Source organism: Paenibacillus sp. Y951 (assembly GCF_056786395.1).
In genome coordinates, this window is sequence record NZ_JBXCIY010000009.1 from 57672 (window position 1) to 115342 (window position 57671).

The window sequence follows — 57671 nt, forward strand, 5'->3', positions numbered from 1 at the left end:
GATTTAATAAACGCTTCGTGCTTATTCTTGGTGCAGGTACAGTTGGACGTCGATTCTATCGAAACCTACAAAAGTACCCTGAGATTGGGTATGAGGCCGTTGGATTTCTCGATGATTTTCATAAGCAGCATGAGGGAGAGTCTAGCAATATTAAGCCTATTCTCGGTAGGCTCGATGACTTAGAGCGAATGCTTAAGAAGCATCCAGTAGATGAAGTGATTATCGCTCTGCCACTTGATGCCCATCTTAAGCTGCCCAAGGTTATTGAAGTATGTGAACAGGCTGGAGTTAAGACGCTTATTATTCCAGACTACTTTGACTTGCTTCCGGCGCGTCCTTTCTTCGATAATTTTGCAGGTATTCCGTTAATTAACGTACGTGATGTTCCACTAGATGAGCTGAGTAATCGCGTGCTAAAAAGAGCTTTTGATATCGTCTTTTCGATTGTCGCTATTATTGTATCGTCCCCAGTTATGTTACTTGCTGTCATCGGAATTAAGCTGACTGCTCCAGGTCCAATTATTTTTAAGCAGGAGCGTATGGGACTTGATCGCAAGACATTCCATATGTATAAGTTCCGCTCGATGCGCATATCTACCGAAAAGGTATCGGATACGCAGTGGACTGTTGAAAATGATCCGCGTCGCACCAAATTCGGAGGCTTCCTTCGCCGCACAAATATTGATGAACTACCTCAATTTTTCAATGTACTGCTCGGACATATGAGCGTTGTTGGTCCACGTCCAGAGCGGCCTTATTTCGTCAATCAGTTTCGTGAAGATGTCCCGAAATATATGATTAAGCATCAGGTTCGTCCTGGTATTACAGGTTGGGCGCAAACGAATGGCTTACGAGGTGATACTTCGATTGAGGATCGGATTACGCACGATATTTTCTACATTGAAAACTGGTCGTTCTTCTTTGATGTGAAGATTATTGCCATGACAGCATTCAAAGGAAAGGTTAATCACAATGCATATTAATGATGATAGACAATCTGCTAAGGAACAACATGCTAACGGAAAATCTGTAAATGTATCGGTTATTATACCGACCTTGAATGCTGGTGACTCATTCGGCATGCTGTTAAAGCTGCTTAAGCAACAAACCGTTCAACCCTATGAGCTTATTATTATCGATTCCTGCTCTGATGATGCAACGATTCAGTTAGCTGAAGCTGCAGGAGCGAAGGTGTTAACGGTGCAGCGTGCTGAATTTGACCATGGTGGTACTCGTAATATTGCTGCGGAAGCTACTTCGGGAAATATTTTATTATTTATGACGCAAGATGTTATTCCAGTGAATGGTCGGATGATTGAGCAGCTTATTCAGCCGTTACTAGGTGAAAGTGCCTATGATGGGGTAGCATATACCTACGCTAGGCAGATTGCAGAGGCTAATGGTAATATATTAGAGCAGCTAGCTAGGAGGAACAATTACCCACCTGAATCGGCTGTACAATGCTACGATGATATTGAACGACTTGGAATTAAGACGTTTTTCTGCTCGAACGCAAGCTCAGCTATTCGCCGCGATGTGTTTCAGCAGATGGGTGGCTTTCAATCTCCAGTTATATTTAATGAAGATATGTTCATGGCAGCACGCTGTGTTCTAAGTGGAATGAAGGTCGCTTATTGCGCGGATGCACAAGTATATCATACTCATAATTATACAGTTAAACAGCAATTGAAGCGTTTCTTTGATAACGGTGTATCGATGCGCTGTAATGCGTGGATACTACCCTATGCATCAACATCGAAAGCTGGCTCAAAGCTGGTTAGAGAGCAATTGAAAGGGCTACGCGATGCAAGGAAATTGCGGTTTATTCCGCAGCTTATCGCTGAATCAGCGGCAAAGTTGATTGGCTATAAGCTGGGCATGAACTACCACCGATTACCTAATAAGTTTTGTCGTCGTATAAGTATGCATCGCTTAATTTGGGATCAAATTGAGCAGGGAAATTTGCATGTAACCTCTCCTATTACTATAGGAGAACATGCTAAATCGAAGTCGAGTTAAAGATATATTAAATAGTGTGGAAATCGACCGTAGCTTGTTCTAATTGAACAGGATACGGTCGATTTGTTATTTTCGTATAACCAATATAATTAAAAAATATTCATATAAAAAATAATAAGTAAAGATGAAAAATCAGATTATCTACCCATAATTGTAATTTATTATGAAAATAGTTCCAAATACCCTGTTTTTTAAATGGTAATAACTATAACATATAACGGTATGTGCAAGTTTTGGATATTATTTTAGAGAGAAAATTTAGGAGGATATTATGAAATTTTTAAAACTTAGTTTCAGCTTATTATTATGTTTGACATTGTTTGCAAGTCCTGTATTTGCTACGGAAGAACAGCCTTATCTGGAGTGGATTGAGGGTGGAACGACTGTTCAAGTAGGAGACCTATCTTCACTTAATGTGGATGAATCACTTCTATATCTCGATAAAGTGGATACGGAAGCACTACAACAATATTTCGGAAACAATTTATACGGCACTGAACTAGGAAGTGTTTTTCCTGCTAGCGAAGAGGAAAGCTGGTATGTACTATTTGAATATGAAGAAGTCGGATATATATCGGACAAAGAAAAAAGTAAAATCGATGCAAAAAAGCTTTTGAAAAGCTACAAACAAGGTACTGAGGAAAGCAATGAGGGCCGCCCTGAAGAAGAACATTTGCATGTAATAGATTGGCATACTAAGCCTTATTATAATGATGCTGACAACACGCTAATATGGGCATTGCTAGCTGAAGATTTTTACGGGAATTCAATTATTAACTATAACGTAAGAATTTTGACTAGAGAAGGATATGTATCTGTGCTACTCATTACAGATATGTCGACATTAGATCAAGATATTAATACGCTAGAAACATTAATTTTACCAAATTATACGTTGAATGAAGGCTCACGCTATGAGGATCATGATCCTGCGACAGACAAAATTTCTGAGCTAGGATTAACCGGACTAATTCTTGGCGGTGCTGGTTTAGTTGCTGCGAAGAAGGCAGGACTTCTAATTACAGCAGGATTATTACTGAAGAAGTTTTGGTTTGTGCTATTTGCAATTCCAGTAGCAATTTGGAACTGGATCAGAAGACGTAAAGCAACAGCAAATGATTCATCTGCAAACGAGCAAGATTCGGTAGATAATACTACAGATCACAATTCGAGATAGCTCTTGAGCTATGAATAAAAAGTGGTGCGTCCAATGACGCACCGCTTTTTTTTTGCGTGATAGAAAGTTATTAAATAATATATAAATTTTATAAATTAGATATAAAGCGAACTAATAATATAAGTGACTAGATTATACTTATTTTGTTAAAAATGATGTAATATAGAAAGTGAAAATATTTTATTAGTTACGAGTTGTAATCGGCTCACCCAATTTTTCCACTTGAGTAGCTAATTGTTAGGGAGAGAAAGCAATGAGAAGGCTGTTCACTGTTGAATTCATCTATATTATCGTTGCGGCTAGTATCTCGATATGGCTGCTCTTTACGGGTACATTTATTGGAGTTGCTGATAATGGAGATTTCCTGCGCATTATGGGAACGGCGGGATTGAACTATTATGATGCTTTAGAATCCTATGAGGATCGTTTTTTCTCATATGCGCATGCTAACTTTGCTTATGACACCTTTTTTCGGGGATTCTACCCATCTACGCAAATTGTTCTTGTCGTTATGGCGCGCTATATTAGTCTAATATTCAATGGCTCAGCATTCGATATTCGCTTTCTTGGCGCAATCTATGTTGTGCTGTTATTAACTGCGGGTTTTTTACTTATTAAGTACAATAAAGGGAAATCACTAATAACAGCTAGTGTGATAGCTATATTAATGCTGCTCATTTTCACTGATATCGGATATTTAGCATATTTTAATTCCTTGTATGGAGAACCAGTTTCTTATGTATTTCTACTACTAACGCTCGCTCTTGGGCTTGTTTTGACGAAGCAGAAGAATCCTACTAAGCGGATGCTGGTACTCTTTTATACTGCTATTTTATTTCTAGTTTGCTCGAAAACTCAAAATGCGCCAATTGGTATTGCCTTTGCGCTCCTCGGACTTCGCTATGCTTGGATGAAGGCTGATGATATACGCTGGCGTAAGCTTGCTTTAATATTATCTGCGGCGACTTTTTTAATTTCCATTGTTATGTATGTAGCTGCACCGAAAGATTTCAAGAATATTAATATGTATCAAACGGTGTTTTTTGGTATTTTGAATGGTTCACCTAATATCGAAGGGGATCTGCAAGCATTAGGGCTACCAAGTAGATTGTCCGTGCTGGCAGGCACGAATTACTTTCAGACAGATACAGCCATTAAGCAGGATGACCCGACACTGACAGCAGATTTTTATGATCGGATATCGCATGCTGATGTACTGCTATTCTATATGAAGCATCCAGCTCGATTGCTAAGCAAAATGGAGTATGCTGCAGAGAATGGAATGAATATCCGGGCTTATTACTTAGGCAATTATGAGAAATCAGAAGGTAAGCCAGCTGGCTCAATATCATTTGATTACAGTATATGGAGCGAATTTAAAAGGAATTACATTCCAAATTCGATGTGGTTTATTACGCTATTCTTTATCTTATATTATGCGGTTGCGGTCTACGAATGGCTGAGGTGTAATCATATACCTGCTCGGATTAGAGTAGAGATATTTATACTGCTTGGTCTGATAGCGATTTTCAGCTTTCTTATCCCAATTATCGGCGATGGACAGGCTGATCTCAGTAAGCATCTGTTTCTATTCAATGTAGCTTTCGATATGATGCTGGCATCAGCAGTTGTTTGGCTTGTACATCGGTTTTGTTCTAGGAGGAACGATTACAGCTACTAGCTACAATAATAGCCCTCATTTAGAAGTCAATGGGGGCGTGTTATGTGTGTGGTAGGTTAGACAGACAATAAGTAAATCAGTGGACAGAAACATGGAGTATTGATCACAAGACTGAGGAGAATGAAATATCGACATGGATAGTAGGGGAAGGTGATGAAAAGAGTGGTTGAGGAAAGCGAGGTGGTTACATAGCTAATGCTTCGTTGGTTATTTTCTCGATATCAACATGACATTTCGAGCCTTCACTGACGAGATCAGGTAGTATGTTCTGTAGAAAGTATTGAACACAATGTAGTTTAATCTGCTTTATTTTAATTAATGCGCTACTATACATGACGATAAATTCTTTTTCTGTATTGCCTCGCTGTAGCTCTGTGAAGGCTTCGTAGATCTGATCAAGCTTATCGGCAACCTCTAAAATTAGTCCTTCTACCGAATCATCTTTACCTTCGCGCAATTGTCTACGGAATATAGGCTTAAAATCCTCAGGAATATGCTCATCAATGAAATGCTCGACCATTCCTTCTTCAACCTTTTGCAGCATAGCACGTAGTTCTAATGAATAGTGCTTAACGGGTGTTTTAATATCACCGATAAATATTTCTCCGTAATCATGACTACTGGTAATTTCGTATAGCTTCTTCCAATCTACTGTAACTCCATTGCTTTCTTCGATATCAGCCAATGTTTTGGCATATTGTACAACCTTCCAGGAATGAGCGGATACGCTATGCTCCTCAAATTTGAATTTACCTGGACAACGAATAATACGTTCTAGATCATTGAGTGATTGAAAATACGTATGAATACCCATATGCTGAGTCCCTTTCTATACTGCTTGTTATAAATGATGCTCTACAGACAGTATAGATCTCGATTGTTATTGGATGATTAACTTTAAATTAAAGTTTCTGGGGAATGTTAAGTAGATATTAAGTTGAAGTAATTAATTACATTAATAACTAAATGAATTACAGGCGAAGTTCCATCGACAAATATACAATGTAAACGTTATACTAGATATATGCAGTAATCATGTCAAGCTTACATTGATTTCACTCACCAAGAGGGGGAAAACGGTATGTTTAACAAGATCTTAGTTGCCATTGATAGCTCTAATATGAGTAAGAAAGTGTTACAAATTGCACAACAATTTGCGAATGAACAGCATGCTAGCGTTACGTTAATGCATGTAGGACGAGAGTTTATGCTTCCACAAGGTGTTGTAGTAACAGATATTGCTACTGTGAAGAAAGAAATGCGTCAAATTGGTATTGATATGCTCAATGATGCCAAAAAGGATCTTGCTAAGCAAGGATTAGAAGTGGAGACGTATTATACTGAAGGTAGTGCGCCACGTCTCATTGTAAGCTATGCGACGCAGGAACAATTTGATATCATTATCATTGGTAGTCGAGGGCTTGGAAATATTAAAGAAATGATGCTCGGTAGTGTTAGTCATAAAGTATCCAAATTAAGCACATGTCCCGTTCTGATTGTGAAATAGATGTTGACCGACTGTAGGCAGACTAGAAGGTATTCTAGCTTGCCTACAGTTTTTTTGTTCGAGTTAGTGTTCTTGCGTTAGTAGTGGTAGGTGGTCATAAATTATTATGATATGCGATTAACATCGGAGCGATATGTAGCCGAAAGAAATCCAATGGTGATAACCCCTTTTTACGCTGCTCGCGAGTCAACACGATGACACTATTGAGCGTTGGAACGATAATGATAAATTGTCCTCCGAATCCCCGAGCGTAATAGTAATGAAGATCTGCGGCAGTAGATGCATCGGTTGTATCGATGGCGGGAATGTAGTCCGTCCACCAATGCCAACCGTAGCAGCCATGTTCAGGTGGGGTTACGGCAATGGCAGGCGCAATAGAAAGATCGATCAATTTCTCTGAAATAATGACTTCATTATTCCAAACTCCACGTTGTAAATAGAGTAATCCAAACTTCAGCATATCGTTGGCACAAAGCTGTAAGCCATACCCACCTGTATGAATCCCTTGCGGGTCGCTTTTCCATTCATACTGCTTGATACCTAATGGACCGAACAGATGAAGATCGGCATATTGTGAAACGCTTTGTCCCGTTGATTGAACAAGTATGGCCGCTAGTAGCTGTGACACACCAGAATTGTACAACATAACAGATCCAGGCTCGTCCGACATAGGCTGCTGGAGCACGAAATCGATCCAATCGGCAGAGCGAGTCATTTTCGGAAACGAATTAATGCCTCCGAATTCCGTCCAATTCAAGCCTGCTGTTAGCGTTAATAAATGTTGTAAAGTAATGTTTTGTTTCCGCTTATCGTGTTCATCGTGCAGCTGTGGGAAGAATTGCGTAATGCGTGTATCAGATGAAGGAAGTAAGCCTTGATCCATAGCAATGCAAATAAGTGCGGAAAGCACACTTTTCGTGCAGGAGTTAACTGGCATAAGCTTGGAGGAGGCTTCATCAAGTTTTTCATAATGGTATAGAATGTCTCCATTGTAATGAATAATACAACTGCTAACGTCATATGGCTTTATTTCTTGTGATAGTGTGGTGATATTCATATAATTAAATCTCCTAGTAATTTCGTATTGTAGATACTTCTGTAATCATAGCAGAAAACGGTTTGTTATTATAATGTGCCAGCACTCACGTAACTATTATAGTACGTGAGCGCTTCGGCAACGGGCTTTACTTTGTTCGTCCATATTGCTTAGCATAGGCGAGCACCCGATAATAAAGTGTATGGTCACTCAACGTTTTTAAGGGAGCAATTTGAGGACGTGTATTTATCTCGAGAATCCAAGGGTAACCTGTGTCATCTAATGCTACATCAAGTGCTAACTCTTTGAAATCATTATAATAACGATCAAAATGCTCACCCGTGCTAACACCAATGTTGTGTAATAGGATGTTGATATGTTCTGTAGTAGTCGAATCAAATCCTGCTCCTAGCATAGTTTCGTGAAAAAAAGCTAGTTTCCCACCTTGATGATAATTAGTAACTATTTTCCCGGATTGTCCAATTTTTACTGAAACAGCAGAACTCACCCAACTACCTCTATTTGTTTTTTGGACCATAATTCTGACATCGAAAGGATTGTTGTTGAGAGTAGTTAGATTGATTCCTTTCTGTAGTAAAAATGATTGCTTATTAGCAAATAAGAATAGATATTGAAATAAAAGTTCTGGTGTGGAAAAATGTAATTTAATTAGATTGTATTGAGTACGATAGCCATTTTCATCGATATCAATTCTAATAATCCGTGATCCTCCAGTCCCTTCGGTTGGTTTGAAATATACGGGAGAGTATAAGGATACCATTAAGTCTAGATTTGATTTGTTGAACAGCATAGTATGTGGAACATATTTACTTAATTCTCGATGCTCTAATAACCAATTTGTTTTAATCCATTTACTTTTAATTGTTCTACTTTTATATGTCATATTCTAATCCTCCCCCTCACTAATATTCATATGTATAGAGGAGAAGGCCTGTCACCATGTTTGTCCATGTTATGTGTGCGATTACTATAAATTTTATTCTAGAAAAATTATGGTTGATAGTTACAGTGTTTACATTGACAATGATTTTACATTTCGCTATACTGTCTGTAATCTAATAGATTTTATACGTTGAAAGAGCGCAGTAGCAACCTTGTCCATGTTACAGAAAGCTAAGGGGGATGGAACTTAGCACATACAAGGCATGTGAATTACACTCTGGAGTATCTTGGGTAATGCCAAGCGGAGTAAGCGAACGATATTTCGCTTAGAGTGGCACGAATGATGCTTTATAGATTATTGTGCAATTTGGGTGGTAACACGGTTAATTCAATCGTCCCTATGTCTATCACAGACAAGGGGCGATTTTTTGTTTTTTAAATTCGCTTATAAAGCTAATGGCGATGAGTTTGCGGTAGTATGTTATGAATAGAATAATACGAGGGAGCTGTTAAAAATGAACATTATTGATGAATTAGAATGGCGCGAAGCGATTAACCAACAGACGGATGCAGAAGGCTTACGTGAATTAACGAAAACAAAGGCAGTATCGCTTTATTGTGGTGTAGACCCGACCGGCGATAGTATGCATATTGGTCATTTGATTCCATTTATGATGCTGAAAAGATTTCAATTAGCAGGGCATCGTCCAGTCATATTAATTGGTGGCGCAACAGGCACAATTGGTGATCCAAGTGGTCGTCAGGCAGAGCGTTCGTTACAAACATTAGAGGAAGTGCAAGCGAATGTGGAAGCATTAACTGCGCAGATGAAAAAATTGTTTGTAACAGAGGGCGATAATCAAGTTCGCATGGTTAATAACTACGATTGGACACATAAAATTAATGTCATTGATTTTTTACGTGATTACGGAAAAAACTTCAGCATTAATACGATGCTGGCGAAGGATGTTGTATCAAGCAGACTAGATAGCGGGATCTCATTCACAGAATTTGCTTACCAAATTCTGCAATCACTTGATTATTTGCATCTATTCCAGCATGAAGATGTTCAGCTGCAAATTGGCGGTTCAGACCAATGGGGTAACATTACGAGCGGACTTGATTTAATTCGTAAAAAAGAAGGATCTGAAGCGAAGGCATTCGGTCTGACGATTCCATTAATGCTGAAGGCTGATGGTACGAAATTCGGTAAATCAGCAGGTGGAGCAATTTGGCTTGATCCCAATAAAACGACGCCATTCGAATTCTACCAGTTCTGGGCTAATACAGATGATCGTGATGTTGTGAAATATTTGAAATACTTCACGTTCTTAGATAAAGAGACTGTTGAAACATTAGCAGAAAAAGTTCAAACTGAGCCTCATAAGCGTGAAGCACAAAAAGCATTAGCAGAAGAAATGACGAAGTTCGTTCATAGTGAAGAGATGCTAGAGCAAGCTAAGCGAATTACGGCAGCGTTGTTCAGTGGAGATATTCGTTCATTAACAGCAGATGAAATCGAGCAAGGCTTTAAGGAAATGCCAACGTTCACAGTAGATAAAGAATCCAAAAATATTATCGATTGGTTAGTTGATATTGGTATCGAACCGTCTAAACGTCAAGCTCGTGAAGATATTACTAACGGTGCTATTTCGCTGAATGGTGAGAAGGTTGCCGATGTAGAATTTACGGTAACGGCTGATCATGCCATTGGTGGACGCTTTATTATTATTCGTAAAGGTAAGAAAAATTATAGCCTTGTGAAATTGACATAAACGTATTAGTAAACATAGCATGGGACAAGATAAAGTGAGCCTACTCTCTTTTTAGAGAGGAAAGGCTCACTTTAGATTGAAATATATATGAAATAGCAGCATTTCAACCTTATCTTCCATTTACATGGTATAATGAATAGTATTCATCATGAATAGAAATGAGAGGGCGCGAATATGCAGGTGTTTGAGGACTGGAATCAGAAATTAAAGAGCACGTTCAATGAGACAAGCAAAGAAGACGTATTAACGGTTATGGAGGCAGGTAAAATACTAGGCCTATCCAAAGATCACATGAAGTTGTATGTGGAAAAAAACCGCATAACGAAAATTCCAATTGCAAGAAGCGTACATCGCTATCTGCTCTTGAAAAGTGAGATCGAGCAAATTGCTCAATCGAATAAATTTACGAAATAAATAAATGGGTTTGCTTAGCGTGATGTAGAGTTTCACAGCTATCGTATGCATCTACCCTGATCAACCCTATCTGCATAAGGATGGGGTATTTAGGTGTTTGCTGCTTAATGACTATAGAATGTATACAAAGTATCATTTTTTAGAATCAAGCTAGAGTAATAAACATATAGTGTCTATTGTGGATCTTCTGATCCGATGCAAAAAAAAGGGCTATTGGATCAAATCCAATAGCCCTTTGCTATTACAGATTCCAGATGCGATACAAGATGACAGCTGCCTCAGCGCGAGTGAGCTGATCGTTCGGAGCAATCTTTCCGTTTTTGCTCTCAATGATGCCTAGCTCGACGAGAACGGCAGCACTATTCTTCGCGTAGTTGGAAATAGTTGAAGCGTCAGAATAGTTGCTTAAGGAAGCAGAGCTGTTTGTTTTACCTTTGCCGGCTTCTTCTAGCGCACGTGTTGTCAGTACCATCATATCTTGACGGGATATATTATTGCCTGGCTTAAACGAGTTATCGCCAAAGCCAATTGCAATTCCTAATTCCTTAGCGACCGCCAATTCCTCATAATAATAAGCGTTTACCGGCACATCGCTGAACATCGCAGCATCGCTACCGTTGCCTTGCAGCTCCAGCGCTCTCATAAGAAGTGCGATAAAGTCCGCTCTTGAAATGGAAGAAGCAGGGGAGAAGCTGTTATTGTCAGTGTCTTTAATAATATCGCGTGCGGCCATTGCTTCTATTGCTTGCTTGGCCCAAGGTACCGTTTGAAGATCAATGAACGTATTGTTCACGTATGCTATTGCATAGGTGCTAAAGTGTGTAGTTTGGAACACAACCGATTTAGTTGCCGCATCATAGCGTCCGTTCTTTATCACTGTCAAATTACCTGTGTCATCGATATGCCAAACGACAATCTGATCCGGGTTTTGCAGTTCTGTCGCCGAAGGCGTGTAAGGAAGGGATACCGTTACAGGCGCGTTCGAATTGTTCCAAGCAACGACTTTATCGCCGATCAAAATTTCTAGATTAATGACAGGTTTATCGCCGATTTGCTCGCGAACTTCATTGCTGAGTTCAGCAGTTGAAGCTTTACTTAAGCGGACAGACACGAATTCGGAGTTGCCGACATTCGTATTGGATAGCGTGTTGCCCGGAAGATCAATGTTACCGTACTCTGTCTTGATCGAGATTACGTTCGTACCGAAATCTTTCAAGTGCGAAGTAGGAAATTGCACTTCATAGGAAGTCGCGCCTGCTTGTGCTGGGATGTCTACAGTCACTTGTTTCTTGCCTTGTGCATTTACTGAAGCTTGTTCCAGAGCTTCATTCAAGCTGTTATTGGAGATGCTTGCCACCGCTACTCCGTCTTTCACTTGTACAATAGGTTTTATCGTATTCGCTCCGTTATCTTGATCGATAACAGGCTCACTCGGTATGTCCACGTCTGGGGTGGATGGCCGAGTAGGTGTAGGAGCTTTAGTTAGAGTCAGTTCTCCCCAATTTTCGGTTGAATTGTAGCCATTAGCTTTAAGATCACTCCAGACAGTGAGGTTTCTTGAGCCATCAGCTGAAATATCATTAATCTGTACGTCAAAGCCGACTACGTTACCCGCCTCGGGGGTGATGGCACGGAACGGTATCTTCATTTCCACGATATAACCGCTATCGACTATTTTCACTGAAGATTCGAATCCTTCGCTCATGTCACTTGATTTAAAGGACTCGTTGCCCTCGTAGCTTACCCGGTATTGCCCATCGCCGATAATGTAATCCGTGCCCTTGTGCATGGATTCGCTCAGAAATACTTCAACGGAATCCTGTAGATGTGCCGCCTCGGCCGAATTGTTAAGATCGGAATCGGCTACATTAACATAAATATACAAGAATTGATTATCCCACAGCGTTCTGACTTCTGCGGTTGCGCCTTGTTCCGTCTGGCCATTCGGTTTTGTGTTTGCGTTAATCACAGGCGACTTTTCCCAAATTTTATCTTTTTCACCGTCAATTACGGCAGTGCCGGCCACGGCATTCGCTACCGGGATTTCTTGTGGTACGGTTACGGACAGAGGGTGTTCGAGTAGATATCCCTCAGGGTCAATGACCGCGTAGTAAGCCGGTTTGGCTGCATACAGTCTGTCGAAGAGCAGTGGGTGACCGGCGCCACGCCAGCTTATCAGGTCAGTTGTGCCCCAAATGGTGACGCGCTCAATAGATGCAGCGTATTTGTTATAGATTTGGAATAGCTGCGCATACAGCTGTGCTTGCTTGACTTTCTCTGCCTCAGAGAGCGGAGTAGTTCGCTCTTCATAATCGCTAGCTGGAATATCAAGCTCGGAAACAGTAACTTTTGCACCTGTTTCGATAAAGCGCTTGATCGCATTCTCTACAGTCTCAATATTTAGGGAGTTGATGTTGTAATGGGACTGCATACCGATCCCTTCGATCAACAGACGGTCAGAATCAGTATTTCGGTCGTCTGATTTCCACTTCTCATTAAGATCCTCGACCATTGCTGCAATCGCTTCGCGCTTGGTCTGTTGTTCTTCATTGTAGTCATTATAGTAAAGAATAGCGTCTGGGTCGATTAGGCGCGTTTGTACGAACGCTTCGTAGATATAGTCCGCGCCGCTCTCGTCCTCGGCTGTATTTGCCCCGTTAGCATAAGCTAAATACCAAGGGGAGTTTTTACGCAAGTTATCTTTCCAGTCGCCGTTGAAGATGCCGCCATCGGCAAAGATTTCGTTGGCAACATCCCAGGAAATGACCTTGCCGGCGTAGTGCCCAGCTACATTTTCAATAAAATCTATTAGGTTTGCTTCGGCCTCTACGCGAGGGAGTGGTGCACCGTCCGCGGTTTTAGTCAGCCAGTCAGCCGATTGCGAATGCCAGATAAGCGTATGTCCATGAACCGCAATCTCGTTTTCTAATGCCCAGTCTACTAGCTTATCTGCGTTAGTGTAGTTGTATACTCCCTTTGATGGGCTCATATACTGAGGCTTCATATCGTTTTCGGCTGTTATCACGTTGTAATGAAGTTTAATCATATCAGCGAATTCAGGATTCGTGATCTGATTGGGTGAAATAGCATTACCTATTAAGAATTTGTTAGTATATGCCTCATGCAATGAGTCAAGGGTAAGATCCCATTCAGGTACTTCGATAGTCTGTTGCTCGGATGATGTGATGATGATATTGTCTACATAAAAGGAAACATTTTTGGCAACATCGTTTGTTGCAATGCGGAACAATGGTGGAAAAGCCGGATCCGCAGGTTCAGCTTCAAGCTTCGCAATGTTGTCAGCCGTAAAGGCAACCTTGTATTCAAGGTCAAATTTTCCTGTAATCAAGGAAGCTTTAGATAACTCTTGATATTGATTGTACGGTCCCCAGGGATTAGGATTGCTGAAAACGAATTGTGAACTTCCTGGCACAGTCACATCGCTGCCTACATGTCCGCTTACCGTGAACGTATACTCCATCCCTTCGATTAAGCCAAGCGATTGTAATCTGATGTCTACGCCTTGCCAATTACCGGTTCTCTCTGACACATAAATAGACTTACCATCTCCTTGTGTTGCAATGGTGGGTGTACCGCCGCTGCTTTGAAGATAGTCCGTCCCAGCAAACGTAGAGTCTACTGCAGCTCCGCTTATGCCAGTATCCGCCTGCATTTCATAAACGTCGTTCGCAGAGGGAATAGAGGGAGCAGAAGCTGCTTTAGTTACGATGATGTTGTCTACATAAAAAGGAACTTCTTTGCCATTATCGTCTGTTTGAACGCGGAAATACGAGTCGTTCGCAAGCTCCGCGATATCGGAGTCAGAGAAGGTTACCTTATATTCAAGCTCAAAATCACCTGTTGTTAAGGATTTATTGACTAGCCATTGGTAATTGTCGAACTTACCGAAAGCGTTAGGATTGCTTACAACGATTTGTGAACTGCTCGGCACAGTCACATCGTTGTCCACATGTCCGCTTAACGTAAACGTATACTCAACGTCTGCAGTCAAGGGAAGCGCTTGCAATTTTACGTCCACTCCGTTGTAATCGTTGGTTCTATCGGAAAAATAAATCGATTTTCCGTCGTTATACGCCGCAATAGATCGTGTACCGCCGCTGTTTTGAAGATTGTTTGTCCAAGTGAACTCAGAGTCTACTTCAGCTTCACTTATGCCAGCATCCTCTTGCATTTCATAAACTACGTTCGTTTCTGTAGCTGCCTCCGAAATTGGTGCAAGCATTACTTGCGGAATGATTAATGCAGCTGCCAGTATCGACATCAACATTTTTTTGAAGCGTTTACTCATTGTGTTGATTCCCCCTCTAAAATTTTAATTTTTAAAGCGCTTATAGTATGGAAAGAAGGGTCTATATTCTTCCCATATCCTTCATAGTACCGCGTTAATGAAAGCGCTAACACCTGAAAATCTATAGAGTTTACTAAAGAAATTAAATATGAATGAATACAATCTGGAATAAGGATGAAATTATCAAAATAATCTAACAAAAATGAACCCATCTCTAAAAGAGTGGATTCATTTTTGTTGTTTTTATTATTGCTTCAAGACAAGATCTATTGTTGATTCTGTGAGTTCTTATTGTTTCACACAAGGGATTGAAGTATGTATTAAGATGTTATAAAAGTGCATACTAATGTTAATAACTGGACATCATTACTTAGAACAATATCGAATATTGATGACTTAGGAAGTAATGGTGATACGGTCAACAACTCACAACTAAAGTTGCGAGCTTGTAACTGCCCGGAAGTGAGAACGGCTATGAAGGCCTCCTTCCTTAAGATGGCGTTACTTTAGGCAGGCCGACAGCTGCCCGATTGCATAGGTATACCTATACAACCACTTCAGCAATGTACTTCATTCCAATACGCTGAAGATTCATCGCAGCGATCCGATCATCATTCGATCGATAGCTGCATGCCTTGCAATTAAAGGAATGCTTCTTTTTGTCTCGGTTGGCCCGCTCTTTATGCTCACATTTCGGACAGGTCTGCGAAGTATAGCGGGGATCAACCGCAATCACCTGCGAACGTAGGAGCGTAGCTTTGTAGTTTATCATCTGTCTTAACTGGTAAAAGGACCAGGATACTATCTCATATCGATGCTGAAGTCGGACGGTTTCTGTGGACCCGCGAATACCCGTTAAGTCTTCTAGGACAAATAACGTGCCTGAACCATAGCGGTGAACGAGTGCCTTAGAAATCTGATGATTATGATCCATCATCCAGCGGTGTTCTCGATCTCCGATTCTTTTCAGCTTTCTACGTGCGGAAGGCGTACCCACTTGCTGCAAGGCTTTACGTAACTGCTTGTACCGTGACCGCTTATCCTTCATCACTCTGCCGTTGTAGAAGGTACATTGCCCATCGGTATCATAGCTGGTAGCAGTGAAATTGATGCCCAGATCCACGCCAACGACTTGATGGATACTTGCCGTGGAAACTTCCTCCATCTCCTTGGTCATTGGAATATGCAAGAAGAACTTTCCACGCCGAACTACAAGTTTGGCGGTACCAAACACCCAAGAGCCATCGAAGTAGATGTCCATTCCTTTCCGAACATAGGGAACCTTGATCCGACCTGTTAAGGTGTTGATTGAGAACATCTGCTGACTTAGTGAATAGTCACGATGCCAGACCAGATCATATTCGGGCTTTTTAAACTGAACTTGTGTCCAGGGATGATGGTTACTGTTTAGTGACTTATAACGAGCAACAACGGTCTTGAGCACAGATTGCGCCATCTGAGAGCGAAGCAAATAGGTCTGGCGCAGATGACGATAGCGTTGCTGATGCAAAAAAATCGTAGACGTCTTTTTGGACTCGAACACAAGCTGAGAAGTATCGTTACAAGCATCACGATAAGCGCGTACGGTCTGAAGCAGTTGCTCTGCCTGCTCAGTTGTAGGCAAGATCTTGATTTTGGCGGTAAGCGTCAGCTTATTCACGTTTAGAATCACCTCGTATGATCAGGGTAAGGAGCTCAGATACACAACATAATAAGTTTGTTTTATTCTTATTATACCAAACGTACGTTCGAGATTGTGGTTTTTTTATTCGATTGTAGAAAATGATTAAAAATACTTTGAAGGGAGGAAAGGATTCGATGGCAGTGTCGATGATGGGAGAACGCGTCAATACCTCTCACGACTGAAGTCACGAGTGTCCTTTACGCTCTTATGAAAAAAATCTCTAATGTGTTTTGGATTACACTTGTTTTAGTAGGTGCCGCAGTTTTATATGGAGCGCTAGCATCAGAAAGTTTTGAAGTAATAACGAGTGCGATGAAACATTACATAACTAATTCCTTTGGTTGGTATTATTTACTATTTGTTTCGTGTATCGTATTGTTCTGTCTATTCTTTATTGTAAGTCCAATGGGACAAATCACCTTAGGAAAACCCGATGAACAACCTGAATATTCAAGAATTAGTTGGTTTGCGATGTTGTTTTCTACAGGAATGGGTATTGGGTTAGTGTTCTGGGGAGCTGCAGAACCACTTTCGCATTTTGCGATTAATCCTCCTACTGAGCAGCCAGGCACAGATGCTGCCTTTCGTGAAGCGATGCGTTATACCTTTTTTCATTGGGGAATTCATGCGTGGGCAATCTATGCGATTGTTGCGATGTCACTTGCTTATTTTCAATTTCGCAAAGGCGAACCTGGCTTAATTTCTGCAACGTTAAGACCACTCTTCGGTGACCGGATTAACGGGGGAATTGGCACGGTTATTAATGTACTAGCAGTATTTACGACAGTTATTGGTGTTGCAACGACATTGGGCTTTGGTGCCATTCAAATCAACGGAGGATTGTCATTTGTATTCGATATTCCTATCCGAATATCTGTGCAAATCATTATTATTATCGTCGTGACGGTGCTCTTTATTATCTCTGCTTGGTCAGGAATCGGTAAAGGAATTAAATATTTATCGAACGCTAATATGATACTAGCGATAGCATTGCTGATCTTAGTCATCTTTTTGGGACCGACTGTTATGATTATGGATACATTTACAGATACGATTGGTTCTTATTTGCAAAATCTCCCTCGTATGAGTTTCAGAGCAGCTCCATTAGATAATGAAGATAGACAATGGATTAATAATTGGACGATATTTTATTGGGCATGGTGGTTATCCTGGTCGCCTTTCGTTGGGATTTTCATTGCAAGAGTGTCCCGTGGCAGAACGATTCGAGAGTTTCTAACAGGGGTATTATTACTTCCAACCTTAATTAGTTTCATCTGGTTTTCAGTGTTTGGCACGACAGCGATTAATATTCAACGTAGTGGAGTAGATCTTACACATTTATTAACAGAAGAATTACTGTTTGGGGTCTTTCAACAGATGCCGATGTCAATGTTATTATCGATATTTGCGATTTTACTAATTGCGATTTTCTTTATTACATCTGCAGATTCGGCGACTTTTGTACTTGGCATGCAGACGACGAATGGTTCATTACATCCGCCTAATATAGTGAAATTAACATGGGGTATCGCACAAGCAGGGATAGCTATCATATTGCTGTCTGCTAATGGACTGACTGCACTTCAAAATGCATTAATTATTACTGCTTTTCCATTTTCACTAGTCATTATTCTCATGATGATCTCCTTATATAAAGAATTGAATAAGGAGCGTAAAGAAATGGGATTGATGGTAAGACCATATACTACTGAGGAAATAGAGCAAATAAGCGAATCGGAGTAGTTCAATATACTCAAGGTTTCTTTAGAGACAATAATAACCTCATCGGGGTGCAGATGGGGTTATTGTTTGTTTACAGCATTTCACGCTGCATGGAAAAGGTTCTGATGAGAACAATATGTATCAATTGGTAGAACCGCTGTGCGAGGAGTTTATTATTGTTGGTATTAGAGGGAATCTTAGGTTGGGTAAGGGGTTTCAATACTATGAATTGAAAAGTCATTGAATGACTAACTAAATTGATATTATGGAAACGGCGCGCAAATTGACATTCAATTTGCGCGCCATTCTTCGTTATTACTGCATTATACTTTCTTGTGTGATATGGTTATAAGAAAGTATTTCGGGATTAGTTATAGTGTAGAAGGAGATGAAGATATGGCAATGAAATTATTTGTAATTGGTGCAACAGGTGGTGTTGGTAAGGAAGTAGTAAAACAGGCTTTAGATAGTGGTCATACGGTAACAGCATTTGTACGTGACCCATCAAAATTAGGAATGGAACATGCTCATTTACATATTGTACAAGGTGATGGATTAGATAAAAACAGCGTGATTACTGCAATGCAAGGTCATGATGCTGTGATCTGTACCGTTGGTGGGAAAAATCTTGGAACGAGTACGCTTATGTCTTCCATTACGCAGCATTTGATCGAAGGAATGAAGCAGAACCATATCGATCGAATAGTATACTGTGCATCTGCGGGTATTCACAACGAGCTTAAAGGTATAATGGGGAAAATGGTTACGTTCATGCTTCGTAAAGTGTTAGCAGATCATACAGAAGCATATGAATCATTGGTTGAAAGTAAGCTTCGCTGGACAATAGCACGACCGATGAGTTTAAAGAATGGTCCATTATTAGGTTCTTATAACGAAGTTCTTAATGGGGGAGCGCCAAAAGGATATAACATTGCCAGAGCTGATGTAGCCGCATTTATGTTAAAGGCAGTGCAGGATGATCAGTATGTGGAACAATCGGTGGGGTTGTCTTCTTAGAAAATTTAGAGTTAAGGGGATAGTAAATAAGTTTTATCCTTATATGCATAATACATAACAAATTAGGGGAATTTCTTAATAGTACCATTATGATTGAGGAGCTGTTAAGAATGAAAACATTAAATGTTGTGACGCTATTGCTATTGATTGTGGGTGGAATTAACTGGCTGTTGGTTGGTCTCTTTAACTATAACTTAGTTGAGGGTATCTTTGGTCATGGTTTCTCACGAGTAATCTACGTTATTGTAGGTCTTTGTGCGATTTACTCCATTAAATTCTTCAGAAACGTGAGTGAAGAAGAACACGCTAGATAATTACCCACTATCTATACCGATTAAAGCTCGATGTGTTGAATGTAGCTATAGTTTCTATAGCTAATCGTCTACATGAAGTAATATGTACGTAAAGGGAGTTGCACAATGTGTAACTTCTTTTTTTTATGATATGAAAAGTTTAGTTCATTAATTATTAATGTGTTGTCATAAATTTGTATGGAGACAGCGGTAAATATGATACACTCTAGTCGTAAAAATGTTGAGTAGTTGGAGGGAGTTCTATGGTGTCCCCATTGACTGAGAAAGAAGTACATCGTTTGTTAGAATTATTGGATGACAAGCAACGTTTGTTTCTCAATACGTATCTAACACAAAGCAAAAAAAGTAAATGGTTAGAACAGTTAGCAACGAAAAAGGGGATTGTATTAGACAGAGATATGTCCTCCGATGAGATATGGGACAAGTTAGATGATTGGGAACTAGCCGAAGTTCTTGATGGAGGATATGGAAATCGTCCTTACCAATGTGAGTGTGGCAAAACACTTCGATTTTGTTATGTCATTCATCATAGAAAAGAGAATAAAACCTATCGACTAGGAGAAACATGTCTTGAAAACTACACAATGCTTTCGGCAGATCTAATTAAGGATATTAAGAATGGTTTTCATACGATTGACCTGGAACGTGATGATATATTGAGTAAGTATGAACAATGGTGGAAATTGCCTGAAGAATATTTTGATCTTGATCTATCTAGGGAAATGATGGAGCAACTAGAGTTAGATTTACCACTTTCGCATATACAATTAAGTAAATTAGAAAAGCAATTTGAATATGAATTATCGATGACAAGACCAAAACAAACCGTGAAGAAATCGAATAAACGTTATAAAAGCAAACATTCTATAATCGTGAACACAGAGCCTGTCGTAGAGCATCTGGATATTACTTATGAAGAGCTAATGAGAAGGCATTCGGAGCAGTTACAGCTTATTAAAGAGAATGAAAATAGAATACAAAGTTCTGCTAAGAAAGAAAAATGGGAGCTTATTCAGCGGATGTTAGGAGCATGTGAGCGCAACAAAAGGTTTAGCTATACCAAATTTCTAACGGAATTATTTGATTTGTTGTATTACTTGAAGCTCTATTGAGTATTTGATTTGTTGTATTATTTGAAACTCAAATAAATATTATTCGCATGTATAGAAACATGTTATTGAATATCCACGTACTGAACCAGATGGAATATATGACCGTAGCCCAACTGGAGAAAATTCGTATGTTTTGGATGAGATCGAAGATGTGATCTATTTAGTACAGGGATATCGAATGATCAGTATTGATTTGAATAATGGTGTAGTGAATACGGTATTCCAACAAAACTATAGCAATATCGGAAATATTAGTCGCTACGAAAGTACGATAACTTTCATACTTCATAGTAATTATGAAGATAGATATCAAGCACTTCGCATGGTTGAAGAAACAGATTATAGCCAGTATACCGAATTAGTCCAATTAAATATGAATTCGTATGAAGCCAAGCGGTTTCTAGTTAGCGGATATATAGATGGCTTAGAGTTAGGCACTGAGCAGCCAGATCAACCTACTATTCATTTATATCGTTATAACGAATAAGCCGATTTTTGCTAGGGTAAATTATAATTTGGTCGAGTTGGAAGTAGCTTGAAAAAATATTTTTTTGAATTGCTGTTATTATTTGAAAAGTGTGTTATAATAAAAGTTGATTAAGAGCGACCTAATGGGTTCATCTCATGGCAAAGTAATCTTACTTAAGAACGCTAAGCTAGAAATGAATTACTTAATGATATTTTAGGTGGTTTCAAGAAAAGGATGGTATTAATTATGGAAACAGGAACAGTGAAATGGTTTAATGGCGAAAAAGGATTTGGCTTTATCGAGGTTGAAGGCGGAAGTGACGTATTCGTACATTTCAGCGCAATCGTTGGAGATGGCTACAAATCACTAGACGAAGGTCAACGCGTTGAGTTCAACATTACTCAAGGTAACCGTGGTCCTCAAGCTGAAAACGTTGTAAAACTTTAATACAAACGATGTTGTCCCGATTTTAATTAATCGGGGCAATTATTATTTTGTACCACTAATTTCAGAATAGAAGGTAGGATGCATATGTATAACTCTCGTAAGAAGCCGCTTGAAGATGTAGTAACTGAATTGACAGTGATTTGGGCTTGTTCAAATGAGAATTGTATGGGATGGATGCGGGATAACTTTGCTTTCTCAACAACTCCAGTGTGTCCACAATGTAAATCTGCAATGGTAAAAGGCGAAAAACTGTTACCAGTTGTTGAAAATACTAGCCCAAGCCAATCAAAAGAATAGATTAAATTGAACCATTTGGTTTAATGATATTATGTGAAAAGACACCTTGTTAGGTGTCTTTTGCTTTGTAGTCATAATTGCAGATGAATTTGTAGTTAAAATTGCAGTTTAATTGGATATATTAGTGAATTAATCGCAAGTTTATCTACTGACAAACAATGATTTGTCTAATAAAATTACTTTTTCTCGTAGTACAGCGATCAAGTATGGTGAAGCCAACATCAGTAAGCGAATCATCGATATTTCCTACCGTTACAATAACTGCTTTGTCAGCTATACGGCGGGCATGCTGTATAAGGGCTACTTGCGCTTCTGGTGTAGTATGAGAGAAGTGGTTATATGGCAAATCTACAATAGCAACATCATAATGATCGGTTACCTCAGCGATATCTCCACATTCCACGGAAGCTTCATAATTGAAATGAATCAAATTTTCACGAGTACCTTGTACGACAAAATGATTGATATCCCGACCAATCATATCAATATCCATCGATAATGCTTCAACGAGCACTGTACCAATACCACAGCAAGGATCAATTGCTTTCACTCCTATAGGATCAGGTACGGCAATATTAACGATAGCTCTGGCAACGCGAGTACTTAATGCAATCGAGTAGCTTTTCGGTTTTTTCATATGGTCGAGCCATATCGCTTTACTTTTAATATAGTTGCCGAAATACCATTGACCGCCTAAAGTTATGATGCCAAATGTTTGGTCTGGCTGACGCACATCAGCGTCTCCTTCGATGATCATTCCTAGTTTGCGCTCAATGCTGCGTTGGCCATCGTATTCGATTTTGTTGGGAGCGGATAAATCATTCATTTTCATAAAGATAACTTTGAAGGTTTGATCGTTGAGCTTGATTTGTCTAACTTGCTCATAAATGCTTTCAAGTGTATTACCTTCGTAAAGAACTTCAAGTCGTTCTCTCATAAATGGACTGCGGTCTGCATTGATGCAAATATCACTTATCAAAACGCCAGATTCTGATTGTTTTCCGAATAGGGAACGCATTTCAAGTTGACATAATTCTACTTCTTCTATTCTATATCCATACGTGTATATATATTGTGTACTCATAATGTAAGTCGTCGCATCCTTTTCCATGACATGCATAAGACCTTATTATACGCTATAACCGACATATATATAAGAGGTAGTTCAAAAAGCGGACTTTGATAACGAAGTGATGCTAACGTAGTGTATTCGGCGTCGAATATGAAACGAACTTGGAAAGTACGGTTCGCATGTACCAATAACGTACATTTGCGCTTCCGCCTTTCTCAAGTAGCGTCTCATCTTCTCGGTTCTGAAATCCCGATTTTTGAACTTTTCTTGGAAGAGGTAGTTCAAAACAGTGACTATAATAAAATCATTTTCAGAGTATAATAGATCAAGTAACATTGAATAACGAATTTATCCTATATAAATAGGTTAACTAATATAACGTAGAAGAGGTCAATAATGAGTGAGCATAAATTTACAGATTATCAATTAAGTGAAGAGATTGTAAGGGCGTTACATAGCTTAGGCTATGAAGCGGCAACAGAAGTGCAATCCAAAGTTATTCCAGTCGCATTGCAAAATCAAGATCTTGTCGTGAAGTCGCAGACAGGTAGCGGAAAAACAGCAGCATACGGTATCCCACTATGCGAGCTAGTCGATTGGAATGAGAATAAGCCACAAGCATTAATTCTTACTCCGACACGTGAGTTAGCGGTGCAGGTTAATGAAGATTTAACGAATATTGGACGCTTCAAACGTATTAAGTCTACGGCTTTGTACGGTAAGTCTCCGTTTCATGTGCAAAAAGCAGAGTTAAAACAACGTACCCATATGGTCGTTGGTACACCGGGTCGAGTGAATGACCATATTGAACGTGGTACACTGTCACTTGAGCGAATTGCCTATCTTGTAATCGATGAAGCAGATGAAATGTTGAATATGGGCTTTATTGAACAAGTGCAAGCGATTATTCAAGCTATTCCAAATGATCGAGTAACGATGCTGTTTTCCGCTACTTTCCCTGAGGATGTAGCTAAGCTTTCTCGTCAATATATGGACAACCCTACCGAAATTGAAATTAAAGCGAGCGGCATAACGACGTCAACGATTGAGCATTCACTTATTGAAGTGAAGCCAGCGGACAAGCTAGCATTATTGCAAAATGTACTCATTGTAGAAAGCCCGGATAGCTGCATTATTTTCTGTCGTACACAGGAACATGTCGACCAATTGTATCGAGAAATGGTTGAATGTGATTATCCGATTGATCGTATCCATGGTGGTATGGAGCAAGAAGAGCGTTTTGAAGTTATGAACGCTTTTCGTGCAGGGCAGTTCCGTTATTTAGTAGCGACGGATGTCGCTGCTAGAGGTATTGATATTACGAATATTACGCATGTAATCAACTACGATATTCCGCTTGAGAAAGAAAGCTATGTTCACCGCACAGGACGAACTGGTCGTGCAGGTAAACAGGGTAAAGCGATTACTTTTGTTGCACCAACCGATGGTAGACGATTGAAAGATATTGAAGACTATATTGGTTTTGCGATCGCTCGCGTAAAAGCACCATCGGAGGATGCTGTCGATCTACGTAGAGAAGCATTCAATGCTAAGATGAGTGCTGGTCCTGAGTTGAAAAAGGATAAGCGTGAGCAATTGAATAAGCAGATTATGAAGCTTAACTTCAATGGCGGCAAGAAGAAAAAGTTTAGAGCGGTTGACTTTGTAGGGACAATTGCGAAAATTGAAGGTGTAACTGCTGATGATATCGGAATAATTACCATTCTTGACAATGTAACTGATGTTGAGATATTGAATGGTAAGGGACAGCTTGTACTTGATGTGATGAGAGAAACTACCGTTAAAGGTAAGCAGTTGAAAGTGCGCAGAGCAAAGTAAATATACTGCTTTATAATAGAAGCATCGTTAGTGATGAACGTGAAACCGACGTTTATTGCTGAAGATGCTTTTTTATTTTTATAGTTATAGTCCATATTCGCCAAATGGTCATCCTGTTACTTTAATCGGAAAAAAGTGGGAAACTGAAACGATTTACTTGAAATGACGTATCACAATGATAAGTATCCAATTATTGAAAATAAATAACGATTAACCAATTTTTATGTGATAAAATAGTAAGGGATTACTGAATGAGTCCTGTCGACATGCAGTTAAGCAATAGTTCAAGTGAGGAGGTATGTGCATTGAGTAGCATGAGGGTAGTAAAGCTGTTTGGACTTGTTGTAGCCATTGTAGTACTTAATATTGTCATGCTGTCTCCTGGATTGGTAGGATTAACAATTTGGGGAAGCAATGCTATTGAAACAGCTTCAGGTATAACGATATTAATCATTAGTGCGTTAGTGCTATTATATGGAAGCTATACATTACTATTCAAATCTCCGGTAGTGTTAGCGGTCAGAGATATAAAGTCGCAAGAGGATTATAAGGAAGGTCTACTGCAATACAAAAATAACAAAGTACTGAAGCTGGAAATTGATTTGGCAATTGATCAATTAGAACGAATGGAGAAGAAGAAGCTCACGTTACACAATGTTCTTAACGATAGATTTGAAATAACGGAGCTCAGTTACAAAAAGTTTGCAGCAGTCATTATAGAAGTAGAAAAATTGTTCTTATCCAATATTAAAGGAATTATTAATAAGGTAAATGTATTTGATGCTTCGGCTCTATCCGAATTCGCCGATAAACATAGATCATCTTCATTTTCTAATAAGCTTATGCAACAAAAGTTTGAGCTGCATAATGAGTACGTCAATTATGTAAAAGGCTATGTTGGAGCTAATGAAGAGATTTTGCTAAAGCTAGATAAGTTGCTATTGGAAATTTCATTGTTAGGTAGCTCAGATTATAAAGATGTTGAGGAAATGCCTTGCATGAAAGAAATTGATGAATTGATTACACAAACTAAGTTTTATAAACAATAAGGGGGAGCTGGAATGGCGAATAAAGGAAAAGTATTTACTTTATTAATAGTTATTACGATCATTGTATTTGGACTTGTATATTTGGGAGTAACGCTGACATCTAATTTAGGTAAAACGAGCACAGAAGTTTCTGAGGAAGATGCAGACAAAAAGTTAGATAAACTATACAAAAATATTAAAGTAACAAGTGCAGAACAGATTAAAGGTCAAGTTGATCTTGATCCTGTGGCAATTGGAGATTCATTACCCGATATATCTAAGTTTCCAGTTTCCGTAGAAAATACAACGGATAGTTACATAGAAATATTTTCATCTACAGAGAAATCAGGTACTGGTATTGACGGCTGGTTGAATGACGTCGCAGATGAATTTAATAAATCAGGAATTCAAGTTGATGGGAAGAGAGTTTCGGTGAAAATCCGCAATATTGCTTCGGGTACTGCTGCAGACTTTATTCGATCAGGTAAATACGTTCCTGATGCATTTACGCCATCTAATGAGCTATGGGGAGAAATGGTGAGAGCGGAAGGAATACCAACAGAGCTTGTAACGAAGCGACTTGTAGGTAATGTCCCAGGGGTCGTCTCAACTAAAGCGAAATACGATGAGTTAGTAGATAAATATGGTGCGCTCAATGTGAAGACGATAACCGATGCGATATCAGATAATGAATTAGCGATGGGCTATACTGATCCGTTTGCAAGCTCTACAGGATTGAATTTTCTAGTAACGACTTTGCAGACGTTTGATAATGAAGACTTACTAAGCGATAAGGCAGTTCAAGGGTTTGAAAAATTCCAAGCGAATGTTCCGTTCATTGCTTCTACAACGATCCAAATGCGAGAAGCGGCGAAGACAGGTATGTTAGATGCATTTGTATTAGAGTATCAGACGTTTGTGAATACAGCAGATTTGAAAACAGGTTATGTATTTACTCCTTTTGGTGTAAGACATGATAGTCCGTTGTATGCACTAGGCGATCTACCGCAATACAAAAGAGATATTATTCAACAATTTTCCGATTTTGTCGCACAAGATAAGTATCAGAAGTTGGCTAATGATAAAGGCTTTAATGGACTAGAAGAATATCAATCAGAATTAGAACCGGTGGAAGGTACATTGCTAACTGCTGCTCAGAAGCTATGGAAAGAAAAGAAAAATGGTGACAAGCCAGTTGCGGCAATGTTCGTTGCAGATATATCTGGAAGTATGGTTGGTGATCCACTAAATGGATTGAAAGAATCGCTGATGAAAGGGCAAAAGTATTTGGGAAGGGATAACAGTATTGGTCTTGTATCCTATTCTAGTAATGTGACCATCAATCTTCCCATTGGTAAATACGATACGAATCAGCAGTCTATGTTTGTAGGTGCAGTTGAGAGTTTACAATCTGGTGGTGGTACAGCTACATTTGATGGCCTTGTTGTAGCGATGAAGTTACTACAAGATCAATTGAAGCTTGACCCGAATGTAAAGCCAATTATTTTCTTGCTCAGTGATGGGGAAACGACTGAAGGAAATTCATTGAAAGATATTAAAGGATTGATCGAGACGTACAAAATTCCAATCTACACGATTGGCTACAATGCTAATATTGACGCCTTAAAGAGCATATCTAGTATTAATGAAGCTGCCAGTATTAATGCTGATACGGATGATGTTGTATACAAAATAAGCAACTTATTAAACGTCCAAATGTAAGGAAACTCAAAAAATGGACTTTGATAACGATGAGTATGCTAACGTAGCGTAATCGACATCGAATATGAAGCGAACTTGGGAAGTACGGTTCGCGTGTACCAATAACGTACACTTGCGCTTCCGCCTTCCTCAAGTAGCGCTCCATCTTCTTGGTTCTGAAAGCCCATTTTTTGAGCCTTTATTGGAGGGGAAACTCAAAACATCCGACTGTGGGAATACCTTGGAGTATTTCAACACGATTGCTTGTGTACTAATAACGTACCCTCGCGTTGTGGGTTGGTTCTAGGGTGGAAGTTCAAAACATCTTAATTAATAGGAGGCTATGCGATGACGTTTTCTATGGAAGTTGTAACACCAGAGAAGTTGAAGGCTGTAATTGAAGAGGAAGTTAAGCCAGAACCAGCCGAGGTTACTCAGCTGAGGGAGTTAGCGATGAACAATGTTAACGCTATATTAGCGTTAGATATTGAATCCTTTGAGAAACGATCAGAAGTTCTGCAATCGATTGATAGCTTCGGTATGAGTACGATGAGATCTTCATCGGATAAAAATTCTTTATTGCAAGTTTCCGTAGGGAATTTATCTAAAACAGGTGATGAAGGCGGTCAAGTAGCGAAAGGGCTTACTGAGCTTCATTTACAATTGAAGGATCTTGACCCTAGTGTTATTGATTTTGCCAAAAGCGGTTTATTAGGTAAGCTGTTCAATCCATTGCGTGCTTATTTTACAAAGTATCAGAAGGCAGACTCGATGATCTCCGATATTGTTATTTCTTTAGACAAAGGGAAAACGGTGCTGCGTAATGATAATACGACGTTAGAGCTGGAACAGCAGACGCTTAGAGAATTAACGAAAAGGCTGCAAAAGGAAATTCAGCTCGGTATTTTGATGGATGCAGAGATTGAAACTCAGATTGAAGCAGCTAAGCAGCGCAACGAGGATGAGAATAAGGTTAGATTTATAACGGAGGAAGTGTTATTCCCTCTACGCCAACGTGTGATGGATTTGCAGCAAATGCAGGTTGTTAATCAACAGGGAATTATGGCTATTGAAGTCGTTATTCGCAACAATAAAGAATTAATTAGAGGGGTAGATCGGGCAAGAAATGTGACTGTATCTGCTCTAAAAATTGCAGTTACGGTAGCAAGTGCACTTTATAATCAGAAAATTGTATTGAAAAAGATTGAATTATTGAACGAAACTACGAATAATCTAATTAGCGGCACTTCTAGAATGCTGAAGGAGCAAGGTGCAGAAATTCATAAACAATCGCTAGAAGCTAGTATTTCCGTAGATACGTTAAAGCAGGCATTTACCGACGTTCTATCAGCGCTAGACTCGATTAGTACTTATAAGCAGGAAGCATTACCGAAGATGCGGGATACGATTAATCAATTTAGAGAATTAGCCGATAGTGGGGAACAACAAATTCAACGATTAGAGCAAGGGAATAAGCTAGGTTTGTAGTAAGTAGCGCCAAACGTATTGGCATTCGGAGATGGGACCATTGAATTTTCTCTCTGGTAGGGTAGCGATGATTATAGCAAGTGAAGGTCGAGTATGAGGAATGATGAAAAATCCTTACACTCGACCTTTTGGTTCATATTGTTTATGGAAATTAATAAGATTTCCTATCGAGCTATAATGCATACTGTCTCAGTAGCTCCTCTGTTGTTAGATTTTCTTCTAGCTGCTCAGCCTCTAATTGCTGATCTGCAAAGCAAGCCTTACATTTTTCTTCTGTATCGCAATTCACAGCATCAGGGCAGGTGTAGCAAGATTGTAATAGGTTTCTCGTTGTTTGGTCAGTCATTATAATCACTCCATATCTTTGTTTGATAAGCTAAGTATAGAACATACTTATATAAGTGTATGTGATAATTTTCACATACAAAATAAAAATTTATATATGCCCGAAAGGAGATTCTTTGTTTGAATAAACTGACCACATGGTGATAGCGAGTTTGCAGCTTTAATTGGCTGGGGGAGCATGGGATACGGAGCAAATAAGGTAACTTTTTGTTTTAATTCACTCAGGAGCGCCGTTTGAGGAGCAAATAAGGTAACTTTTTGCTTTAATTGACTCGGTAGCACCGTTTGAGGATTAAATAAGGTAACTTTTTGCTTTAATTTACTCGGTAGCACAGTTTGAGGATTGAATAAGGTAACTTTTTGCTCTATTTCGCTCAGGAGCACCATCTCAGTATCAAACAAAGGTACGTTTACCTTTATTCCACTCAGCAGCACGTGTACGGCACATTGTAGGTTATGGGTACACGAGCACCTACAATGTTTCTGCAAGAAACATACATCGAAAGCTTATGCTTTCGATGTAGAGCATATTCGCCGCCGACTAAGCTAGAAGCACAGGTGGATGGTTAGAGTTTCTTATCCCACTTTACTGTCGTTTCCAATAGTATGGATAGCAACACCCCAACAATAAAACCATTACTTAATAACGGCTGAACGAGCGATGGAAAGTTAGCAAATATCGTTGCATCTGTTGCTAGCAAACTTACTCCAACTAATATCGGTATCGCAATACGGTGAATAGAAATCGAGTTGAAGCTATGTCCTTGAAAACCTTTTAATGTTGTGCCTAATAGCTGCAAATATGCCACGAATAGCACGGCGTTTCCAACTGTAATCGGAATAGTTGCCAGCATCAGTCCTAATGATGGAATAATTCCAAGAATAGTTATAATGGCCCCGCCAATTAGAAATGGTTTCTTATCATAAATTTGCGTGCTTTCCAAGAAACCTACCGATGAAGCGAATGGAGCGTACGCTACTAAGCCGAACAGCGATGCGACTACGCTATAGACTCCTGTTAAGAATAGAGAATTACGATATTGCTTCGGCTGTGGTGAGCTATTATCTAACTTAGATGCAGCATTGATCGAAGCGAAGGTATTGCTCATATTGAGAATACAGCCAAGGAACGTAATGAATATAATACCATATTGCAAATTAGGCTTACCTAATGGGAAGAAGCGAAATGAAGACTGCGCCCCATCAGCTGCTGATATTAAGCTCTCTGCCGGGAAGATAAGTGCATACAATATCCAACCAACAATAATACCGATTAATAATGAGAAGTTTCCGATTATTGCATTTCCTTTAATTTTCAGAATAGCTACAAATATAGCAACGATAACGGAAAAAATGGTAATCGCCATGTTTAGCGTGCCATCATCATTAATTTTCAACATTCCTTTGAAGAAGATAAAGGCAAGCTGGAATGTGAGCAGCATGAGAAATACATTCATAACCATTGGGCTAAATATTTTTTGAATAATCGGAGTTGCCCCGCATACAGCAAGTAAAATAACGACAGCGCCTGCTAATAGCATTCCCGTAGCTACACCGCCACCAATATCTATTAGGCTAAGACCGAGTGTGGGTGCAGAAACACCTAGATTCAACATTAATGCCCACATCACACCAGAATGTCCTTCTAATAGCGGATATTTATGACCGATAAGTGCCTGTAATATACAAGCGATACCCGTAATGATTAGCGAGCTTCGTAGAATCGTTACAACTTCATATGTAGGTAGATCAAATGCTAACCCGATTGAAATCGGTACGACAACAATGTTTGCAAAAATAAAAAACATCCATTGTAGCGAAGCGAAAAATGTTACCTTTATTGAATTATCATTCCTAAATTTCATAATCACCCTATCCTTTATCATGCTGAATAACCTTGATCATTGTACTAAACTTTCCTTCATTTGTATAAGTTTAATAATGAAGCTAACAGATTTTTGTGACACAACAACTAGTATAGCACGACTGGGCAAAATAATTAGAAACATTACTTTATAGTAAGAGGAGGGCTTAAATGTTACCCTCAAAACTATGCTCCACAACAAATTTCCGTAATCCAAATGGATAAAGATACTGTATGGGTTGTTGATCCGAATAGTAACTACATAAGAGTTATTAAGCACGATGAGGATGGTTATCATATAACTGGTTCAGAAATGTCATTTCAAGAAGAGTAATTTAAGACAATACCTTAACAAAGAAGGAGAAGCTCATCTGTAGTTGGAACTACAGACGAACTTCTCCTTTTTGTTTCATGAGTTTAGCCTTTAACCGAACCAATCATAACACCTTTATCAAAATATTTTTGAATGAAAGGATACACTGTAAGAATCGGTAATGTTGAGATAATAATAACACCGTACTTAATCTGATCGGCATAACGCTGCGCATAACCACCTACACCGCCACCCGATCCGGCCCCGCCAGAGAATACTTGGTTAGATAACAAAATATCGCGTAACACAATTTGCAGTGGCTGTAGCTCATTACTGCGAATGTAGATGAGCCCTGTAAAGAAATTGTTCCAATGACCTACTAAATAGTACAGTCCGATTACAGAAATGAGCGCTTTGGAAAGTGGTAATGCAACTTTAAGAAAATAGGTGAAATGTGAGCAACCATCCATTGCAGCCGCCTCGTATACTTCCTTCGGCAATGAATTTTCAAAAAATGTACGAGCAATAATTAGATAGAATACATTGACGCAAAACGGTAAAATAAATACCCACATCGTATTAATAATATTGAGATCCTTCATTAACAAATACGTTGGAATTAGTCCACCATTGAAAAACATCGTAAACACGAAGGCGAACATAATAATTTTGCCAGCCTTGAATTCTTTACGAGAAAGGACATAGGCTGCCGGTAATGTAACAAGTAGATTAACAGCTGTCCCTGCAACGGTATAAATAATCGTATTGCGATAGCCTACCCAAATACGGCTATCCTGAAAAATTTCGTTATAGCCGAAGAAACTTACTCCCTTCGGGAACAACAACACTTTGCCAGTGGAGACTAGTACAGAATCACTAATAGATGCAATAATGATGAAGTATAGTGGATAGGCAATAAGTAAGAAAATAACAACACAGAGAATGGCTAAGCAATAAGTAAAGCATAGTTCACCGATAGATTTTGATTTGATAGTCATCGCTAATCTCCTTTCACGTATACGTTTATGCAAGATTGATTAGTACAAGCTTGTATCTGATACTTTTTTCGATATCGCATTCATACTAATTAGGAAGGCAAAGTTAATGAGTGTATTGAATAACCCGATCGCAGACGCATAGCTAAATTGATTAGAAACAATTCCAATTTTATAGACATAGGTTGCAATAACTTCCGATACAGGAAGATTCAAATTGTTTTGCATAAGGAAGATTTTTTCAAAGCCTGTGCCCAAAATATTACCCATACTAAGAATGAATAGAATAATTATAGTAGGCTTTAACGCTGGAAAATCAATATGGCGAATCATTTGGAAGCGATTAGCCCCATCTATTTTGGCGGAATCATAAAGCTGTGGATCAACCGTTGATAATGCTGCTAGGAAGATAATGCTATTCCATCCACAATGCTGCCAAATATCTGATAGAACGTAGAGGGGGATGAACGTATTAACTGATGCTAATAGATTAATATGTCCAAGTCCAACTGCCTTCATCAAATGGCCTACAATTCCCGTTTCTGATGAAAGTAATACATTCAACATACCAACAAGCACGATAATTGAGATGAAATGCGGTAAGTAAACGGTCGTTTGCATGATCTGCTTGAACTTTTTAATACGAATTTGATTCAGTAATAAAGCTAGTATAATTGGCGCCGGAAATCCAATAATAATCGTTGCGAAGCTAATAATAAATGTGTTTTTCATTAACGTTGCGAATTGATAATTTTCTATAAATTGCGTGAAATAATGAAACCCGCGAAACTCTCCGCCAGTTAACCCTTTACTAAAGTCGAAGTCCTTGAATGCTAATTGAATACCGTACATGGGAATGTAGTTGAAAATAATAATCGCGATAATAGCTGGTAGTATCATGACCCATAATTGATAATCTCTAATAAATGTTTTGGATTTGAGAGCTAGTTTCATATGCATACTCCTTATTGAATAGTAGGGGAGGGCTCTTAGACCCTCCTCTAATCATTCATTAGTTTTTAGCTTTGTACTCGTCGAAATATTTCTGCATAATCTCTAGATTTTGATTCAATCCAGCTTTAACTAATTCATTAACATAGCTATCCCACTCTGCTTGCACGCCATCAGACGTAATCCATTTCGCAAAGTTTGTATTCGCTAGGTTCATAATATTGGTATTGTTAAGACTCATCGTATTGTTGTCATCGCTCGTGTATTTAATAAATACGCTTGGGAAAATATCTTCTTCTGGATTAATTTTTGCTAGTGCATCCTTAAGTGCTTCTGAATCTGTAAGCACCTCTTGCATATCTGTTCCTAAAGTAAGTTTAATATCATCAGAAATATAGAATCCGCCGTTATCTGCCCATGTCGAAGTCCATTTCCATGTACCTGGGTCCATTTGTGCATCTTGTGGTGGTAATACGGTATAAGAACCATCATCATTTTTCGCGATATTAGGTCCGATTGAACCGAACAGTACTTGAATACCTACTTCAGGAGCATATAGTTCATTAATAAAGCGCATCGCAGCTTCTTTATTTTTCGATTTAGCTGACATTACAATAGCGTTAGCGCCAAAGTTTAAAGTATTTGAATCATAACTCCAAGATACATCACCAGTGTACGCATCGCTTGTTCTTAGTGGAGCCATAGACGTATATTGCGGAGCTAGCTGCTCACCGAAACGGTCAGAGCCTACCCAGCCCCAAGTGAAACCTACTTTGGCAATATCGCCCTCGCCTCGAGATACGGATTGAAATTTCGTGTAATCATGAGTGAATACTTCAGTATTAATGAGACCAGCACTATACAATTTATTAAGAAAGACTACTAATTCTTTGTAGCGATCATCGAGAAGATAGTTTTTTACTTGTCCATCTTCTACAAAATAGCCTTGACCACTTACATCAGAGGAAAGATTAATACCTGAACCACCAAGCATAACTGCTGGATTGAAGAAGCCACCAATGCCACCCGTCCAATCTACAGGAATTTCATCGGTAGTATCGCCATTACCATTCGCATCTTGTTCTTTGAATGCTAGAAGGACGTTATAGAGCTCATCCCAGTTCGTTGGCATTTCCAATTGAAGATTGTCTAGCCAAGTTTGGTTAATATATTGGCGATTTACAGAATCAGGCCAGAAGCGTTGGTACTTCGGTAAGCCTAGTATGCGACCATCGGTTTGTGTAGAGATAATTTTAGTTTCTGGTTTATCGTTAAACATTTTCTCTACATTAGGAGCTAGCTCCATTAATTCGTTAATGTCTTGGAACAAACCATTGAATTGCGCAAAGTCCGCATCGGTAATTACTGTTGGACCGACAAATAGATCAGGAATGTCGCCACTGGCTAGCATAGGACCTTTCTTTTGATCCCAGTCCGCCGTAATTTCTTGCCATTCAATATCCACGTTTGCTTTCTCTGCTATTTCTTGAAGCCATTCCATTTCTGCTAAAGGCTTCGTTAGAGCATGCTTTACAATAATGGCAGTAAGCTTAGCTTTTTTCTCATTGCCTTCAGCTGGCTTAGAGCTACCATCTCCATTTCCTTCTGACTTACTACATGCTGCAACTAATGATGCACATAACATGATGACAAGTAACATAGAAATAACCTTTTTCATAAATGTTCCCCCTATATAGTTTTGCCAATGAGTTGGAAAGCAAGATGACATATGTGGTTGGCAAATTAACTTTATCGTGATTGTATAGCTCCTGTATACGTCCAAGAATTGAGCGATGAACAATTATTGAAAGCGCTTTAAAACGTTATTAATATGCGGTTTTTAACAATATTCAAAATTCAAAATTTGAATATTGTAGATTCTACGAAAAAAGCAGATAGGCTAAAAGTACAATATTACACAGTCTACTTACTATACAAGCTCTTGCAGAAAAACCGCTGACCCCTTACTTATCGAAAGCTAAGTAAGTAATCAGCGGTAAAGTTTACTTCATATGATCTCGATATTGTCCTGGTGTAGATCCAGTAATTTTTTTGAATGATCTGATGAAACTAGATGAATTCATATAACCTACTTTAAGGGCAACACTTTCAATAGGATCATTACTCGATTTCAAATAATGAATAGAATGTTGAATACGCAGCTGATCGATATATTCTTTGAAGTTATGACCGATTGTTTTTTTGAAGTGGTAGCTAAAATTCGAAACCGACATCTCGAAATGATCAGCCATAAATTGCAATGAAAGATTAGAATCATGCCAGTAAGAATCAACGAACGCTAATATGTTTTCACTTGAAGCTTTTCGTGATGTAGGCAGAGTAAGGGTTATAATCTCACATAGCTTATTCGTTGTATCGGTCATAATCGATAACATCTGATCCAAGGAATAACGATTTTGGAAGACGAATTCAATATTATGAAGTGCTGTATTATTATCCTGCTGGAAGCGTTCAAGCGTATTGAACAAAATACTCATCGTATTGAGGTATATAGTACGAATAACATGTGATGGCATGCCAGTACCACCCATATACGTTTGAATATGTTGAATAAGTGCTTCAATACGATCGGCATCATTTTTCAAGATTGCTAATTCAAGTGATTGCATTAATTCCGTTTGATAAGATACAACTCCAGTTGATGGCTGCTGACTATCATTATAAGTAACGATTGTACTTGTACGCTGGAATCGAATTTGCTCGATACTGCGAGATGCTTGCAAATAGCCGTAATGGAATACTTTAATATTATGTTTATGATGACTTAAGCTGATGCCAATTAAACTATCCAGTTTCAAAACTTCAAGCAGCTCCTGCTGTAGTAGGGAAACAAAGGAGTGTAAGGAGTCCATTGGCTGATGAGATATAATGATAATAATTTCATGGTTATATTGACTTTTTAGCACATATGGAATAATTCCACCTTCGAGTAATTTGAACTTCGCTTTGCAATGCTGAAGGATCGCGAGACTGTCTACATCACTTTCAGCTGAGAGAATGACAACGGTAATGTATTCATTAGAGAATTGGATATTGTATAAATGAGCGTCCGAGTCGAATGCTTCCCAATGTTCAAAGTTGCCCAATACGAGCTGGAACAAAATAGTATCTCTCATTTTAGGTCGTGTCTGCTGTAGCTGTTCATCTAGCTTTTCTTTAGTAATAGATAATTGATCTAGTGCATAGTGGATCGTTTCAATTTCATTTTTCGGCTTTTTACTATCATCGGCAAACAACTTTGAGGAAACCTCTACTAGTCTCCTAATCGGATGATAGTTATAGCGCAATGAAATATAAATAATTAATGCCGTAATACTAATAATAACGAGCAACAATATTAAGGTGCTAAATTGAATAATTCTTATATCCTGAATCGTCTCAGCTATCGGTAATAGACGAATATAATTCCACTGATTAATATCAGATGTTGTTCTGGATACAATGTATTGCTCTTTGTTCAACGTAATCGTATGTAAATTAGCAAATTGCTCATCACTTAGTGAAAGAAGCTGATTGAACTCGGAATCAATAATAGTAGGGCAACCAATTGAAGCAACAAGGCAACGCTGCTTGTTATCAGTAATCAGAAAAATGCCATTGTAAGTATCGCTACTTGATTGCATCATATTCAAAATAGTAGATTCCTTCACAAGAATGAGCATTGAGCCAGGCGAATTGCTGCCGCCTAATGGCATTGGTAATACAAAGCTAAGTAGATTAACTTTATGACCACCCGGAACGTATACAGATTCGGCGGATCTAACAATAGGCTCAGTAGTATAGTTCAGCTCTTGAACCATTTGTTCAGCAGGCCATTGCTCATACACATAGCCTACACCTTTATTGGAGAAATCATCTATTGTGTATGCGCTTCCAGTTTTACTGAAAAAATAGTCAATATTTTTGAGATAGAGTAATGAGTTTTCGATAAATGCATCTGTAATATTGTATTTACGCATTTCTCGAGCGATAATAACTTTTTGATACTCATTCTCAGGTGCCATATAGGGCTTGATTTCGCGATTTTGCATAATTTCTGCGGGGAGATTATAAGCATACTTCGTAAATATATCCATAGAATTCATAAGTTGCTCTGTCACATGCATGTTCCAAGCACTAGCTTTATCTTTCACAATAGCAGTGGAATATGGATAATAATATGCTAGAACAGCGGCAATAGGTAGAATAAGAATGGATAAGTATGAGATCAAAAATTTAATTAATAAAGGCTTTTTTATCATTTATATATCTCCAATCGCTTCACTATTGTTTATGATTATAACATAGGCATTATTTAATTAGATGTATACTAAGGATTATATTTTCAACGTATACATGCAACTAATATAACTATTCATAACAAATTAGGCATCCGAGATTAAACAGGATGCCTAGTTTATTAGATCGTCTTTTTCATAATTGATTTCCACACTTTTTTGTAATAATAAGATAAAGTAAGCAACAGTTAGCTTATTACTTTCGTCTAAAGATAAGAGTAGTCATACCTATGTTCATTAAAGTTAGGTTAATGCTTCCGATGTCACTTTTCATCAACTAAGATGATGATCGAGAAGTAATGAAAAGTTGTAGGAGGGGCAAGATGAAATTATTATCTTATCAATGGAAAATGGTACTCGTAGCATTAATGATGATAGCAAGTGTATTACTGTTCGTAGCATGTGGTGTGCAAGGTAAAGAACTAGATATAAAACAAAGTGTAAAACAGAGTAACGGACAATCTGCTACGTTGAACAATTCACAAACTGGTATAAATCCAGATGCGGATGTAAGTATTCCAGAAATAGATCAGACAACAGAGAAATTAGAATCGTTATTTACAAACCCTGTAGCTGAAATTGCAGGCGAAAATATTTATATGGAAATTACTGAAACTGGAGAGTACATGCTTCATATCAATGATCAAAGCTATACGTATGAATGGACAGGAATGACGCCAAGAGGAATTCTACCGAACATGGCACTAGAAGATTTTGATGGAGACGGACAAGATGAACTAGCTGTCGTACTATACATAGGTTCTGGTACAGGTATATCTATTTCCGAGTTACATATGTTAGAAATTAATCAGGCTGGAGATGTTCAACAAATTTATGAATACACATATCAACCTGAGCAATATATCAGCCAACTTCAAGAAGCGGATAGTATTCGATTATTCGAGCAAAATTCTCTATTGAGGGGAGAATTAACGTTTGCGAATCAGCGATATGAGGTGGATCTCCAAGATCTTCAAATCTCTGAATACGGTACGATTAATGACACATTAATATGGGGAAACATTGCAGATTTTTCTGTGGAAGGGCAACAATTAATAGGAACATTTGGTGTAGCAGTTGGCGCAGAAAAGATTGTTTCTCCTATCTATATTGGGGAATTGAAAACAGTCATAGGTTACCTAGATGGCGAATTCACATTGAGTCAGTATGAATTTGAAGAGTATGAAAACAAATAAAGTAAGAAATGAGTTACAGGTGTAGCATGTAGCTTTCTTCTTGTGAAACCTCAAAAAAGCTCCGTCACATTATTTGTGACGGAGCTTTTTTTGAGTTGGGGAAAAGTTGAGATGGAGTGAATGATTCCACGACAGCATGTTGTTAATCTACTACGCTAATTAACAAAGTACAAAAGTAGAGCAGAAAAATAACTTAACCCGCTTATAGTCGGCAAAGTAGTTCCACTCTTTGTCTTTCCCTACCTTTGCTGTAGCGGAGAGAACTAATCACTAGTGGAAAAGCGATAGCGTTCGTTATTGTCCTCGGAGCGATCTCCGATTGGAACAGTGATTAGTTCTCGGAGCGGCGATCCCAAAAACTAATCTAATAATGAAAGTCATATTGATACAAGACTCTTTCATAAGAAAGATAGTAATCTAAATATGTACAAAAGGGTGTTTGTGGACATCCTCCTATTCTAAAGTCCAGGATTTTGTCCGCACCCCCTTTTTTGATTAGCCACATTTGTAAATACATACGTGGGCAGTACGATTATCGATACCAATGATAATTTATGGACTGAATGTGGAACTAAAATAATGTGGATATAAATTTTTGTGTGTATCGATCCAATCTTTCATTTCTAAAATCATTTGTTCATAACTAGGTACATGGAACGAAAAATCATTTCGGTTATTCCGTAGAGTTTTATCGAGGTTTAATGCAGTAGAAGGTAAAATGTTTAATTTATTTTCATTAAAGTGGTAATTAAACAGATTTAATAAATCATACTTAGTTATACTCGTATTGTTCACAAGATTATATATCCCGGTTACGTCTTCTGTCGCCGCTCTTTCCATAGCTTTTGCTAAAGTTAAAGTAGTAACACCAGTCCAAATCGCACCGGTATAACCATTTATAGTTTCATTTTGTTTCATAAACCAATTAAACAACCCAATTCCGTCTTTTTTCATATCTGGACCGATAATTGAGTTTCTAAATGTTAGATGGTGATTACTAATTTCTCCTAAAGCTTTTGATCGATCGTAAAATGTTTCTCCATCATGTAAGCTATTTTCAAAATACGGAGCTGACTTTCCAGAGAAAACGCAATCCGTACTCATGTGTATGAGCTTTGTTGAGGTGTTTTTTAATAAGTCAACGATGAAGTGAGGCAAGTAACTATTTAGGTAGACGGCGTTTGAAGGCTCCTTATTACAGGCTTCATTTAAAATACCGATGCAATTGATAATGACATCATAGCCTTTGGATAAAATAGATTTTAATAAAGAGGAATCTCGAATGTCTCCAGTGATGTTGTCACAAAAAGGAAATGATGTTCTCGAAAAGGTAGTGACTTCATGTCCTTTCTCATGTAAATATAATGAGATCGTATGGCCGGCCATACCAGTTGCTCCAAGAACTAAATATTTCAATTTACTCACCCTTTCCATTTGTGCAGCTCTTCCTGAATGAATGGAAGTTGTAACAGCTTTTCTTTGATTTCCTTTACAGAAAGAATTTTTGTATTATTTGAGTTATATTCATCAGTTAACGTAATTTTATGAGAGCCGTTTTCAAGATATTTCCCATAATTTAGATCGCGATTATCTGAAGGAACTCGATAGAAATTTTCCAAATCAATGGCTTTTGCAGCTTCTTCTTTCGTTAGCAGTACTTCATATACTTTTTCACCGTGACGTGTACCGATCACATTAATTTTATTATTTCCATCAAATAATTCTATTAATGCTTGTGCTAAATCTCCTATATAGGAAGCTGGAGATTTTTGAACCATGATATCTCCATTCTCTGCATGATGAAAGGCGTATAATACTAACTCCATCGCTTCTTCAAGGCTCATAATAAAGCGTGTCATTTTGGGATCAGTAATCGTTAATGGTTTTCCAGCCTTAATTTGCTCTACAAATAAAGGAATGACTGAGCCGCGAGATGCCATTACGTTTCCATATCTTGTTCCACAAATTAATGTTTTGTCAGAGGAGACCATTCTAGATTTGGCAATAAATGTTTTCTCCATCATTGCTTTCGAAATCCCCATTGCATTAATGGGGTATGCTGCTTTGTCGGTTGAAAGGCAAATCACTTTTTTTACGCCTGCATTGATCGCTGCAGTCAATACATTGTCTGTACCGAGTACATTTGTTTTGACGGCTTCTAACGGAAAAAATTCACAAGAGGGAACTTGTTTAAGTGCTGCTGCATGGAAAACATAATCGACACCATACATTGCGCTATTTAAACTACTAATATCACGAACATCCCCAATAAAGAACTTAATTTTATTGTTCTGATATCGAGTTCGCATATCATCTTGCTTTTTTTCGTCCCTGGAGAATATTCTGATTTGCTTAATGTCGGTACTTAAAAACCGCTCTAGTACCACATTGCCAAATGAACCTGTACCGCCTGTAATGAGTAATGTCTTATCTTTAAACATAATAATCTCCACACCTTCCCTGTAATAGGACGTTATAACATTGTAGAAATATAATTGTCTTATTTCAGCCCTCTTTGGTACAAGTCGTATTCAGAATTTTCTCTCGGGTAGTTATACCAATAGGCGAATATGCCAGTATATTTACGGGTTGGGTTTTGATCGAGTAAAGCTCTATTGAAATCACAATCACCGGCCATATCTTTTCTAACAGTGAACGTTGCATCGCCAATACAACTTCTTCTAATAATTTTAAATTGTCCACACCATCCATAACGATTTTCCTCGGTTATTACAAAGTTTAGACCTAATTTTGTAAGCATATTGTAGTAATAAATATCATATTGTCCATCGACCTGATCTAATACATCTCGAATTGTTGGCAAATACATATCATCGCTATCAATGATCCCTAAGTAGTCACCAGTTGCCTCTTCAATACATCGATTATAGGTATAACTTGCACCCTTATTTTTTTCGTTTAGTAAAATTTTTAACTGTGGGCAAGTTTTTTGATATTCCTGTAAAATTTCTACGGTTTGATCTGTAGAGCCATCATCACATACGATAATTTCATAGGCATAATCTTTAGGGATACTATCTAACATGGTTTTAATCCATTGTTGACTATTATAAACGGGACTTATAAAGCTAAATTTCATACAAATCCTCCTACCTTTAAATGACTAATTTATAGGATAAATGACTTCAATTAAATTACTATATGCAGGATATGACGTGGAGGTACCCTCTTCAGCACATCAGTGTTCGTTGCAAAATGTATAACATACTCAAGCACTATAAATAATTTTCGCTCTAGCGAGGAAACTGTAACACTTTTTAGTTCGTTGAAATAATATAAGGAATGACTAAAAGTAGATCCAGAATATTGTAGATGGATCCGAAATTATTGATACCAATTTAACGGATTAAACGAAAAATTGATAATTCGTTGGATTAAACAATATATAACGGAAAGAGATGATGAATATGAGAGTAAACTGGCATGAAGACTTTATCTTTAATTTGGCAAGTCTTGTCCGACCAAAGGTATATGTGGAACTAGGCATACAGAATTGTTATCTTTTTAATCGAATAGCACCTCTGGCTGAACGCTCGATAGGAGTGGATATTACTCCAAGTTCCGGCAATAATATGATAAAAGAAATGAATGCTCAATTTTTTAATGGTACCACTCAGGAATTCGCTAAGGAATTAGAGGCTAATCCTCTGCAAATTGATATGTTATTCATCGATGCAGATCATTCGAAAGAGGCAGTGTTACAAGATTTCAGAGATTTTTTTCCATTTGTAGCCCCGCATGGCTTAATTTTATTGCATGATACCCATCCTGAAAATGAGCATATGATGCGGCGGTCATTGTGTGAGACTGCATATCAAGCAGTTGAAGAATTATCAAAGGAAACAAAATTATATGAAATGATGACGATCCCTATTTCGCCAGGGTTAACAATTTGTAGGAAACGTCAGACGCAATTATCGTGGCATGAAAAGTAAATGATCGAGTTGAACTAGCAGCAGATTACACAATATGAATGTGTAGCAGTTAATGGGAGTACGTAGAGGGTAGAAAACACTATGAACTTAATGGAATGGGAAAATCACTATCGAGGCAATTCAAGGATGAGCGATCGCGTTTATAAAGTAGGTTTTATCGCCAAAAAGAATTTGTCCATCGCTACTCTCGGAAATTTATAAATTCTATTGTGGTCAAAAAAAGCGCAATAACTCTGTTCTAGCTCAGAGACATTGCGCTTTTTGTGTTTGTTTTGGAGAAGTTTACTTTGTTTTGTTTTCGTCATTTTTGTTACCGTTACAATGGCAATATGCTGTCCGCCACGTTGTTGACTTATTAGATCATATCCCTTTTGCTTCGCTTGTTTTTCGCGAAATTTACGTGCTGTGCTTTTAGCCAAATGGATCATCTCCTCATTAATATGGATTCTTCATTATTATACTATAAATTATGCTGTAAGATCATTTTTCTAAAAATATAAGTTTTGGAAAAACAAATAGAATACAACAATTACTAACTGCTTATACTACTACCATATTACATGGAATCAGCTATTTGTAATAAGAAAGTTTGACGAAAAGTGCTTAGGGATTATACAAACGAAAAAGTTTCAATTATAATAAGAAATAATCGGATACATAAATTTTATTCATAAATGTGTTTTGATTATTTTCATTCGAAATAAAACGTTTACATAATAAATTTCGGTGAAACAACGAAAAAAACAATAAAAACATTGTAATTCCGATTAATCCGATGTACTATTAGGGAATAATAAAACAACAGGGGGAACTACCATGAAAAAGATTTTTTCAACAGTGACATTACTAATTCTAATTATTGCAGTTGTAGCGGCATGCTCAAGCAATAATGGCAATACAACTCCCAATAACACACCTAACACTGGAAATGAAGTTAGTGGTGAGCCAAAACAAGGCGGCAATCTTATTATTGCTGTAGCAAGTGATCCAGTTATTCTTAATCCAAACTATGCAGGTGATCGCGTTAGCTTAACAATTAACCAATCATTGTATTCACCTTTATTCCAAGTATCTAATGGCGAAAAAACTTTCTATCTTGCAAAAAGTCTTGAGCTTTCCGAAGATGGTCTAACTTATACGTTAACATTACGTGATGATGCCAAATGGCATGATGGCGAGCCAGTAACGGCAGATGACATTGTATTTACAATTGAAAAGATTGTTGATGAAAATCAAAATAGTCTACTTCGTGAAAACTTCTTCGTGGGTGGTAAAGCGATTGAAGTTGAAAAAGTTGATGAATATACAGTGAACTTCAAGCTGCCACAAGTTAATCCAGCTTTTGAAGCAACATTGTCACAAGTATTCCCAATTCCTAAGCATATGTATGAGAATGAAACAAACTTAGAAAAAAGTGACAAAAATAATGCTCCAATTGGATCTGGTCCATTCAAATTCAAAGAATATAAAACAGGTGAGTATGTATCACTAGAGCGTTTCGATGATTACTATGGTGGCAAACCTTATCTTGATGGGGTAACTTATCGTATTGCCAAAGATACAAACACAGCTAACCTAGCACTTCAAAATGGTGAAATCCATGTGAAATATGTAGATCCTCAAGATGTATCGACAATCGAAGCAACAAACAATTTTGCGATCTATCCTTATGAAGAAGGTCGCCTTGCATACTTGAACTTCAACCAGATTAGTGATACTGGAGTGCTGAATAATATTGAGGTTCGTAAAGCATTATCTTATGCGCTTGATCGTGATGAATTAATTCAAGTTGCTTATACATCTAGCGATTATGCTAATGCAGCTCATTCATTTTTAACACCAGATGGCTTGTTCCATACGAATGATGTAACATCTTATGATTATGATGCTGAGAAAGCAAAGCAAATATTAGCTAATGAAGGTGTTAGTAACTTGAAGCTAAGATTTATAGTTTCAAGCGGTAATAAAGCTCAAGAAGCAGTAGCTATATATGTACAACAAAAACTTGGTGATATTGGTGTACAGGTTGAACTTCAAACGATGGATGCATCTGCATATGGTCAAAAGCTGAATGCTGCCAATACAACGGATTATGAAGTGTTTTTAGGCGGATACATTATGGGGTATGATCCAGATGCTTACCGTATTCTATTCTTATCAGATGCAACATCTAATTTCAGCCATGTAGCTAATAAGGATATTGATGCCTTATTCCTTGCGGGTGCAGGTGAAGGTGACGTTGTTAAGCGTGAAGAGATTTACAAACAAGTTCAAGAGCTTATCGCAGCTGAAGCGATTCAATATCCAATCGCATACACGAAAACGATTGTAGCAGTAAGCAATCAATTCGGTGGTGTTGAAGAAGCTAAGTTGAAACCAGTATATATCTTTGAAGATCTATCAAAAATATATAAGAAATAATTGTAAGGTCAAATGAACAAGTATGCAAAAAAATAAGCTGATCATTCAGCTTATTTTTTTGCTACTACGTAGAGGGAGAATATGTTATGAACCAACTCATAGCGAAACGACTACTCCAGACAATTCCATTACTCTTCTTTGTCTCCATTGTTAGCTTTGTGCTGATCAAGGCTGCACCTGGTGATCCTGTACTTAACTTCGTCACACCTAATATGCATGCAGAAGATATTGAGAGAGTTAGACATAATTTAGGACTGGACAAACCGGCATACGTACAATACTTCATCTGGTTAAAGGGAGTTTTGCAAGGAGATCTAGGGTATTCGCTAATTAATCACAAACCTGTCTTAGGACAAATTGTCGAACGTATTCCAGCAACTGTTGGTCTGATGAGTGGAGCAATTGTTTTAGCTGTTATATTAGCTATTCCATTAGGTTTGATTGCAGGCTCCAATCGTAATCGTTTTGTTGATAAATGCATTAATATGTTTTCATACATCGGTATTTCAATTCCCGGATTCTGGTTAGGGATATTATTTATCTATTTCTTTGCAGTGAAATTAGGATGGCTTCCAAGTATGGGGATGAGGACAATAGGAGTAACCTCAACTTGGGATGTTATTCAACACGCAATATTACCTTGTAGCGTACTCGCTATCGGATTTCTGTCGGTCTATGTACGCTATATTCGCTCTAGTACCATTGGACAACTGAAGGAAGACTACGTGCAAATTCAATATGCTTTTGGTTCCTCCAAAACACAAGTTTTAAAACGACATGTTTTAAAGCATGTATTGCTACCAATTATTACATTGCTAGGTATGTCAGTCGGTGATATCGTAGCTGGTGCGATTGTTACAGAAACGGTATTTTCATGGCCAGGACTAGGATCACTTGGTATGACTGCTGTTAAAGGATTAGATTATCCTTTAATAATGGGAATAACATTACTATCATCTGTCATGTTAATATTAGGGAATTTGATTGCGGATATACTATATAGTTTTGCTGATCCAAGAATTAAGAAGATGAGGTGAGAATAGATGAACCGAACCAAATGGAGTAATGTGTTACATGAGCTATATCATAATAAAATAGGTCTTGTAGCGGTAGGCATTCTATTCATTTTCACGTTGGGCGCAATTTTTGCGTTTCTTGCACCTCATGATCCAAATAAATTGAATGCATTGATTCGTTTACAAGCTCCGAGTGGTGATCATTTTTTTGGAACAGATGATTACGGACGAGATTATTTTGCACGGGCATTACATGGTGGAAGAATTTCGTTATTAGTTGGATTTTTCGCCATGATCGTAGCTACCTTTATTGGAGTAACGATTGGTGTAATGGCGGGTTATTTTGGAGGTAAGCTCGATAATATTTTAATGCGTCTAGTTGAAGTTATTATGTCAATTCCGTCATTTTTAATTTTATTATTATTAAGTATTTATCTTAAACCGAATGTAGGCAATCTCATTATTATTATAGGGTTTATTATGTGGATGAATGTGTCTCGTATTATTCGTGCGGAAACGATGACGCTAAAGGAACGTGAATATGTACTGTATGCCAAAGCATCGGGACAAAACTCTTATGGCATCATTGTGAAACATATACTACCTAACCTTATTCCAACAATTATTGTTGGTGCGACAAATACAATAGCGTCGGCGATATTAATGGAATCATCGCTTAGCTTCTTAGGCTTCGGGGTTCAAGCTCCTTCAGCTACATGGGGAAGTATGCTTAATAATGCCCAAGGTTATATTGCTCAAGCGCCTTACTTAGCTATATTCCCGGGTTTATTAATTTTCTTCACTGTACTTTGCTTTAATGTTTTAGGAGATATATTGCGAGTAGGTTTTGAGCCTAAGCTTATTAAGAAATAAGAAGCTTAGGCTTCCGAAGTGACTTTTTGTTATCTAAGAAGTTATATAGGAAGTTACAAAAAGTTCTAGTATATGCTTCCGAAGTAACTTTTTGTTAGCTAAGAAGTTATATAGGAAGTTACAAAAAGTTTAGGAGGAACATCAAATGACAGATTCCAAAAGACTGCTAACAGTAGAAGGACTGGAAGTTTCCTTCTTCACGAATCATGGTGAGAATCAAGCTGTACGTAATGTAAGTTTTCATATTGATGAAGGTGAAACATTGGGCATTGTCGGTGAGTCAGGTAGTGGTAAAAGTGTAACTGCCAAATCGATTCTCTCCTTAATACAGCCTCCAGGTAAAATTAAGTCAGGCGATATACGTTATAAGGAACAATCATTGCTTCAGCTATCTGAGAAGGAATGGAAGTATATCCGTGGTAATCAAATCGCGATGGTATTTCAAGATCCGATGACATCATTGAACCCTGTGAAAACGATTGGCTATCAAATGTCGGAAGTTATTCAGCGACATCGTAAGCTATCGAAGCGAGAAGCGCGAAAAGAAAGTGCCGATATGCTGAGAAAAGTAGGAATATCTGAGCCTGAAAAACGGCTAGACCAATATCCTCACGAATTTAGTGGTGGGATGAGACAGCGTGTCATGATTGCAATGGCATTGTCTTGTCAGCCTGAATTATTAATAGCAGACGAGCCAACAACTGCACTGGATGTTACGATCCAAGCACAAATTCTTGATTTAATTGATCATATTAAGGCGGAAACGAATACATCGGTCATTCTTATTACGCATGATTTGGGCGTAGTTGCACAGGTTTGTACGCGAGTACTTGTTATGTACGGCGGAATGGTGATGGAAGAGGCGAGAGTGGAAGATCTATATCGCCATCCAGCTCATCCGTATACGCAAGGGTTACTGCAATCTGTACCTTCAAGAGCAGGTGCTTCAAGGGAGCGTCTTGTACCTATTGAAGGAACGCCGCCATCGTTAATTGATCCGCCATCGGGCTGTCCATTTCGTGAACGTTGCGTACATGCCTTTGATCGTTGCGTAGAAAGACCACCATTATTTGAAGTAGGGAAGCAGCATCGCTCCGCTTGTTGGTTATCTGATCCATCTAACGAGCAGCAGTAAGAGTGAGAGGAGGAATGTTGATGAAGCCATTAGTTGAGGTCAAAAATTTGCAGAAGCATTTTGTGAAAACAACGGATTTTTGGGGCAAGCCTAAGGAAGTATTGAAGGCAGTTAACGGAGTTAGCTTTGATATTTACAAGGGTGAAACGTTCGGGCTTGTTGGGGAATCGGGTAGTGGGAAATCTACAGTTGGACGTTGTATACTGCGTTTATATGATTATACAGATGGACAAGTGATCTATGATGGACAAAATATTTCTGATTTGAACGATCAACAGCTAAAGCCATTTCGTAAAAACATTCAGTCGATTTTCCAAGATCCGTATTCTTCCTTGAATCCAGGGTTAAATGTGTACGAGCTAATTAGCGAGCCAATGGATATTCATGGGATGGTCAAAGGAAAAGAGCGAAAAGAACAAATTATAGCGCTGTTAGAGCGAGTTGGTCTGAAGAGCGAGCATTTGTATCGTTATCCGCATGAATTCAGCGGTGGTCAACGACAACGGATCTCAATTGCAAGAGCATTGGCTACGAAACCAGAATTCATTATATGTGATGAACCGATTTCTGCACTAGATGTATCTGTACAGGCACAAGTAGTTAATATGTTGGAGGATTTGCAAAAGGAATTCGGCTTAACATATCTTTTTATCGCGCATGACTTATCGATGGTTCGTCATATATCTGATCGGATTGGTGTGATGTATGGTGGGCGAATCGTAGAAATTGCTCCTAGTGATGAGCTGTATGAAAATCCACTACACCCTTATACGCAAGCGCTGCTATCTGCTATTCCAGTTCCCGATCCAACGGCTACTCGAGAGCGGATTGTTTGGAGTTCTGATCCGAAGGAATGGAGTAATCGCGAACATGAGCTAGTAGAAGTAACACCAGGCCACTTCGTCGCTGTTCACTCGTGATCACGACGATTATGCTATCGTAGCGAATTCGGCGGCGAATATATATTGGAATGGAGGATTAATATGAGTGAACCAATAGTGAGATTATCACAAAATGAGGCTTTAATGGTGGAACAACTTCGTCAAAGCGGTTTGTCTGATGAGCAAATTGTAAATGGGGCGTTAGCGCGTACGCTGCCTGTTGACGATAGTATGTTTGAATTTGACTTCAATGAGTTAAGTAATTTTGTGGAGCAAGAGCCCGGTACGCTTCAATCTGCACTTCGTGATGGATATCAGATTAAGTATAATACGATTCGTGGTATTCGTTGTTGGATTCTTATTGCCTTTAAGCAAGATCCAGTGTTAGTATTTGATGCTGGTAAAGAGGCTGTGTATGCAACATTGAGTCATGCACAGCAGCAACAATTACAACCAGTATTATCGTATGGTTGGCAGCTGTCAGTACTGAATGAAGAGACTGGCGAAGTTGTTATTAAGCCTGTTGGGTAAAAAACATAGTTAAATATCAACGAGGTTATCTCATCAAGTATATGATGGGATAACCTTTTTTTTGTTAGCTATGAGGAGAATCTGATCACGAGGGGGAAGAGGATACGGCTTAAGAAGATATACAGTATGTGCTTCTTTGCGTTTTACTGAGGTGTGTTGAAGTCAACATGGCTTCAACACGCGTCGATTGAATTCTTTTTGTGAAAAGAAAAAAGAGCACTTCTTTGTAAGAGTGCTCTTGCGTCAAATTTGCTACGAGCAACTCAAGCCATTGTTGCCTTAGAATCACGGTGTTGCGGATTATATGCCTGCAATCCTGCTTGGTTCAACAGATTCCACGGCTTGTTGTAGTGCGGCTGGAAGAAAAAGTCGACAAAAGCTAGCTCATCCATCGTCATATGATTTTGAATGCAGACCGATAGTGTATTGATCGATTGCGTTAGGTCTGCTTTCGACAGCACTTGCGCTCCTACGATACGACCGTTTGCCTCTTCGTACACGACTTTCAGTAGCGCCTTCTCATAGGTAGGCATAAACTCTGGTCGGTAATGATCATCAATTGTGATTGATTTCACAATCATACCCGCATCAATTGCGGCCTGCTCGGTCATGCCGGTAGAAGCGATGTTCAGGTCAAATATTTTAATACCCGAAGTCCCTTGGGTCCCCATATATCTCACCATCGGCTCGATCAGATTTCGTGCGACAAGTGTCCCCATCCGAACCGCATTCGTTGCTAGAGGAATATAAGCATGCTGATTGGTTGGATTATAGCGGATCGCACAACTATCTCCTGCAGCGAACACGTCCGGACAGCTGGTACGCATATAATCATCGACGATGATTGCACCATTGCTCAATTGGTCAACCTGACCTGTGAGCAGCTCTGTATTAGGACGGAAGCCAATGCACATAATGACAAGATCAGCTTCATATTCTCCAGTTGTCGTGATTACGCGGTTCACTTTGCCATTGTTCCCTTGAAAACCAGTTACGGTCTGGTTAAGTGCAAGCTCAATATGGTGCTGCTTCATCGCTTCCTCAACGAGATCTGTATATTCACGGTCGAGATACTTGTACAGCACACGTGGCGTATTGTCGATAACCGTCACCTGCTTGCCAAGTTGCTCGAATGCTTCAACCAGTTCAATCCCAATATAGCCTGCTCCTACAACGACGATTCTTTGTGCATGCTTTGCCCGCTCAATAATGGCCTTAGCATGTGCATAGTTTTTGCAAAGCATAATATTGTCCAGATCCATGCCGCCCAGTTTTGGAATAATCGGCCACGACCCAGTTGTAACAACTAACTTGTCATAGGTGTCAATTTTAATCTCATCTTTTATAATATCGCGGACTTTAACTGTCTTTGCTTGAGTATCTATTGAAAGCACTTCATGAAGCATGTTTGTCTGAACACCCAGTTCTTGCAGTTGTTCCGGAGATGAGTAGAAGAGCGATTCCGCATCTTTCACGACACCTCCAATATTTAGCGCGATCCCGCAAGATAGAAACGAAATATTGTCGTTTTTCTCATACACGGTAATTTTAGCTTGAGGATACAATGTAGCCATCCCAGTAACAGCAGCAGTTCCGGCATGTGTACAACCAATTACGATTACTTTCATAGTAGTTAGCCTCCTTGATATGGTTGATCTTAGAATGGTATGAAATCAAATAGTAGTTAAATTGTGAAAACAGGTTAATGTGTGAATTAATTCACAAAAACAATTAAAAAAATATTTGCTGTTTGAAGTATGACTCAAACATAATACCTTTGTGATTAATATCACAATATCCTGTTGCTGCTATCATATGACAGATGGATTCAATTTGCAAGTGAAAAGTGAAATAAATCACAATGTCGACAAATATTTATTATAGCGGAGTATCCATTCGCGATATTACTATATCTCATTAAAGTCTAATGAGACGACCTCATTTCTATGTATTGACCTTAATTAATAAAAATATTGACATCATAATTAATGGGTGATATATTGTGTATGTACGGTATACACAGTTTAGGAGGAGGTTGTTAGATGCTAGCATTAGATATCAAACACCTGAATAAGAAATATGAGAATTTCCAATTAAAAGATGTATCTTTGCAATTAGAAATGGGCTATATTATGGGGTTTATCGGGGCCAACGGTGCGGGAAAAACCACTACGATTAAATCAATACTGAATATCATTCAAATCGATAGTGGAGAAATTAGCATTTTAGGCAAGGATGCCATAAAGCATGAGATTGAGTTGAAGCAAGAGATTGGTTACTCATTCGGCGGGATAGATTTTTATACTCGCAGCAAAATTAAAACATTAACGAATGTAATTAAGAGGTTTTATCAGAATTGGGATGATAAGACCTATTACAACTATCTAAAGAAATTCAATTTAGACGAAAATAAGAAAATAGTTCAATTATCAACCGGTATGAAAGTAAAGTACAGTTTGGCTCTTGCTTTGTCCCACGGAGCTAAAATTCTCATTTTAGATGAACCTACAAGTGGACTAGATCCAGTTGCAAGAGGGGAACTATTAAGTCTTTTTCAGGAGTTAGTAGAACCAGGGGGAATTAGTATTCTCTTCTCCACTCATATCACATCAGATTTAGAAAAGTGTGCTGATTATATAACCTTTATCCACAATGGACAAATTATCAACAGCTCTGAAAAAGAAGAATTCATTAACTCGTACCGCTTACTAAACGGCAAAGAAAGTCAACTATCTGAAGTCAAAGACCAGTTAATATCCTACAAAACGAATTCATTTGGCTTTACAGGATTAATTCACACTAAAGATTTCGATCCTTCTTCCGATATTAAATCTACCTTGCCTAATCTCGAGGACATTATGATCTATGTATCAAAGAAGGAGGATATGTATGTATAACTTACTAATGAAAGAATTAAAACTAGGAGTAAGTCCTTTTTTTTATGTATTACCCTTCTTGACTGGAGCCTTAATGCTCATTCCAAGTTGGCTATACTTTCTTGTCATCTTATATTTTTGCTTTATAACGGTGCCTAATATGTTTGGAGTGTTCAAATCACAAAATGATTTGATGTTTACGATGATGCTGCCTGTAACAAAAAACAATATTGTAAAAGCTAAGATAGGCGTCGTTGTCATTCTTGAATTATTGCATATTGTTATCGCAGTTATCTTCGGTATAATAAGTACTCGCTTATATCCTAATTTGACCTACTTTTTCTTTGAACCAACCTTAGGTTTTTGGGGACTATGTTTTTTCATGCTTGCGATCTTTAACATTATCTTTTTCTCTATGTATTACAAGACAGCTTACAAATATGGTGCGGCAGCGTTCACCTCTGTTGCAGCAGCTATGTTATTTGCTGGAGGAGCGGAATGGTTGGGGATAAAAAATTCCGTAGTGTTTGATCTTTTCAAGGGTAGTGGTACTGAAAATATTCCATTACAAATATCTATCCTAATCGCAGGAATTGTAATATTCGCAATATTTACGATTATCGCTTATAATATTTCCATTAAACAATTCAAGAAAGTAGAAATTTAATGAATATCGCTCTTTCGAATACATCTGAAAAACCTATCTATCAGCAACTTTTCGAACAAATCAGCTCTCAAATTCTAAAGGGCGAGTTAGAATATGGCTACAGTTTACCACCAATACGACAAGCAGCTGTAGAGCTTGGGATTAGTATCATTACTGTAAAAAAAGCGTGGGAAGAGCTTGAACGTTCTGGACTAATTTATACCGTAACGGGTAAAGGATGCTTTGTAGCCGAACTCTCACCTGAAGATATGCTTCAAAAACGCAATGAAATGATCTTAAAGCAAATGGTCGATAGCGCTTCATATTACAAATCCTTTGGCGTCACCATAGAAGAGGTTATTGAGCTTTTGAAGAAGATTTATTGATCATAAAATTAATCACATAATTCATGTGGAAAAGGTAATCCTAAGCTAATCCTGTAGATGAAGGAGGAACTTTTCAAACATGGACAGTACTAAAAATTTCGTAGAAGAAATACATGAACAACAGGAAAGTAATAAAAAAGGCAACAAGAAAAAAGATAGTGAAAATGGTGGTAATAAACTACCAGGGAAACAACATGGTACAAATAAATAAAACTAATCGGAGTGTGCAATATGCACACTCCGATTATATTAGGATGGTTATATAGTGTATAAGATTACTGCTCAAGGATAATGCTATAACTTAGCGTTCACACATACTTGTAGCGTTTCTTTAATGCTTGCAATGACATCATCTTTATTAATTTTCAAAATGGACATCGTATCATTAGGATCTAGATATGCGTCGCGACCTTGAATTTCTGCAGTAACTGCTAAGTGAATACCATGCTCTTTGCCTGCTTGTTTTGTATGTTCATCATGCTCAGCAAATGCTGGCTTAAAAGCTTCTACCGGTGCAGGAATAAGTTTCGTTGTTTCTGTCTGTCCTAATGCTTCAACCATATATTGATAGAAGTCTAGGTACTTCATATTTGTATCACAAATTGCATATCTGCCCTCATGTTGGCCCAATTCAATAGCACCTACTGCTGCTTCTGCAACTTGTTTGGCTGTTACCATTGCAGTACCACCTTGTGGAACATAAACGGTATCATACCCTCTAACTTGCTCTGTAAACATCGTCCAAAGAGGTGTACGCCCAGGCATTACACCAAAAATATAAGGTAAACGTAAACTCATAACGTCCATATCCTTGCCACCCTCCAACATCGCTACTTCTTCCTGTAGTAATCGTGTACGCGGATATGCTTGTTCACTATTCAAATGTAAATCGGTCCATTGCTCAGCGAAATGGCTAAAGTAAGAATTAAACAACACAAATTTTTTCACACCAGCTTGGCGAGCTAATCGAGCAATACGTTGCGTTGGAATCACATTTGCTTGATAGAAGAACGTTGTTGCAGGAGCATCAGGGCAAACTCGCTCATCCGCACCAGCAGCATATATAAAAGCATAAACACCGTCAAGTAATTGTAAAATTTGTTCATCAGTATAGGTTTGCATATCCCCTAGATGACTTTCAACTTCAGCAGGAAATAAATTGTCGGCTGGAGTAGGAGGGAGAGAGAGTTCTGCTACTTTGTAACCTCTTGCAAGTAATTCATGGGTTGTATAATATCCTAGAAAACCTGTTCCGCCTAATATAAATACTTTTTTCATAGATCTTCATCTCCTAAGTAGAATTATGTTGTTAAAGTAATTATATCAACTAGTATTTATATACTATGTGAGAAAAATCACGTAATTTCAGGGAAAATAATTGCTAACTCTAATAATCTCTAATAGGCTCATCTTCAAGGATAAGTGGTGTATCCATTGGATCTAGAATATTTAGCTATGTTTGAGCTAACATAACGAGTCTATTGACAGCTAACGACTGTTATCCTATAATTCGGATAACAGTCGTTAGCTTTTTTGGGGAAAGGAGATAAATTTATGCTTGATTATGAACTTGAGAAAGTATTTGATGATGTTAATGAAATACCTATTCGAAATGCTACAAAAAATAAAATTATCGTAGTAGCTATTTCGCTCTTTGCAGAAAAAGGCTATAGCGGAGTATCTATTCGTGACATTACGAAAGCTGTTGGAATTAAAGAAAGCTCATTGTACAAACATTTCAGAAGTAAAGAGGAACTAATTGATACCATCTTTTATAATTTTCGTCGTGAGTGTCATGCGATATTACCACCTAATGATCAAATAAAGCTCATCGTGACTGGGATGAGTGTACCAACCTTTTTACAACGAGGCTGGATTAATTTTCAGAATCATATTGATGATCCAATCAATCAGCATATTTGGCGGATCATTTATTTGGAACAATTTAGGCATGCACTTGCTATGGAAATTTACCGTAAAGATATAGTGGAAAGAACGGTAGCGTGCTTAACTATCGTATTTCAGCAGATGATCGCACATGGAAAGCTCAAACCCATTGATGCCGAGTTATTAGCACGTGAATATCAATATCCTATCTTTACAATGGTCATGGAATACATTGCATTGAAGTCTATGGATAGCAGTACAGCTCAGATTGAACATCAAGTTATGCAGCATATTGAATATTTTCATTCAGTAGCGGGGATGTGATGGTTTGGAACCATTTGGGAGTGACTGGCAAGCGATAAGTGTAGTAGAAAAAGTAGTATTGGGCGAGGTAGAGCAATATATTCTTATTCAAGCAGCAGATATAACAAAGCCAGTATTATTACTATTGCATGGTGGTCCATCTATGCCTTTACCGGGCGTATCAGCTAAAGGACAAGATTACACCATTGTAACGAATACGAGTAAGCTCATAGAAAATTTCGTCTTAGTATTTTGGGATCAACGTGGGACGGGTAAGTCTTATTCTCGTCATATATCACCTGAATCTATGACTATTGCACAATTTATTGAAGATGCTGATGAATTAACGGATGTACTGATCGAAAGATTTCATCATGATAAAATTTTTCTAGTTGGTCACTCTTGGGGAACCATCATTGGTCTTACACTCGCAAAGCAGAATCCTCATAAGTATTACTCCTATACTGGATTTTCGCAAATTGTAAATTGGACTAAAAATGATGAGCTATCTTTAGTTTGGTTAAAGCAGGAAGCTATTCGGAGAGGGAATCAAAGAGCGTTAAAACAACTTAATGATCTTGGTCAAGCACCACTTAATCAAAGCTTTGCACAGTGGGGGACATTGCGGAAGTGGCAACGAAACTTCAACACCTTAATTTATCCGGATAAAAATATTAAGCATCCGGGTATGCGGGGCATTATGAAAGCTCTTCTGCGATCAGAAACTTACTCCTTGCGAGATATATACAATAGCTTCATATCTGGCTTCCGCTTAGTATATTCATTATCATTTGTGAGAGAATTAGAGCAGTATTGCTTTGAGGAGACGGTGCAATCGATTGATATTCCTGTTACGTTCATACATGGTAAGTACGATTATCATGTGCATGGCAGCTTAGTAGAAATGTTCATTAAGCAAATAATAGCTACGGAAAAACGTTTAATCTGGGCACAAAAATCAGGTCATTCATTTCATCCTGAAGACACGATAGCCAATGAGCAACATTTGATTAATCAGTTAAGTTATGTGAGGAAAGGTTAATTACTATACTTATTTTAAATTAATGCCTAATTAGGCCCATACATAATATTCACAAGTTCAATTGCTTCTTCTTTTGAATTAGCTGGAGCTACTAAAAAATGATCATCTATCCTAATAGTAATATGTTGTAAATCTTTAGATATGTATAAAGTTCCTGAAATTTCATTAATACTATAATCGTCGCTTTGAGGTGATAGAGCGGCTATTAATTTCTCATCAGATTGCGTAAAACTTGCTATTTTATGATTCACGTTATTAATACGGATTACTCCACTAATTTCGTATGAAAAGAATACTCTTCGTACATCAATATCTAGTTCTATAGGTATGCTCTCTTCAATAACTGTACCTGGCATCGTTTTATTATTTTGAATGAATAAGTCATCTACATACATACCTGTCATTGAAGTGTTTAACTTGTTTTTTTCGAAAGAAGTTAATGCCAATAATACAATGGCTAATACTAACAAGGACAATACTATCTTCTTTTTCATTGAAACCTCCTGTTTATTGAAATCAATTCCCGTTTTTGTATGCATTAGCTCATGTAAATAATATATTTAATTACATAAATTTACAACGTTAAAAATGTGAACAAATATGATCAACTAAAATGAACCCAATAATATAGCCCTCTTAAAAAGGTCAACTTATTGGGTTCATTTTATAAGAGTCATTCCACGTAGACTATATCCTTTTCACATGAGAACTCTTTAGCTACTACTTGGGTAATAATGTAGCGTAT

The 57671-nt window shown here is 38.2% G+C and carries 54 protein-coding genes and 1 other annotated feature (2 of these 55 cut by a window edge); of the genes, 32 read left to right on the forward strand and 22 right to left on the reverse strand.

Features of this window, described 5'->3' with window-relative positions; translation table 11 throughout:
* From AC1TPB_RS14290 to wsfD, 4 genes are all read left to right on the forward strand, one after another.
* Nucleotides 1-983, forward strand: partial view of an undecaprenyl-phosphate glucose phosphotransferase gene (locus AC1TPB_RS14290; protein WP_482077122.1) — the 3' portion only. It extends 424 nt beyond the left edge of the window; 983 of the gene's 1407 nt are visible here — the last part of the coding sequence; its start codon lies beyond the left edge, outside the window; the stop codon is at nt 981-983.
* Nucleotides 973-2019 carry a glycosyltransferase family 2 protein gene (locus AC1TPB_RS14295; RefSeq protein ID WP_482077123.1) on the forward strand — a complete coding sequence of 349 codons (1047 nt, stop codon included), beginning with the start codon at nt 973-975 and terminating at the stop codon, nt 2017-2019. The genes AC1TPB_RS14290 and AC1TPB_RS14295 overlap by 11 nt, the downstream gene beginning before the upstream one ends.
* Nucleotides 2020-2290: 271 nt before the next feature.
* Nucleotides 2291-3196 (forward strand): DUF2167 domain-containing protein, encoded by a 906-nt coding sequence (locus AC1TPB_RS14300; RefSeq protein WP_482077124.1) that lies wholly within the window; start codon nt 2291-2293, stop codon nt 3194-3196.
* 253 nt (nt 3197-3449) lie between these two features.
* Nucleotides 3450-4877 carry a glycan biosynthesis hexose transferase WsfD gene (wsfD, locus tag AC1TPB_RS14305; protein WP_482077125.1) on the forward strand — a complete coding sequence of 476 codons (1428 nt, stop codon included), beginning with the start codon at nt 3450-3452 and terminating at the stop codon, nt 4875-4877.
* Nucleotides 4878-5061: 184 nt separating this feature from the next.
* Here the strand turns inward: wsfD and AC1TPB_RS14310 are convergent, their stop codons facing one another.
* Complete coding sequence (locus AC1TPB_RS14310; RefSeq protein ID WP_482061908.1) at nt 5062-5691, reverse strand: YfbR-like 5'-deoxynucleotidase; 630 nt, start codon at nt 5689-5691, stop codon at nt 5062-5064.
* A 267-nt stretch (nt 5692-5958) separates the two neighbouring features.
* Between AC1TPB_RS14310 and AC1TPB_RS14315 the strand changes: the two genes are divergently transcribed.
* Nucleotides 5959-6384 carry a universal stress protein gene (locus AC1TPB_RS14315; RefSeq protein WP_482077126.1) on the forward strand — a complete coding sequence of 142 codons (426 nt, stop codon included), beginning with the start codon at nt 5959-5961 and terminating at the stop codon, nt 6382-6384.
* Nucleotides 6385-6478: 94 nt separating this feature from the next.
* Here the strand turns inward: AC1TPB_RS14315 and AC1TPB_RS14320 are convergent, their stop codons facing one another.
* A complete protein-coding gene (locus tag AC1TPB_RS14320; protein WP_482077127.1) occupies nt 6479-7441 on the reverse strand; it encodes a serine hydrolase domain-containing protein in 963 nt (320 codons plus the stop codon).
* Nucleotides 7442-7568: 127 nt separating this feature from the next.
* Complete coding sequence (locus tag AC1TPB_RS14325) at nt 7569-8324, reverse strand: YheC/YheD family protein (RefSeq protein WP_482077128.1); 756 nt, start codon at nt 8322-8324, stop codon at nt 7569-7571.
* A 180-nt stretch (nt 8325-8504) separates the two neighbouring features.
* Nucleotides 8505-8726, forward strand: a binding site (T-box leader).
* A gap of 112 nt (nt 8727-8838) precedes the next feature.
* On the opposite strand from AC1TPB_RS14325, the gene tyrS reads away from it, so the two are divergent.
* Together tyrS and AC1TPB_RS14335 are read left to right on the forward strand one after the other, a co-directional pair.
* On the forward strand, nt 8839-10098 hold the full coding sequence (gene tyrS, locus AC1TPB_RS14330) for a tyrosine--tRNA ligase (RefSeq protein ID WP_482077129.1): 1260 nt from the start codon (nt 8839-8841) through the stop codon (nt 10096-10098).
* Nucleotides 10099-10272: 174 nt separating this feature from the next.
* The gene (locus AC1TPB_RS14335; RefSeq protein WP_482061912.1) at nt 10273-10512 is read left to right on the forward strand and encodes a DNA-binding protein; all 240 of its coding nucleotides are present in this window, start codon (nt 10273-10275) and stop codon (nt 10510-10512) included.
* Nucleotides 10513-10753: 241 nt separating this feature from the next.
* Here the strand turns inward: AC1TPB_RS14335 and AC1TPB_RS14340 are convergent, their stop codons facing one another.
* Nucleotides 10754-14821 (reverse strand): endo-1,4-beta-xylanase, encoded by a 4068-nt coding sequence (locus AC1TPB_RS14340; RefSeq protein WP_482077130.1) that lies wholly within the window; start codon nt 14819-14821, stop codon nt 10754-10756.
* A gap of 544 nt (nt 14822-15365) precedes the next feature.
* Nucleotides 15366-16481 (reverse strand): RNA-guided endonuclease InsQ/TnpB family protein, encoded by a 1116-nt coding sequence (locus AC1TPB_RS14345; protein WP_482077131.1) that lies wholly within the window; start codon nt 16479-16481, stop codon nt 15366-15368.
* A 231-nt stretch (nt 16482-16712) separates the two neighbouring features.
* Here AC1TPB_RS14345 and AC1TPB_RS14350 point away from each other — a divergent pair, with 231 nt between their 5' ends.
* The 7 genes from AC1TPB_RS14350 (at nt 16713) to AC1TPB_RS14380 (ending at nt 21883) form a co-directional block, all read left to right on the forward strand.
* On the forward strand, nt 16713-18248 hold the full coding sequence (locus AC1TPB_RS14350; RefSeq protein WP_482077132.1) for a glycine betaine uptake BCCT transporter: 1536 nt from the start codon (nt 16713-16715) through the stop codon (nt 18246-18248).
* 375 nt (nt 18249-18623) lie between these two features.
* Nucleotides 18624-19244 (forward strand): NAD(P)-dependent oxidoreductase, encoded by a 621-nt coding sequence (locus AC1TPB_RS14355; protein WP_482077133.1) that lies wholly within the window; start codon nt 18624-18626, stop codon nt 19242-19244.
* Between the two features lie 110 nt (nt 19245-19354).
* A complete protein-coding gene (locus AC1TPB_RS14360; protein ID WP_482077134.1) occupies nt 19355-19558 on the forward strand; it encodes a DUF378 domain-containing protein in 204 nt (67 codons plus the stop codon).
* A gap of 242 nt (nt 19559-19800) precedes the next feature.
* Nucleotides 19801-20670 (forward strand): hypothetical protein, encoded by an 870-nt coding sequence (locus AC1TPB_RS14365; RefSeq protein ID WP_482077135.1) that lies wholly within the window; start codon nt 19801-19803, stop codon nt 20668-20670.
* 178 nt (nt 20671-20848) lie between these two features.
* The gene (locus tag AC1TPB_RS14370; RefSeq protein WP_482077136.1) at nt 20849-21157 is read left to right on the forward strand and encodes a hypothetical protein; all 309 of its coding nucleotides are present in this window, start codon (nt 20849-20851) and stop codon (nt 21155-21157) included.
* A 228-nt stretch (nt 21158-21385) separates the two neighbouring features.
* Nucleotides 21386-21586, forward strand: a complete 201-nt coding sequence (locus tag AC1TPB_RS14375; protein WP_258202810.1) for a cold-shock protein — start codon at nt 21386-21388, stop codon at nt 21584-21586.
* 84 nt (nt 21587-21670) lie between these two features.
* The gene (locus AC1TPB_RS14380; RefSeq protein ID WP_258202811.1) at nt 21671-21883 is read left to right on the forward strand and encodes a cold-shock protein; all 213 of its coding nucleotides are present in this window, start codon (nt 21671-21673) and stop codon (nt 21881-21883) included.
* 145 nt (nt 21884-22028) lie between these two features.
* Here AC1TPB_RS14380 and AC1TPB_RS14385 read toward each other — a convergent pair whose 3' ends face one another.
* Entirely contained in the window at nt 22029-22967 is a 939-nt protein-coding gene (locus tag AC1TPB_RS14385) for a TRM11 family SAM-dependent methyltransferase (protein WP_482077137.1), read from the reverse strand.
* Nucleotides 22968-23351: 384 nt separating this feature from the next.
* On the opposite strand from AC1TPB_RS14385, the gene AC1TPB_RS14390 reads away from it, so the two are divergent.
* From AC1TPB_RS14390 to AC1TPB_RS14400, 3 genes are all read left to right on the forward strand, one after another.
* Nucleotides 23352-24794, forward strand: a complete 1443-nt coding sequence (locus AC1TPB_RS14390) for a DEAD/DEAH box helicase (RefSeq protein WP_482077138.1) — start codon at nt 23352-23354, stop codon at nt 24792-24794.
* 314 nt (nt 24795-25108) lie between these two features.
* Nucleotides 25109-25843 (forward strand): hypothetical protein, encoded by a 735-nt coding sequence (locus AC1TPB_RS14395; RefSeq protein ID WP_482077245.1) that lies wholly within the window; start codon nt 25109-25111, stop codon nt 25841-25843.
* Between the two features lie 12 nt (nt 25844-25855).
* Nucleotides 25856-27544: a vWA domain-containing protein gene (locus AC1TPB_RS14400; protein WP_482077139.1), complete on the forward strand. Its 1689-nt coding sequence runs from the start codon at nt 25856-25858 to the stop codon at nt 27542-27544.
* Between the two features lie 38 nt (nt 27545-27582).
* Here AC1TPB_RS14400 and AC1TPB_RS14405 read toward each other — a convergent pair whose 3' ends face one another.
* Entirely contained in the window at nt 27583-27711 is a 129-nt protein-coding gene (locus tag AC1TPB_RS14405; RefSeq protein ID WP_482077140.1) for a hypothetical protein, read from the reverse strand.
* 160 nt (nt 27712-27871) lie between these two features.
* Between AC1TPB_RS14405 and AC1TPB_RS14410 the strand changes: the two genes are divergently transcribed.
* On the forward strand, nt 27872-29011 hold the full coding sequence (locus AC1TPB_RS14410; RefSeq protein ID WP_482077141.1) for a toxic anion resistance protein: 1140 nt from the start codon (nt 27872-27874) through the stop codon (nt 29009-29011).
* Between the two features lie 172 nt (nt 29012-29183).
* On the opposite strand, the gene AC1TPB_RS14415 is transcribed toward AC1TPB_RS14410, so the two are convergent.
* The 7 genes from AC1TPB_RS14415 to AC1TPB_RS14445 all read right to left on the reverse strand — a co-directional run bounded on the left by AC1TPB_RS14415 (nt 29184) and on the right by AC1TPB_RS14445 (nt 37741).
* Nucleotides 29184-29357: a hypothetical protein gene (locus tag AC1TPB_RS14415; RefSeq protein WP_482077142.1), complete on the reverse strand. Its 174-nt coding sequence runs from the start codon at nt 29355-29357 to the stop codon at nt 29184-29186.
* Nucleotides 29358-29428: 71 nt separating this feature from the next.
* Entirely contained in the window at nt 29429-29758 is a 330-nt protein-coding gene (locus AC1TPB_RS14420; RefSeq protein ID WP_482077143.1) for a hypothetical protein, read from the reverse strand.
* A 164-nt stretch (nt 29759-29922) separates the two neighbouring features.
* Nucleotides 29923-31221, reverse strand: coding sequence for a uracil/xanthine transporter (locus AC1TPB_RS14425; protein WP_482077144.1), 1299 nt, complete (start codon nt 31219-31221; stop codon nt 29923-29925).
* Nucleotides 31222-31637: 416 nt separating this feature from the next.
* Nucleotides 31638-32531 (reverse strand): carbohydrate ABC transporter permease, encoded by an 894-nt coding sequence (locus tag AC1TPB_RS14430; RefSeq protein ID WP_482077145.1) that lies wholly within the window; start codon nt 32529-32531, stop codon nt 31638-31640.
* Nucleotides 32532-32570: 39 nt separating this feature from the next.
* A complete protein-coding gene (locus AC1TPB_RS14435; RefSeq protein WP_482077146.1) occupies nt 32571-33482 on the reverse strand; it encodes an ABC transporter permease in 912 nt (303 codons plus the stop codon).
* A gap of 58 nt (nt 33483-33540) precedes the next feature.
* Nucleotides 33541-35157 carry an extracellular solute-binding protein gene (locus tag AC1TPB_RS14440; protein WP_482077147.1) on the reverse strand — a complete coding sequence of 539 codons (1617 nt, stop codon included), beginning with the start codon at nt 35155-35157 and terminating at the stop codon, nt 33541-33543.
* A 325-nt stretch (nt 35158-35482) separates the two neighbouring features.
* On the reverse strand, nt 35483-37741 hold the full coding sequence (locus AC1TPB_RS14445) for an AraC family transcriptional regulator (protein ID WP_482077148.1): 2259 nt from the start codon (nt 37739-37741) through the stop codon (nt 35483-35485).
* 359 nt (nt 37742-38100) lie between these two features.
* Between AC1TPB_RS14445 and AC1TPB_RS14450 the strand changes: the two genes are divergently transcribed.
* Nucleotides 38101-38973 carry a hypothetical protein gene (locus AC1TPB_RS14450; protein ID WP_482077149.1) on the forward strand — a complete coding sequence of 291 codons (873 nt, stop codon included), beginning with the start codon at nt 38101-38103 and terminating at the stop codon, nt 38971-38973.
* Between the two features lie 552 nt (nt 38974-39525).
* On the opposite strand, the gene AC1TPB_RS14455 is transcribed toward AC1TPB_RS14450, so the two are convergent.
* The 3 genes from AC1TPB_RS14455 to AC1TPB_RS14465 are packed head-to-tail and all read right to left on the reverse strand — an operon-like array spanning nt 39526 to nt 42073.
* Nucleotides 39526-40398 carry an SDR family oxidoreductase gene (locus AC1TPB_RS14455; RefSeq protein ID WP_482077150.1) on the reverse strand — a complete coding sequence of 291 codons (873 nt, stop codon included), beginning with the start codon at nt 40396-40398 and terminating at the stop codon, nt 39526-39528.
* Entirely contained in the window at nt 40395-41414 is a 1020-nt protein-coding gene (locus AC1TPB_RS14460) for a polysaccharide biosynthesis protein (RefSeq protein WP_482077151.1), read from the reverse strand. The genes AC1TPB_RS14455 and AC1TPB_RS14460 overlap by 4 nt, the downstream gene beginning before the upstream one ends.
* A 59-nt stretch (nt 41415-41473) precedes the next feature.
* Entirely contained in the window at nt 41474-42073 is a 600-nt protein-coding gene (locus AC1TPB_RS14465; protein WP_482077152.1) for a glycosyltransferase family 2 protein, read from the reverse strand.
* Between the two features lie 328 nt (nt 42074-42401).
* On the opposite strand from AC1TPB_RS14465, the gene AC1TPB_RS14470 reads away from it, so the two are divergent.
* Nucleotides 42402-42929 carry a class I SAM-dependent methyltransferase gene (locus AC1TPB_RS14470; RefSeq protein ID WP_482077153.1) on the forward strand — a complete coding sequence of 176 codons (528 nt, stop codon included), beginning with the start codon at nt 42402-42404 and terminating at the stop codon, nt 42927-42929.
* Nucleotides 42930-43069: 140 nt separating this feature from the next.
* On the opposite strand, the gene AC1TPB_RS14475 is transcribed toward AC1TPB_RS14470, so the two are convergent.
* Nucleotides 43070-43348 carry a hypothetical protein gene (locus AC1TPB_RS14475; RefSeq protein WP_482077154.1) on the reverse strand — a complete coding sequence of 93 codons (279 nt, stop codon included), beginning with the start codon at nt 43346-43348 and terminating at the stop codon, nt 43070-43072.
* A 397-nt stretch (nt 43349-43745) separates the two neighbouring features.
* On the opposite strand from AC1TPB_RS14475, the gene AC1TPB_RS14480 reads away from it, so the two are divergent.
* From AC1TPB_RS14480 to AC1TPB_RS14505, 6 genes are all read left to right on the forward strand, one after another.
* Nucleotides 43746-45350 carry an ABC transporter substrate-binding protein gene (locus AC1TPB_RS14480; RefSeq protein ID WP_482077155.1) on the forward strand — a complete coding sequence of 535 codons (1605 nt, stop codon included), beginning with the start codon at nt 43746-43748 and terminating at the stop codon, nt 45348-45350.
* 86 nt (nt 45351-45436) lie between these two features.
* A complete protein-coding gene (locus AC1TPB_RS14485) occupies nt 45437-46387 on the forward strand; it encodes an ABC transporter permease (RefSeq protein WP_482077156.1) in 951 nt (316 codons plus the stop codon).
* Between the two features lie 6 nt (nt 46388-46393).
* A complete protein-coding gene (locus AC1TPB_RS14490; protein ID WP_482077157.1) occupies nt 46394-47239 on the forward strand; it encodes an ABC transporter permease in 846 nt (281 codons plus the stop codon).
* Nucleotides 47240-47384: 145 nt separating this feature from the next.
* Nucleotides 47385-48374: an ABC transporter ATP-binding protein gene (locus tag AC1TPB_RS14495; RefSeq protein ID WP_482077158.1), complete on the forward strand. Its 990-nt coding sequence runs from the start codon at nt 47385-47387 to the stop codon at nt 48372-48374.
* A gap of 20 nt (nt 48375-48394) precedes the next feature.
* Nucleotides 48395-49294 (forward strand): ABC transporter ATP-binding protein, encoded by a 900-nt coding sequence (locus tag AC1TPB_RS14500; protein WP_482077159.1) that lies wholly within the window; start codon nt 48395-48397, stop codon nt 49292-49294.
* Nucleotides 49295-49357: 63 nt separating this feature from the next.
* Nucleotides 49358-49786 (forward strand): hypothetical protein, encoded by a 429-nt coding sequence (locus AC1TPB_RS14505; protein ID WP_482077160.1) that lies wholly within the window; start codon nt 49358-49360, stop codon nt 49784-49786.
* 263 nt (nt 49787-50049) lie between these two features.
* Here the strand turns inward: AC1TPB_RS14505 and AC1TPB_RS14510 are convergent, their stop codons facing one another.
* Complete coding sequence (locus AC1TPB_RS14510; RefSeq protein WP_482077161.1) at nt 50050-51414, reverse strand: FAD-dependent oxidoreductase; 1365 nt, start codon at nt 51412-51414, stop codon at nt 50050-50052.
* Nucleotides 51415-51828: 414 nt separating this feature from the next.
* Here AC1TPB_RS14510 and AC1TPB_RS14515 point away from each other — a divergent pair, with 414 nt between their 5' ends.
* The 4 genes from AC1TPB_RS14515 to AC1TPB_RS14530 all read left to right on the forward strand — a co-directional run bounded on the left by AC1TPB_RS14515 (nt 51829) and on the right by AC1TPB_RS14530 (nt 53905).
* Nucleotides 51829-52683 carry an ABC transporter ATP-binding protein gene (locus AC1TPB_RS14515; protein ID WP_482077162.1) on the forward strand — a complete coding sequence of 285 codons (855 nt, stop codon included), beginning with the start codon at nt 51829-51831 and terminating at the stop codon, nt 52681-52683.
* Nucleotides 52676-53329, forward strand: a complete 654-nt coding sequence (locus AC1TPB_RS14520; RefSeq protein WP_482077163.1) for an ABC-2 transporter permease — start codon at nt 52676-52678, stop codon at nt 53327-53329. Before AC1TPB_RS14515 ends, AC1TPB_RS14520 begins: the two co-directional genes overlap by 8 nt.
* On the forward strand, nt 53329-53694 hold the full coding sequence (locus AC1TPB_RS14525; RefSeq protein WP_482077164.1) for a GntR family transcriptional regulator: 366 nt from the start codon (nt 53329-53331) through the stop codon (nt 53692-53694). Before AC1TPB_RS14520 ends, AC1TPB_RS14525 begins: the two co-directional genes overlap by 1 nt.
* Before the next feature lie 79 nt (nt 53695-53773).
* Nucleotides 53774-53905 carry a DUF4023 family protein gene (locus tag AC1TPB_RS14530; protein WP_482077165.1) on the forward strand — a complete coding sequence of 44 codons (132 nt, stop codon included), beginning with the start codon at nt 53774-53776 and terminating at the stop codon, nt 53903-53905.
* An 83-nt stretch (nt 53906-53988) separates the two neighbouring features.
* On the opposite strand, the gene AC1TPB_RS14535 is transcribed toward AC1TPB_RS14530, so the two are convergent.
* Entirely contained in the window at nt 53989-54972 is a 984-nt protein-coding gene (locus AC1TPB_RS14535; RefSeq protein WP_482077166.1) for an NAD-dependent epimerase/dehydratase family protein, read from the reverse strand.
* A gap of 276 nt (nt 54973-55248) precedes the next feature.
* Here AC1TPB_RS14535 and AC1TPB_RS14540 point away from each other — a divergent pair, with 276 nt between their 5' ends.
* Both AC1TPB_RS14540 and AC1TPB_RS14545 read left to right on the forward strand, forming a co-directional pair.
* Nucleotides 55249-55905: a TetR/AcrR family transcriptional regulator gene (locus AC1TPB_RS14540; protein ID WP_482077167.1), complete on the forward strand. Its 657-nt coding sequence runs from the start codon at nt 55249-55251 to the stop codon at nt 55903-55905.
* Nucleotides 55906-55909: 4 nt separating this feature from the next.
* A complete protein-coding gene (locus tag AC1TPB_RS14545; RefSeq protein ID WP_482077168.1) occupies nt 55910-56926 on the forward strand; it encodes an alpha/beta fold hydrolase in 1017 nt (338 codons plus the stop codon).
* A 26-nt stretch (nt 56927-56952) separates the two neighbouring features.
* Here AC1TPB_RS14545 and AC1TPB_RS14550 read toward each other — a convergent pair whose 3' ends face one another.
* Both AC1TPB_RS14550 and AC1TPB_RS14555 read right to left on the reverse strand, forming a co-directional pair.
* Nucleotides 56953-57420 carry a hypothetical protein gene (locus AC1TPB_RS14550; RefSeq protein WP_482077169.1) on the reverse strand — a complete coding sequence of 156 codons (468 nt, stop codon included), beginning with the start codon at nt 57418-57420 and terminating at the stop codon, nt 56953-56955.
* A 226-nt stretch (nt 57421-57646) separates the two neighbouring features.
* A protein-coding gene (locus AC1TPB_RS14555; RefSeq protein ID WP_482077170.1) for a MurR/RpiR family transcriptional regulator crosses the window boundary here: on the reverse strand, nt 57647-57671 show its end. 812 nt of this gene lie beyond the right edge of the window; the window shows 25 of its 837 coding nt (coding positions 813-837); the start codon falls outside the window, past its right edge; its stop codon occupies nt 57647-57649.

Excerpts from the sequence above, each read along its gene's own strand:
- AC1TPB_RS14295 (WP_482077123.1), top strand. The coding sequence starts at position 973 with ATGCATATTAATGATGATAGACAATCTGCTAAGGAACAACATGCTAAC.
- AC1TPB_RS14300 (WP_482077124.1), top strand. The coding sequence starts at position 2,291 with ATGAAATTTTTAAAACTTAGTTTCAGCTTATTATTATGTTTGACATTG.
- wsfD (WP_482077125.1), top strand. The coding sequence starts at position 3,450 with ATGAGAAGGCTGTTCACTGTTGAATTCATCTATATTATCGTTGCGGCT.
- AC1TPB_RS14310 (WP_482061908.1), bottom strand. The coding sequence starts at position 5,691 with ATGGGTATTCATACGTATTTTCAATCACTCAATGATCTAGAACGTATT.
- AC1TPB_RS14315 (WP_482077126.1), top strand. The coding sequence starts at position 5,959 with ATGTTTAACAAGATCTTAGTTGCCATTGATAGCTCTAATATGAGTAAG.
- AC1TPB_RS14320 (WP_482077127.1), bottom strand. The coding sequence starts at position 7,441 with ATGAATATCACCACACTATCACAAGAAATAAAGCCATATGACGTTAGC.
- AC1TPB_RS14325 (WP_482077128.1), bottom strand. The coding sequence starts at position 8,324 with ATGACATATAAAAGTAGAACAATTAAAAGTAAATGGATTAAAACAAAT.
- tyrS (WP_482077129.1), top strand. The coding sequence starts at position 8,839 with ATGAACATTATTGATGAATTAGAATGGCGCGAAGCGATTAACCAACAG.
- AC1TPB_RS14335 (WP_482061912.1), top strand. The coding sequence starts at position 10,273 with ATGCAGGTGTTTGAGGACTGGAATCAGAAATTAAAGAGCACGTTCAAT.
- AC1TPB_RS14340 (WP_482077130.1), bottom strand. The coding sequence starts at position 14,821 with ATGAGTAAACGCTTCAAAAAAATGTTGATGTCGATACTGGCAGCTGCA.
- AC1TPB_RS14350 (WP_482077132.1), top strand. The coding sequence starts at position 16,713 with ATGAAAAAAATCTCTAATGTGTTTTGGATTACACTTGTTTTAGTAGGT.
- AC1TPB_RS14355 (WP_482077133.1), top strand. The coding sequence starts at position 18,624 with ATGGCAATGAAATTATTTGTAATTGGTGCAACAGGTGGTGTTGGTAAG.
- AC1TPB_RS14360 (WP_482077134.1), top strand. The coding sequence starts at position 19,355 with ATGAAAACATTAAATGTTGTGACGCTATTGCTATTGATTGTGGGTGGA.
- AC1TPB_RS14365 (WP_482077135.1), top strand. The coding sequence starts at position 19,801 with ATGGTGTCCCCATTGACTGAGAAAGAAGTACATCGTTTGTTAGAATTA.
- AC1TPB_RS14370 (WP_482077136.1), top strand. The coding sequence starts at position 20,849 with ATGATCAGTATTGATTTGAATAATGGTGTAGTGAATACGGTATTCCAA.
- AC1TPB_RS14375 (WP_258202810.1), top strand. The coding sequence starts at position 21,386 with ATGGAAACAGGAACAGTGAAATGGTTTAATGGCGAAAAAGGATTTGGC.
- AC1TPB_RS14380 (WP_258202811.1), top strand. The coding sequence starts at position 21,671 with ATGTATAACTCTCGTAAGAAGCCGCTTGAAGATGTAGTAACTGAATTG.
- AC1TPB_RS14385 (WP_482077137.1), bottom strand. The coding sequence starts at position 22,967 with ATGAGTACACAATATATATACACGTATGGATATAGAATAGAAGAAGTA.
- AC1TPB_RS14390 (WP_482077138.1), top strand. The coding sequence starts at position 23,352 with ATGAGTGAGCATAAATTTACAGATTATCAATTAAGTGAAGAGATTGTA.
- AC1TPB_RS14395 (WP_482077245.1), top strand. The coding sequence starts at position 25,109 with ATGAGGGTAGTAAAGCTGTTTGGACTTGTTGTAGCCATTGTAGTACTT.
- AC1TPB_RS14400 (WP_482077139.1), top strand. The coding sequence starts at position 25,856 with ATGGCGAATAAAGGAAAAGTATTTACTTTATTAATAGTTATTACGATC.
- AC1TPB_RS14405 (WP_482077140.1), bottom strand. The coding sequence starts at position 27,711 with ATGGGCTTTCAGAACCAAGAAGATGGAGCGCTACTTGAGGAAGGCGGA.
- AC1TPB_RS14410 (WP_482077141.1), top strand. The coding sequence starts at position 27,872 with ATGACGTTTTCTATGGAAGTTGTAACACCAGAGAAGTTGAAGGCTGTA.
- AC1TPB_RS14415 (WP_482077142.1), bottom strand. The coding sequence starts at position 29,357 with ATGACTGACCAAACAACGAGAAACCTATTACAATCTTGCTACACCTGC.
- AC1TPB_RS14425 (WP_482077144.1), bottom strand. The coding sequence starts at position 31,221 with ATGAAATTTAGGAATGATAATTCAATAAAGGTAACATTTTTCGCTTCG.
- AC1TPB_RS14430 (WP_482077145.1), bottom strand. The coding sequence starts at position 32,531 with ATGACTATCAAATCAAAATCTATCGGTGAACTATGCTTTACTTATTGC.
- AC1TPB_RS14435 (WP_482077146.1), bottom strand. The coding sequence starts at position 33,482 with ATGAAACTAGCTCTCAAATCCAAAACATTTATTAGAGATTATCAATTA.
- AC1TPB_RS14440 (WP_482077147.1), bottom strand. The coding sequence starts at position 35,157 with ATGAAAAAGGTTATTTCTATGTTACTTGTCATCATGTTATGTGCATCA.
- AC1TPB_RS14445 (WP_482077148.1), bottom strand. The coding sequence starts at position 37,741 with ATGATAAAAAAGCCTTTATTAATTAAATTTTTGATCTCATACTTATCC.
- AC1TPB_RS14450 (WP_482077149.1), top strand. The coding sequence starts at position 38,101 with ATGAAATTATTATCTTATCAATGGAAAATGGTACTCGTAGCATTAATG.
- AC1TPB_RS14460 (WP_482077151.1), bottom strand. The coding sequence starts at position 41,414 with ATGTTTAAAGATAAGACATTACTCATTACAGGCGGTACAGGTTCATTT.
- AC1TPB_RS14465 (WP_482077152.1), bottom strand. The coding sequence starts at position 42,073 with ATGAAATTTAGCTTTATAAGTCCCGTTTATAATAGTCAACAATGGATT.
- AC1TPB_RS14470 (WP_482077153.1), top strand. The coding sequence starts at position 42,402 with ATGAGAGTAAACTGGCATGAAGACTTTATCTTTAATTTGGCAAGTCTT.
- AC1TPB_RS14480 (WP_482077155.1), top strand. The coding sequence starts at position 43,746 with ATGAAAAAGATTTTTTCAACAGTGACATTACTAATTCTAATTATTGCA.
- AC1TPB_RS14485 (WP_482077156.1), top strand. The coding sequence starts at position 45,437 with ATGAACCAACTCATAGCGAAACGACTACTCCAGACAATTCCATTACTC.
- AC1TPB_RS14490 (WP_482077157.1), top strand. The coding sequence starts at position 46,394 with ATGAACCGAACCAAATGGAGTAATGTGTTACATGAGCTATATCATAAT.
- AC1TPB_RS14495 (WP_482077158.1), top strand. The coding sequence starts at position 47,385 with ATGACAGATTCCAAAAGACTGCTAACAGTAGAAGGACTGGAAGTTTCC.
- AC1TPB_RS14500 (WP_482077159.1), top strand. The coding sequence starts at position 48,395 with ATGAAGCCATTAGTTGAGGTCAAAAATTTGCAGAAGCATTTTGTGAAA.
- AC1TPB_RS14505 (WP_482077160.1), top strand. The coding sequence starts at position 49,358 with ATGAGTGAACCAATAGTGAGATTATCACAAAATGAGGCTTTAATGGTG.
- AC1TPB_RS14510 (WP_482077161.1), bottom strand. The coding sequence starts at position 51,414 with ATGAAAGTAATCGTAATTGGTTGTACACATGCCGGAACTGCTGCTGTT.
- AC1TPB_RS14515 (WP_482077162.1), top strand. The coding sequence starts at position 51,829 with ATGCTAGCATTAGATATCAAACACCTGAATAAGAAATATGAGAATTTC.
- AC1TPB_RS14520 (WP_482077163.1), top strand. The coding sequence starts at position 52,676 with ATGTATAACTTACTAATGAAAGAATTAAAACTAGGAGTAAGTCCTTTT.
- AC1TPB_RS14525 (WP_482077164.1), top strand. The coding sequence starts at position 53,329 with ATGAATATCGCTCTTTCGAATACATCTGAAAAACCTATCTATCAGCAA.
- AC1TPB_RS14530 (WP_482077165.1), top strand. The coding sequence starts at position 53,774 with ATGGACAGTACTAAAAATTTCGTAGAAGAAATACATGAACAACAGGAA.
- AC1TPB_RS14535 (WP_482077166.1), bottom strand. The coding sequence starts at position 54,972 with ATGAAAAAAGTATTTATATTAGGCGGAACAGGTTTTCTAGGATATTAT.
- AC1TPB_RS14540 (WP_482077167.1), top strand. The coding sequence starts at position 55,249 with ATGCTTGATTATGAACTTGAGAAAGTATTTGATGATGTTAATGAAATA.
- AC1TPB_RS14550 (WP_482077169.1), bottom strand. The coding sequence starts at position 57,420 with ATGAAAAAGAAGATAGTATTGTCCTTGTTAGTATTAGCCATTGTATTA.